Origin of the sequence: Pseudomonas sp. BN417 (assembly GCF_029871205.1) — a bacterium.
In the GTDB taxonomy this organism is placed as follows: domain Bacteria; phylum Pseudomonadota; class Gammaproteobacteria; order Pseudomonadales; family Pseudomonadaceae; genus Metapseudomonas.
The window spans coordinates 141-46,238 of record NZ_SSOJ01000139.1; the positions used below are offsets into that span (position 1 = coordinate 141).

Annotated in this window: 38 protein-coding genes and 1 rRNA gene; 9 read left to right on the plus strand and 30 right to left on the minus strand. The window is 65.8% G+C overall.

The window, feature by feature from the left end; all coding sequences use genetic code 11:
• Nucleotides 1-193 precede the first annotated feature (193 nt).
• From E8F11_RS18175 to E8F11_RS18190, 4 genes are all read right to left on the minus strand, one after another.
• Nucleotides 194-1,186, minus strand: coding sequence for an alpha/beta hydrolase (locus tag E8F11_RS18175; protein ID WP_280290234.1), 993 nt, complete (start codon nucleotides 1,184-1,186; stop codon nucleotides 194-196).
• A gap of 158 nt (nucleotides 1,187-1,344) precedes the next feature.
• Nucleotides 1,345-3,030, minus strand: a complete 1,686-nt coding sequence (gene betA / locus E8F11_RS18180) for a choline dehydrogenase (RefSeq protein ID WP_280290235.1) — start codon at nucleotides 3,028-3,030, stop codon at nucleotides 1,345-1,347.
• A gap of 38 nt (nucleotides 3,031-3,068) precedes the next feature.
• Nucleotides 3,069-4,574: a cytosine permease gene (locus tag E8F11_RS18185; protein WP_280290236.1), complete on the minus strand. Its 1,506-nt coding sequence runs from the start codon at nucleotides 4,572-4,574 to the stop codon at nucleotides 3,069-3,071.
• Between the two features lie 138 nt (nucleotides 4,575-4,712).
• Nucleotides 4,713-6,221 (minus strand): aldehyde dehydrogenase family protein, encoded by a 1,509-nt coding sequence (locus E8F11_RS18190; protein ID WP_280290237.1) that lies wholly within the window; start codon nucleotides 6,219-6,221, stop codon nucleotides 4,713-4,715.
• 168 nt (nucleotides 6,222-6,389) lie between these two features.
• Here E8F11_RS18190 and E8F11_RS18195 point away from each other — a divergent pair, with 168 nt between their 5' ends.
• Nucleotides 6,390-7,292, plus strand: a complete 903-nt coding sequence (locus tag E8F11_RS18195) for a LysR family transcriptional regulator (protein WP_280290238.1) — start codon at nucleotides 6,390-6,392, stop codon at nucleotides 7,290-7,292.
• A 29-nt stretch (nucleotides 7,293-7,321) separates the two neighbouring features.
• Here E8F11_RS18195 and metE read toward each other — a convergent pair whose 3' ends face one another.
• The gene (gene metE / locus E8F11_RS18200) at nucleotides 7,322-9,634 is read right to left on the minus strand and encodes a 5-methyltetrahydropteroyltriglutamate--homocysteine S-methyltransferase (protein WP_280290239.1); all 2,313 of its coding nucleotides are present in this window, start codon (nucleotides 9,632-9,634) and stop codon (nucleotides 7,322-7,324) included.
• A 110-nt stretch (nucleotides 9,635-9,744) separates the two neighbouring features.
• Here metE and metR point away from each other — a divergent pair, with 110 nt between their 5' ends.
• A complete protein-coding gene (gene metR / locus E8F11_RS18205; protein WP_280290240.1) occupies nucleotides 9,745-10,662 on the plus strand; it encodes a transcriptional regulator MetR in 918 nt (305 codons plus the stop codon).
• Nucleotides 10,663-10,874: 212 nt separating this feature from the next.
• On the opposite strand, the gene E8F11_RS18210 is transcribed toward metR, so the two are convergent.
• The 6 genes from E8F11_RS18210 to glnH form a co-directional block, all read right to left on the minus strand.
• Nucleotides 10,875-11,711: an AraC family transcriptional regulator gene (locus E8F11_RS18210; RefSeq protein ID WP_280290241.1), complete on the minus strand. Its 837-nt coding sequence runs from the start codon at nucleotides 11,709-11,711 to the stop codon at nucleotides 10,875-10,877.
• 152 nt (nucleotides 11,712-11,863) lie between these two features.
• Nucleotides 11,864-12,757, minus strand: coding sequence for a MurR/RpiR family transcriptional regulator (locus E8F11_RS18215; RefSeq protein ID WP_280290242.1), 894 nt, complete (start codon nucleotides 12,755-12,757; stop codon nucleotides 11,864-11,866).
• 94 nt (nucleotides 12,758-12,851) lie between these two features.
• Nucleotides 12,852-13,886, minus strand: coding sequence for a C45 family autoproteolytic acyltransferase/hydolase (locus E8F11_RS18220; protein WP_280290243.1), 1,035 nt, complete (start codon nucleotides 13,884-13,886; stop codon nucleotides 12,852-12,854).
• A gap of 14 nt (nucleotides 13,887-13,900) precedes the next feature.
• Nucleotides 13,901-14,623: a glutamine ABC transporter ATP-binding protein GlnQ gene (gene glnQ / locus E8F11_RS18225; RefSeq protein ID WP_280290244.1), complete on the minus strand. Its 723-nt coding sequence runs from the start codon at nucleotides 14,621-14,623 to the stop codon at nucleotides 13,901-13,903.
• A complete protein-coding gene (glnP, locus tag E8F11_RS18230) occupies nucleotides 14,620-15,276 on the minus strand; it encodes a glutamine ABC transporter permease GlnP (protein WP_280290245.1) in 657 nt (218 codons plus the stop codon). Before glnP ends, glnQ begins: the two co-directional genes overlap by 4 nt.
• A gap of 32 nt (nucleotides 15,277-15,308) precedes the next feature.
• The gene (glnH, locus tag E8F11_RS18235; protein WP_280290246.1) at nucleotides 15,309-16,052 is read right to left on the minus strand and encodes a glutamine ABC transporter substrate-binding protein GlnH; all 744 of its coding nucleotides are present in this window, start codon (nucleotides 16,050-16,052) and stop codon (nucleotides 15,309-15,311) included.
• Between the two features lie 383 nt (nucleotides 16,053-16,435).
• Here glnH and E8F11_RS18240 point away from each other — a divergent pair, with 383 nt between their 5' ends.
• Entirely contained in the window at nucleotides 16,436-17,764 is a 1,329-nt protein-coding gene (locus E8F11_RS18240) for an aspartate aminotransferase family protein (RefSeq protein WP_280290247.1), read from the plus strand.
• Between the two features lie 10 nt (nucleotides 17,765-17,774).
• Nucleotides 17,775-18,338, plus strand: coding sequence for a carboxymuconolactone decarboxylase family protein (locus E8F11_RS18245; RefSeq protein WP_280290248.1), 564 nt, complete (start codon nucleotides 17,775-17,777; stop codon nucleotides 18,336-18,338).
• Between the two features lie 61 nt (nucleotides 18,339-18,399).
• Here the strand turns inward: E8F11_RS18245 and E8F11_RS18250 are convergent, their stop codons facing one another.
• From E8F11_RS18250 to E8F11_RS18290, 9 genes are all read right to left on the minus strand, one after another.
• Nucleotides 18,400-18,783 carry a VOC family protein gene (locus tag E8F11_RS18250; protein WP_280290249.1) on the minus strand — a complete coding sequence of 128 codons (384 nt, stop codon included), beginning with the start codon at nucleotides 18,781-18,783 and terminating at the stop codon, nucleotides 18,400-18,402.
• A 19-nt stretch (nucleotides 18,784-18,802) separates the two neighbouring features.
• Nucleotides 18,803-19,915, minus strand: a complete 1,113-nt coding sequence (locus E8F11_RS18255; RefSeq protein ID WP_280290250.1) for an S-(hydroxymethyl)glutathione dehydrogenase/class III alcohol dehydrogenase — start codon at nucleotides 19,913-19,915, stop codon at nucleotides 18,803-18,805.
• Between the two features lie 56 nt (nucleotides 19,916-19,971).
• Nucleotides 19,972-21,534 carry a histidine ammonia-lyase gene (locus tag E8F11_RS18260; protein WP_280290251.1) on the minus strand — a complete coding sequence of 521 codons (1,563 nt, stop codon included), beginning with the start codon at nucleotides 21,532-21,534 and terminating at the stop codon, nucleotides 19,972-19,974.
• A gap of 100 nt (nucleotides 21,535-21,634) precedes the next feature.
• Nucleotides 21,635-22,411 carry an ATP-binding cassette domain-containing protein gene (locus E8F11_RS18265; RefSeq protein WP_280290252.1) on the minus strand — a complete coding sequence of 259 codons (777 nt, stop codon included), beginning with the start codon at nucleotides 22,409-22,411 and terminating at the stop codon, nucleotides 21,635-21,637.
• 5 nt (nucleotides 22,412-22,416) lie between these two features.
• Nucleotides 22,417-23,154 carry an ABC transporter permease subunit gene (locus tag E8F11_RS18270; protein WP_280290253.1) on the minus strand — a complete coding sequence of 246 codons (738 nt, stop codon included), beginning with the start codon at nucleotides 23,152-23,154 and terminating at the stop codon, nucleotides 22,417-22,419.
• 13 nt (nucleotides 23,155-23,167) lie between these two features.
• The gene (locus tag E8F11_RS18275) at nucleotides 23,168-23,878 is read right to left on the minus strand and encodes an ABC transporter permease subunit (protein WP_280290254.1); all 711 of its coding nucleotides are present in this window, start codon (nucleotides 23,876-23,878) and stop codon (nucleotides 23,168-23,170) included.
• Nucleotides 23,879-23,987: 109 nt separating this feature from the next.
• On the minus strand, nucleotides 23,988-24,839 hold the full coding sequence (locus E8F11_RS18280) for a transporter substrate-binding domain-containing protein (RefSeq protein ID WP_280290255.1): 852 nt from the start codon (nucleotides 24,837-24,839) through the stop codon (nucleotides 23,988-23,990).
• A 131-nt stretch (nucleotides 24,840-24,970) separates the two neighbouring features.
• Entirely contained in the window at nucleotides 24,971-26,089 is a 1,119-nt protein-coding gene (locus E8F11_RS18285) for an FAD-binding oxidoreductase (protein WP_280290256.1), read from the minus strand.
• Entirely contained in the window at nucleotides 26,082-27,146 is a 1,065-nt protein-coding gene (locus E8F11_RS18290; protein WP_280290257.1) for an aromatic ring-hydroxylating dioxygenase subunit alpha, read from the minus strand. Before E8F11_RS18290 ends, E8F11_RS18285 begins: the two co-directional genes overlap by 8 nt.
• A gap of 154 nt (nucleotides 27,147-27,300) precedes the next feature.
• Between E8F11_RS18290 and E8F11_RS18295 the strand changes: the two genes are divergently transcribed.
• Entirely contained in the window at nucleotides 27,301-28,242 is a 942-nt protein-coding gene (locus E8F11_RS18295) for a LysR substrate-binding domain-containing protein (protein WP_280290258.1), read from the plus strand.
• 41 nt (nucleotides 28,243-28,283) lie between these two features.
• Here E8F11_RS18295 and E8F11_RS18300 read toward each other — a convergent pair whose 3' ends face one another.
• Nucleotides 28,284-28,961: a GntR family transcriptional regulator gene (locus E8F11_RS18300; RefSeq protein WP_280290259.1), complete on the minus strand. Its 678-nt coding sequence runs from the start codon at nucleotides 28,959-28,961 to the stop codon at nucleotides 28,284-28,286.
• A gap of 74 nt (nucleotides 28,962-29,035) precedes the next feature.
• Nucleotides 29,036-29,770: an SDR family oxidoreductase gene (locus tag E8F11_RS18305; RefSeq protein ID WP_280290260.1), complete on the minus strand. Its 735-nt coding sequence runs from the start codon at nucleotides 29,768-29,770 to the stop codon at nucleotides 29,036-29,038.
• Between the two features lie 273 nt (nucleotides 29,771-30,043).
• Here E8F11_RS18305 and E8F11_RS18310 point away from each other — a divergent pair, with 273 nt between their 5' ends.
• The 4 genes from E8F11_RS18310 to E8F11_RS18325 all read left to right on the plus strand — a co-directional run bounded on the left by E8F11_RS18310 (nucleotide 30,044) and on the right by E8F11_RS18325 (nucleotide 34,363).
• Entirely contained in the window at nucleotides 30,044-31,075 is a 1,032-nt protein-coding gene (locus tag E8F11_RS18310; protein WP_280290261.1) for an ABC transporter substrate-binding protein, read from the plus strand.
• 59 nt (nucleotides 31,076-31,134) lie between these two features.
• Nucleotides 31,135-32,202 carry a phosphotransferase gene (locus E8F11_RS18315; protein WP_280290262.1) on the plus strand — a complete coding sequence of 356 codons (1,068 nt, stop codon included), beginning with the start codon at nucleotides 31,135-31,137 and terminating at the stop codon, nucleotides 32,200-32,202.
• Nucleotides 32,199-33,530 carry an aminotransferase class III-fold pyridoxal phosphate-dependent enzyme gene (locus E8F11_RS18320; RefSeq protein ID WP_280290263.1) on the plus strand — a complete coding sequence of 444 codons (1,332 nt, stop codon included), beginning with the start codon at nucleotides 32,199-32,201 and terminating at the stop codon, nucleotides 33,528-33,530. Before E8F11_RS18315 ends, E8F11_RS18320 begins: the two co-directional genes overlap by 4 nt.
• A 224-nt stretch (nucleotides 33,531-33,754) precedes the next feature.
• The gene (locus E8F11_RS18325; protein WP_280290264.1) at nucleotides 33,755-34,363 is read left to right on the plus strand and encodes a DUF4157 domain-containing protein; all 609 of its coding nucleotides are present in this window, start codon (nucleotides 33,755-33,757) and stop codon (nucleotides 34,361-34,363) included.
• Nucleotides 34,364-34,514: 151 nt separating this feature from the next.
• On the opposite strand, the gene E8F11_RS18330 is transcribed toward E8F11_RS18325, so the two are convergent.
• The 8 genes from E8F11_RS18330 to rrf form a co-directional block, all read right to left on the minus strand.
• Nucleotides 34,515-38,096, minus strand: a complete 3,582-nt coding sequence (locus tag E8F11_RS18330; RefSeq protein WP_280290265.1) for an EAL domain-containing protein — start codon at nucleotides 38,094-38,096, stop codon at nucleotides 34,515-34,517.
• Between the two features lie 14 nt (nucleotides 38,097-38,110).
• Nucleotides 38,111-39,166 carry a chemotaxis protein CheB gene (locus E8F11_RS18335; protein WP_280290266.1) on the minus strand — a complete coding sequence of 352 codons (1,056 nt, stop codon included), beginning with the start codon at nucleotides 39,164-39,166 and terminating at the stop codon, nucleotides 38,111-38,113.
• Nucleotides 39,167-39,210: 44 nt separating this feature from the next.
• Nucleotides 39,211-41,412, minus strand: a complete 2,202-nt coding sequence (locus E8F11_RS18340; protein ID WP_280290267.1) for a response regulator — start codon at nucleotides 41,410-41,412, stop codon at nucleotides 39,211-39,213.
• 7 nt (nucleotides 41,413-41,419) lie between these two features.
• A complete protein-coding gene (locus E8F11_RS18345; protein ID WP_280290268.1) occupies nucleotides 41,420-43,051 on the minus strand; it encodes a methyl-accepting chemotaxis protein in 1,632 nt (543 codons plus the stop codon).
• A gap of 18 nt (nucleotides 43,052-43,069) precedes the next feature.
• The gene (locus tag E8F11_RS18350; RefSeq protein WP_280290269.1) at nucleotides 43,070-43,672 is read right to left on the minus strand and encodes a chemotaxis protein CheW; all 603 of its coding nucleotides are present in this window, start codon (nucleotides 43,670-43,672) and stop codon (nucleotides 43,070-43,072) included.
• Entirely contained in the window at nucleotides 43,672-45,186 is a 1,515-nt protein-coding gene (locus E8F11_RS18355; protein ID WP_280290270.1) for a CheR family methyltransferase, read from the minus strand. Before E8F11_RS18355 ends, E8F11_RS18350 begins: the two co-directional genes overlap by 1 nt.
• Complete coding sequence (locus E8F11_RS18360) at nucleotides 45,173-45,649, minus strand: chemotaxis protein CheW (RefSeq protein ID WP_280290271.1); 477 nt, start codon at nucleotides 45,647-45,649, stop codon at nucleotides 45,173-45,175. The genes E8F11_RS18355 and E8F11_RS18360 overlap by 14 nt, the downstream gene beginning before the upstream one ends.
• A 324-nt stretch (nucleotides 45,650-45,973) precedes the next feature.
• Nucleotides 45,974-46,089 (minus strand): 5S ribosomal RNA (gene rrf, locus E8F11_RS18365).
• Nucleotides 46,090-46,098 lie beyond the last annotated feature (9 nt).

The window sequence follows — 46,098 nt, forward strand, 5'->3', positions numbered from 1 at the left end:
CCGGATGCAGGGGCGAGCGTTCTTGGTTACTTCTTTGTGGTTCGGCATCCCGACGTTTGAAAGAAGTGACTCGCCGGGAGGCGAAACAGGGACTCGCAGCCCACTCGATAAGCAACCCGGCTCAGGACGCTCTAGCAACACTTAATGCAAATTCGCCCCTACAGATGAAATCGAACGCCAACCACAAACCTGATCACAGCTGCGCCACATGCCCCTCGGCCCGGCGATGGGCCATCAGGTGCGGCAGCACCGCCGATAGAAGCGGCTCCTTGAACGCTTCCTGGAAGCGATGGGCCAAGCCGGGGATCAGTTTGAGTTCCGAACCCTTGATATGCGCCGCGACATGCACGCCGTGCATCACCGGCAGCAATGGATCGGCGGTGCCGTGCACCACCAGGGTCGGCACCTGCAGGCGGTTGAGCAGATCGACGCGGCTGGGCTCGGCGAGGATGGCCAGTATCTGCCGCTGAACGCCTTCGGGGTTGAAGGAGCGGTCATAGGCTTTGGCCGCCTGTTCCAGCAGCTGTCCGCGATCATCGCTGACGTCGGGGCTGCCGAGGGCGGCCAGCAGGTCGGCCTGTTGCTGGATGGCCACGTCCCGGCTCGGCGCCTCGCGCCTGGCCAGCAGCTCCAGCAACGCCGGGCTCGGCGCCGGCAGGCCCTCGGCGCCGGAGCTGGTCATCACCAGGGTCAGACTGAGCACCCGCTGCGGCGCCAGGTCCGCGAGGTGCTGGGCGATCATCCCGCCCATGCTGGCGCCCAGGACATGGGCCTGGCGAATCCCCAGGGCGTCCAGCAGGTGCAGCGAATCACCGGCCATGTCCCGCAGACCGTAAGGCGCCGACACCGGCAGGCCCAGGCGATAGCGCACGACTTCGTAAGGCAGGTTCGCCGAGGGCACGGCGCCGGTCCAGGCGGACAGCCCGACGTCGCGGTTATCGAAACGAATCACCCGGAAACCGCTCTCGCAGAGCCGTTCCACCACTTCGTCCGGCCAATGGATCAGTTGCCCGCCCAGGCCCATGATCAGCAGCAACGCCGGGTCCCGTTCCCGCCCCACGCTCTGGTATGCCAGGCGCACCTCGCCCAGGTCGACGGTCTCCGTCGGCACGGTCACATCGCAGCGGGCGAAAGCAAAGGAAGGCAAGCCGCAAATGAGCGCGGCGAGCAGGATCAGCACACGCATGTCGGAAATCCAGAACGCAAAACCCCAGTTGAACGCGATTCTGATGAATTCCAGTGATTCGCACTGCCACAAAACCGTGACAGTTTGATGAATGGTGCCGAACGGTCATTGCCAGGACCGGGAAGGCAGCCGGCGCGGCCGCCTTCCCGGCGCCTGACTCAGACGCGGACCTGGCGCTGCGGGGCGCTGCTGCGCTGAGCGGTTTCCCAGTTGGCGGCCAGGCCCACCGGCAGGTCCTCGGGTGCCAGCGGCCGGCGGCCGCGAACCAGGTCCGAGGCGCGCTCGGCGAGCATGATGGTCGGCGCGTTGAGGTTGCCATTGGGCTCGGTGGGGAAGACCGACGAATCGATCACCCGCAGGCCCTGGATGCCGCGCACCCGCAGCTCGGAGTCCACCACCGCCATGTCGTCCTCGCCCATGCGACAGGAACCGCAGGGGTGCATGGTGCTCTCCATGTTGGCGCGCACGAAGGCGTCGATCTGCTCGTCCGTCTGCACGTCCGGTCCGGGTGCCAGCTCCTCGCCCCGGTAACGGTCCATGGCCGGCTGGCCGATGATCTCGCGGGTCAGGCGCACGCAGCGGCGGAAGCCCTCGCGGTCCTCCTCGCTCTCCAGATAGTTGAAGCGGATTTCCGGGTGCTGGTAAGGGTCGGCCGACAGCGCGTGGACGTGGCCACGGCTCTTCGGCTTGTTGGGCCCGGTCAGCACCATGAAGCCATGGCCCTTGAAGGGCTTGTCGCCGTCGTAACGCATGGCCGCCGGCAGGAAGTGGAACTGGATGTCTGGCCAGCGCAGCCCCTGCTCGGAGCGGATGAAGCCACCCGCCTCGAAGTGGTTGCTGGCGCCCAGGCCGTCCTTGAACAGCAACCAGCGCAGGCCGATCAGGGCCTTGGCGAACAGGCCCATCTTGCTGTTCAGCGTCACCGGCTCCTTGCATTCGTACTGGATGTAGATTTCCGAGTGATCTTGCAGGTTCTCGCCCACCCCCGGCAGGTCGTGCCTGACCTCGATCCCGGCCTTCTTCAGCACCGCCGCAGGTCCAATACCGGAACGCTGCAGCAGGTGCGGCGAGCCGATGGGCCCGGAGGAAACCAGCACTTCGCGGTTGCAGTACACGGTGTGGGTCCGGCCGCCCTGGTCATACTCCACGCCCACGGTGCGCTTGCCATCGAGGAGGATGCGGCGGGTCATGGCATGGGTGACCACCGTCAGGTTGGGCCGCTCCATGGCCGGCCGCAGGTAGGCGTTGGCGGTGGACCAGCGCACGCCATCCTTCACCGTCATGTGCATGGCGCCGAAGCCTTCCTGCATGTAGCCGTTGCAGTCGTCGGTCTTGATGTAGCCGGCCTCGGCGCCGGCCTCCACCCAAGCGCCGTAGAGCGGGTTCTGCATGTTGTTGCCGTTGTTGGTGGACAGCGGACCGCTGGCGCCGCGGTAGTCGTCGCCGCCGAACTTGTAGTTCTCGGCGCGCTTGAAGTACGGCAGGCAGTTGCGGTAGCCCCAGTTCTTCGCGCCCAGGGACTCCCATTCGTCGAAGTCGTAGGCGTGGCCACGGATGTAGACCAGGCCGTTGATGGAAGAAGAACCGCCGAGCACCTTGCCGCGCGGGCAGTGCAGGCGACGGCCGTCGAGGTGCGGCTCGGCCGCCGTCTCGTAGCGCCAGTTGTACTTCTTGGTGTTCATCGGGATGGAAAAGGCACTGGGCATCTGGATCAGCACGCTGCGGTCGCTGCCGCCGAATTCCAGGACCAGCACGGAGGTGCCGGCGTCCTCGGTCAAGCGGTTGGCCAGAACGCAGCCGGCCGAACCCGCACCAATGATGATGTAGTCGTATCTGTTAGCCATGATCTTTCTCGCAATGAAACTGGACGGGGCCGGAGCGGTTACCAGGCTTTACCCGTCGTGAATTGGGGAGCGTCTTTCTCGATCTGGCGAATGAGGGTTTCCTCTTTCTTCAGATCGAGCGACAGACACAGCAGGTAGTAGGCGACACCCGAAACGATCAGGCCGACCAGCCACGCCATGTCCACGCTGCCGATCATCCGGGCCAGCGGGCCGACGTAGACCTCCTCGGGACCGCTGAAGATGGTGAAGAACGGGATCATCACCACGAAGCCGATCAGGTAGGCGATCAGCCCGCGGCTGCCCCAGTGGCCATAGATGTTGTCGTGGGGCAGGAAGAAGTGCGGGATGGCATAGCGGCCCTTGCGCACGAAGAAGTAGTCGGTGAGGTTCACCGCCGTCCACGGCACCAGGAAATACAGCATCACCACCAGGTACATGTTGAGCATCGACAGGCCCGAACCTGAGGCATTGATGCTGATCGCCACGCCCAGCTGCAGGAGCACGACGAAAATAATCGCCAGGATGCGTACCCTGGCCGTGGGCTTGATCTTCCTGAACGAGTCCACGCCGGTGATGGTGGTGAGCTTGGCGCTGTAGATGTTCATCGCGATTACTGGCAGGAAGGCCAGGATGGTGATCGCCACCACCACCGTTCCCAGCTGCGGGGCGAAACTCGCACCGACACTGTTGAGCGCGACGAGAACATCGGTGGTACGCAGGTGCTCCGCCAGCCAGCCGCCGACCGAGATCATCCAGGCCCCCGAGAGTGAGGCTCCAACGAACACCGCCGTGATCAGCTTTCCGCTCGAAGTGTTCTTCGGCAGGTAACGGGAGTAGTCCGAGACATAGGGCGCGTAGGCGATGTTGTAGCTGGCGGCCGCCGCGAACTGGGCGACGAATCCGGTCAGGGTGAACCCGAGCTGGACCGCTTCGGTGCCGTCGGCCGGCAACGGTGCGGACGGAACCCAGCCCAGCAGTACCGCCAACGTCACCAGCCCATAGAGCGGCAGCGACAGGAACAGCGACCACTTGAAGGTCTTGTGCATCCAGTCATGCCCGAGGATCGCCAGGACCGTCGCTGGCACCGAGACAGCGAGGGCAACGGTCATCGGTCCCCAGTGAAACAGCGTCTGCAGGCCCTGCATCATCAGTACCAGATTGACGATGTTGAAGCCGGCGAAGACGAACAGCGTCGCCAGCAACACCAGCACCACACCGCGATAGCCGAACTGGGCGCGGGACTGAATCATCTGCGGCAGGCCGAGATGCGGCCCCTGCGAGCCGTGGAACGCCATGAACAGGGTGCCGAACATGATGCCCAGCGTACCGGCGATCATGGTCCAGAACGCGCTCAAACCCACGCTCGGCCCCACGAAACCGATGGTCATGGTGAAAAAGGTGAAATTGCCGACGAACCAGAAGGGGCCCTGAGCGGACAGCTTGTCGGTTCTCTCGTTCTCCTGGATGAAATCGATGGAGTGGCCTTCGATTTCCAGTCCGCGTTGTCCCTCGGTCGCGGACAGACTTTGCGATGCTGATTTCATGGTATCTCCGCTCTTATTTTCGTATGGAGTATCACCAGGGTCCGCACCCCGGCAGCCCGTAAGGAACTGCCTGGCAAGGCGGGTGCGGATCGATCATGCGGCGGCAGCGGGGACTGCCGACGCCTCAGCTGAAGTCACTTAAGGAAGTGTGATCCACACCGCCTTGGTTTCCAGCAGGTAGTCCAGTTGTTCCGACCCAAGGTCCTTGCCGTAGCCCGACTGCTTGTAGCCGCCGAAGGGCATGGAAGGATCGAGGGTGCTGTGGGCGTTGACGTAGACGGTCCCGGCACGCAAGCGCGGGATGAGGCTGTGGACCCGCCCGAGGTCGTTGGAGTAGAGCGCGGCAGCCAGGCCAAAGGCGGAGTCATTGGCCAGGGCCAGGGCCTCCTCCTCGTCATCGAAGGGCGCGGTCACCAGCACCGGACCGAAGATCTCCTCCTGGACGATGCGCATGTCATTGCGGCAGTTGGCGAAGATCGTCGGCTGTACGAAGTAGCCTGGGCCATCGACGGGCTGGCCGCCGAAATACAGCTCCGCGCCTTCGGCCTTGCCGATCTCGATGTACTCAAGCACCCGCTGCTGTTGTTGGCGCGACACCATCGGGCTGATGAAGCAGTCGGGGTCCAGCCCGGGAGCGATCTTCAGGGTCGCGGTGTAGGCGGCCAGCTCGCGCAGGAACTCGGCGTAGACGCTACGGTGTACATAGGCGCGGGTACCGGCGTCGCAGACCTGGCCAGAGTTGAAGAACACACCGTTGGCTACTGCCTGGGCCGCCGCCTTGATATCGGCATCGGCGAAGACGATCACCGGCGACTTGCCGCCAAGCTCCAGGGTCAGGCGCTTCATCTGGTCCATGGCCGCCTTGCCCACATTGCAGCCAACCGGCGTCGAGCCCGTGAAGCTAAGCTTGTCGATGCCCGGATGGCTGGCCATGGCCGCGCCGACCACGCTGCCACGGCCGGTGACGATGTTCACCACGCCGTCGGGAATGCCGGCTTCCTGCACCAGCTCGGCGAAGCGCAGGGCGGAAAGAGAGGTCAGCTCGGCCGGCTTGACCACCACAGTGCAGCCCACCGCCAGGGCGGCGCCGAGCTTCCAGGCCATGGTCTGCAGCGGGAAGTTCCAGGGCACGATGACGCCCACCACGCCCACCGGCTCCTTGCGCGTATAGGCTAGGTAGTTGCCAGGCAGAGAGGGCTCCACGGTGCGCCCGTGGATCTTGCTGGCCCAGCCGGCGAAGTAGCGGAAGGTGTCGATGGTGCCCTGGATGTCCACGGCGCGCGCCTGGGCCACCGACTTGCCCATGTCGATGGATTCGATCTCCGCCAGCTCATCGGCATTGGCCTCGATCAGGTCGGCCAGGCGATGCAGCAGGCGCTCGCGCTCCAGGGGCTTCTGCTGGCTCCAGGCGCCACCGTCGAACTGCGCGCGGGCCGCTTGTACGGCGCGGTCCAGGTCGTCCGCGGTGCCCATGGGGATACGGCACAGTTCCCCCTCGCTGGAGGGTTCGATCACTTCGGCGCTGGCGCCATCCGAGGCATCCCGCCAGGCGCCGCCAATGAAGAGTTGCTTGGGTTTGGAGAGGAAGCGCTGGGTCGCTTCGGAAACGCCGTATTGCTGCAGGTAATTTTTTGTTCTGGTGTCCATCGTCGTTCTCGTCGTCATGCGCAGGGCGCGTGGTCGGGAAGACGGCGAGCAGGCCTTGCCACGGATCGCCGTTGAGTCGACTATGGCCCCGGTTTCACATTGGTAAAATGCAAAAGATCAGATACAAAAATCGGAAAAAACCGATCTTAAAAAAGGCGGGAGGTTGCGGTGATCCAGCTCTATGACATCGACCTGAAACTGCTGCGGGTTTTCGAGACCATCGTTCGCTGTGGCGGCTTCTCCGCTGCCCAGGCCACCCTCAATGTTGGGCAGTCGACCATCAGCGAACAGATGACCCAGCTGGAGGCGCGCCTCGGGGTCAAGCTCTGCCAGCGCGGGCGCAGCGGCTTCCGCCTCACCGAGCAGGGTGTGGCCATCCACGAAGCGACCCAGCGTCTGCTGTCGGCAGTGGAAGCCTTCTGCATGGACGCCGACGTGCTCAAGCAGCACATCAGCGGCACCCTCAATCTCGGCAGCATCGACACCACCATCACAGACCCGGACTCGCCCCTGCCGGCCACCACCCAGCGCTTCGTCGCGCGCGGGCATGACGTCCACCTCAACGTCTACGTCGGCACGCCATCCGAGCTGGAGGAGCGGGTGCTGGACGGCCGCCTGCACCTGGCCATCGGCCATTTTCCCTTCCGCGTGCCCGGCCTGCACTACAGAACGCTCTACCAGGAAGTGCTCGGCCTCTACTGCGGCCGCCACCATCCGCTCTACCTGAGCAAGGCGGCGGACGACGAGCTGCAGCAGCAGATCGCCGCCTCGCGCCTGGTGGCCCGGGGGTTCATGCAGCAGAACGACATGGAGCTGGTGGGCGCCAGCAAGGCCGCGGCCACCGTGGATAACATCGAGGCGGCGGCGATCCTGATCATCTCCGGCGCGTACGTGGGCTTCCTGCCCCGCCATTTCGCCGCCCGCTGGGTGGAAACCGGCGACATGCGCCCGCTGCTGCCCGAGCGCCTGCGCCCGCTGGCCGCCTTCGACGCCATCACCCGCCGCGGCCTGGCACCACCGCCGATCCTGCAGGCGTTTCTCGATGATCTGGCGGGGAATGCGCGGGCCTGATCCCTGGCCCGGATGCTCACGGCCGGACTTCAGCGGCAGTTGAACTCCGCCCGCAACGTCCTCGCCGCCGCCACCATGTTCACCAGCGCCGCCTCGGTTTCCGGCCAGGCGCGGGTCTTCAGGCCGCAATCCGGGTTGACCCAGAGCCGCTCGGCGGGAATGCGTTCGGCGGCCTTGCGCAGCAGCTTGGCCATCTCGGCGCTGTCCGGAACCCGTGGCGAGTGGATGTCGTAGACACCCGGGCCGATCTCGTTTGGATAGGCGAAGGCTTCGAAGGCGTCCAGCAGCTCCATGTCCGAGCGCGAGGTCTCGATGGTGATGACGTCGGCATCCATGGCGGCGATGGATTCGATCACGTCGTTGAACTCGCTGTAGCACATGTGGGTGTGGATCTGGGTTTCGTCCTTCACCCCGCTGGCGGTCAGGCGGAAGGCCTCGGTAGCCCAGTCCAGATACGCTTGCCAGCCCGACTTGCGTAGCGGCAGGCCCTCGCGGAAGGCAGCCTCGTCGATCTGCACGATGCGGATCCCGGCCTCTTCCAGGTCCACCACTTCGTCACGAATCGCCAGCGCCAGTTGCTTGGCCTGCACCTCGCGGGAGACGTCTTCGCGGGGGAAGGACCACATCAGCATGGTCACCGGGCCGGTCAGCATGCCCTTCATCCACTTGACGGTCAGGTCCTGGGCATAGCGGATCCACTCAACGGTCATGGCCTTCGGCCGGCTCAGGTCGCCGTAGATCACCGCCGGCTTCACGCAGCGGGAACCGTAGCTCTGCACCCAGCCGAACCGGGTGAAGGCATAGCCGTCCAGCTGTTCGGCGAAGTACTCGACCATGTCATTGCGCTCCGCCTCGCCGTGCACCAGCACATCCAGGTCCAGGCGCTCCTGCACTTCTACCGCATGGCGGATTTCTCCTTGCATGGCCTCGGTGTACTCAGCCTGCGACAGCTTGCCCTGCTTGAAGGCCTGGCGCGCCAACCGGATAGCCGAGGTCTGCGGGAAGGAGCCGATGGTGGTGGTCGGGAAGGCCGGCAGGTCGAGCCGTTCGCGCTGCTTGACGATGCGCTCGGCAAACGGAGATGGACGCTGGCTGTCTTCCGGCCGAAGGGCCGCAACACGAGCCTGAACGGCCGGCTTGTGGATGCGCGGCGAAGCGGCCCGGCTGTCCTGCACGGCGCGGCTCCGGGCCAGGGCCTCCAGCACCGCTGGGGCTTCCGGCTCGGTCAGGGCACGGGCAAGCAGGGCAACTTCCTCGCACTTCTGCACGGCGAAGGCCAGCCAGCTCTTCAGCTCGGCATCCAGCTGATCTTCGCGGGCCAGGTCCACCGGGCTATGCAGCAGCGAGCAGGACGGCGCCACCCAGAGACGCTCGCCCAGACGCTCATGGGCGTGACGCAGCACCGCCAGCGCCTTGTCCAGGTCGCAGCGCCAGACATTGCGGCCGTTGACCAGGCCAAGCGACAGCACCTTGTAGGCCGGCAGGCGGTCGAGAATGGTCGGGTACTGCTCGGGGGCACGCACCAGGTCGATATGCAGGCCATCCAGGGGGAGGCTGGCGGCCAGGCCGAGGCTGTCTTCAAGGCCGCCGAAATAGGTGGCGATCAGCTTCTTCAGCGGCTCGCGCTGGAGAATGTTGTAGGCGCGCTCGAAGGCGTTCTTCCATTCCTGCGGCAGGTCCAGCACCAGGATCGGCTCATCGATCTGAACCCACTCCACGTCTTGGGCGGCCAGGCGCTGGAGGATTTCGCCATAGACCGGCAACAGGCGCTCTAACAGGTCGAGCTTGTCAAAGCCCTCGGTTTCAGCGGCAGCGCCCTTGACCTTGCCCAGCCAGAGGTAGGTCAGCGGGCCCATCAGCACCGGCTTGACGTTGTGGCCCAGGGCCTTGGCCTCCTCCACTTCCTCGAAGAGCTGTTCCCAGCTCAGGGCGAACTGCTGGTCGGCACTGAATTCGGGGACCAGGTAGTGGTAGTTGGTGTCGAACCATTTGGTCATCTCCTGGGCATGGGCGCCGCTGCAGCAGCTGTCACTCACACCGCGGGCCATGCCGAACAGGGTCTGCAAGGTCGGTTTGGCGTTGCCCTGTCCACGGAAGCGTTCGGGGATGACGCCAAAGGTCAGGGAATGGGTCAGCACCTGGTCGTACCAGGCGAAGTCGCCCACCGGCAGCAGCTCGATGCCGGCGTCCTTCTGCAGCTGCCAGTGCTCGGCGCGCAGCTGCCGGCCAACGGCGCGCAGGCCGGCTTCATCCAGTTCGCCCTTCCAGAACGCTTCCTGGGCTTTCTTCAGTTCACGGTCGCGACCGATGCGCGGGAAGCCGAGGGAATGGGACAGGGCCATGTGGTGAATCTCCATGCAAGTGATGGAGCCATTGTCGACAGTCATGGCCACTTGAGACAAACTCAACAAATTCGTGTTGATCTCAAGTTTTGCTCATGGAGGGCCGTCCCATGCTCGAGTTGCGCCACCTCAAGACCCTGCACGCCCTGCGGGAAGCCGACAGCCTGGTGGAAGCCGCCGAGCGCCTGCACCTGACCCAGTCCGCCCTGTCCCACCAGTTCAAGGAACTGGAGGAGCGCCTCGGCATGCAGTTGTTCGTGCGCAAGACCAAGCCGGTGCGCTTTACCAGCGCCGGCCTGCGCCTGCTGCAGCTGGCCGATAGCGTGCTGCCGCAACTGCGCAGCGCCGAGCGCGACCTGTCGCGGCTGGCCGGCGGCACCGCCGGCCGGCTGCACATGGCTATCGAATGCCACAGTTGCTTCCAGTGGCTGATGCCCACCATCGACCAGTTCCGCGACGCCTGGCCCGAAGTGGAGCTGGACCTGGCCTCGGGATTCTCCTTCGCCCCCCTGCCCGCCCTCGCCCGCGGCGACCTGGACCTGGTGGTGACCGCCGACCCCATCGACCTCGCCGGCATCACCTATGTGCCGCTCTTCACCTATGAGGCCTTGCTGGCTGTGGATAACCAGCACGCCTTGGCCGGCAAGCCCTACATAGTCCCCGAGGATCTTGCCAGCCTGACCCTTATCACCTACCCGGTGGAACGTGATCGCCTGGACATCTTCACGCGCTTCCTCGAGCCGGCCGATGTGGAGCCGGCGCAGGTGCGCACCTCGGAACTCACGGTGATGATGATGCAGCTGGTGGCCAGCGGCAGGGGCGTATGCTGCCTGCCCAACTGGGCACTGCACGAGTACAGCTCGCGCGGCTATGTCACCGCCAAGCGCCTCGGTGACAAGGGGCTGTACTGTACGCTATTCGCGGCGATCCGTGCCGATATGCTGGACGCGCCCTTCATGCGCGACTTCCTGCTGACCGCCAAGGACACGTCGTTTGCCACGCTCGAAGGTGTCAGCGCCGCACGATGAGCCCCTGCCCCCGAGCAACAGATCCTTCGCGAAAAACCGGGAAGATGCTGAGGCATATCGGATTGGCAATCCGGTGTGAGGGCGTCGGTTCTGGGGTCCTGCTCATTGCCGAGTGGGCAAACTGATACCGCGTTACCCGCCCCCTCGCCAATCCCCCCGCACCAGCCATTTCCTGCACGAAAAAGCCGTTGCCGCCGGTACCAGCTGTCCCTTCAGCCCTTCAGCGGCACCCAGACTTCGACATGGCCGGTGCCGGCCATGGGATCGAAATCCGCGCTATAGCGCTCGAACTCCGGCGCATCCGCCGCCAGCAGGCCAGACTGCGGCAGCCAGCGCTGGAAGATGGCGGCGAAGGTTTCGTGGATGCTGGAGATATGCCCGCGGTGCCGGAACACCACATAGCGCCGTGGCGGCAGGCGCTGGTAGGTGAAGCCTGTGGGCAGGTCGTCGGTGCGGCTGACCCGCACGCCGGCGATGTACTCGAAGCTCCCTTCCTCGTCCGGGCTGTGGCAGAGGCCGAAGGTCTCCTCGCCCTGCTGACCCGGCACCCGGCCGATGTAGGGCACGAAGCGCTGCCAGAGGGCGGCTATGCCTTGGGTCTTGTCGGACGTGAAACGCTCTCCGAGCCCGGCGATCAACAGCTCATCGCCCTGTTCGAAGCGTGGTTCGGATAGTGGAAAAGTGCTGGTCGGTTGCATACGCATGGCCTCCCTCAGTTCGATGCCATCCAGGTTGGCGCGCGCCCGCAGGCCTTCCGGCGTGATGCCGAACTGCTCGCGGAACGCCCGGGTGAACGCCTCGTGGGGGCCATAGCCCGCTTCCAGCGCCAGGCCGAGGATGTCCTGCTCACCGTCGGCGAGCCGCCGCGCCGCCCTGCTCAACCGCCGTACACGCGCATAGCGCATCACCGGCCAGCCCGTAGCGACGACGAAGTCCCGAGCCAGGCGAAAGCGCGATACGCCGCAGGCGTCGGCGATGGCCTGGAGATCGAGGTTGCCGTCGAGATCGCTTTCGATCAGCCAAAGGGCCTTGCCGGTAGGGTCGTGCATGGTCATTCCTTACGAGGTGCGGGGAAAGTGTGCCGCGAGCGTGAGGGAGGCACTTGATCGTTCTTGCAGGGCGAGGCGTATGGTTTCAATTTCCCAGCACGCCTCCCCGTTTTCCCCTGAGCATCATCTCGATATCGAAGGGCTGATGTGCCTCAGAGCGAGGCGTTGAGCTCGGCGATCAGCGCCTCGCGGTGCTTGAGCGCGGCCACCGAGGCTTCGCCCAGCCGGCTGGCCACGGCGCTGAGGATGCCTTCGGCCAGCAGCATGAAGGCGCACATGCTGTTACTGAAGAACAGGCTCTGGTTGGGCACGTAGAAGCTGTAGCGGGCAATCTTCGCCAGCGGCGAGTTGCTGGAGTCGGTCAGCGCGACCACATGGATGCCGTGCTTGGCCGCCACTTCCGCCGTGGCCAGCACGCTGGGGGTATAGGGGAAGCAGCTCGCCACCACCAGCACATCACCTTCGTCCAACTGGGCCAGAGCATCGGCCACGCCCTGGCGGGCGGAGTCCAGCGGCGCAACATCCGGGCGCAGCATGCCTAGGGCGTAGGCCATGAACAGCGCCAGGGAGTTGAACTGGCGCATGCCGTGGATGCGCACGCGCCGGGCGGCGGTGAGCAGCTCGACGGTGGCGTCGAAATCGGCGCAATCCACCTGTTCGATCATGCTCGCCATATTGGCGCTTTCCTGGCGGCCGAGACGGGTCAGTTGGCCGATGCTGTCGTTGCTGCCGCTGGGCACCAGCAGGCGCGATGCCTGGTCGCTATAGAAGGTGCGGCCCTCGGTGACTTCGCGGCGGAACACATCCTGGAACTTGCTGAAGCCACCGTAGCCGAGCTTCTGCGCCAGGCGCGAGAAGGTCGAGGGATTCACCCCCAACTGATCTGCCAATTCGCTGATGGAGGACACCGCTGCGCGCTGGGGCGCCTCGATCAGGGCGGTGAGGACGCGGCGCGAGCTGCTGCCGAGGGAAATGTCGGCTTCCCGCCGCTCGATGGCTTCGAGCAGCAGTTTCAGGCCCGCAAGGGTATCGGGGGGATTTGCCATGACAGCATCCATCTGAAGGTTTCCCGGGACGCGCCCCGGTGGCAGGCGCCCATAGTAGCGGGCCTTGGACCCGGCGGCGATGGGCGGCGCCACGTCAGGACACGACCCGCCCGCTGAGCGTCGGGGTGTGGATATCCGCCTCGGTGTACACAGCCCAGTCCACGGCATCGGCACCGATCAGGAACAGCGCCGTGGCCAAGGTGTTCTCGTCGTCCGGATCATCGGCTGCGCACCGGTAGACCGGCAGGTCGCCGCCCGATGTGTCGCGCAGGATGGCCAGCGCCTCTGCGCGGTCGAGCCGTTCGCCCAGGCCAGCGATGCGCGCATCCACACAAGCCTGGCGCTTGCCGGAGCTGCCGGTGATACGTTGCGCGACGCCGCCGAGCGCCGGGTGGACCAGATGGTTGGAGTGGCCGCAGGGATGCTGCACCTCGACCACGGACGCCCCTTCGGAGGTGCCCTCGAAGCTGACCAGGCGCTGGCTCCCCAGCTGCCCCAGGGCATGGTGGAAGGCACCGGCGCGGCCCTCGCTGGCCAGGATATCCACAGCCTCGTCGATGCTCGCCGCATCCAGGCTGGCACGTCCCAGCACCTGCCGGGGCAGGCCCGCGGGTATGGCGCGGGGACGGATGTTGTTCACCGTCACCACCAGGCCCTTCTCGTTCACGGCGAAGGTGTGGCCGGGAATGGAGCCGGGATAGACGAAGGAGGTGAAGCCCAGCCCCTGCTCCGGTGAAACACTGACCAGGGCGCAGTGCCCGCGCAGTTGCGGAAAGCCGTCCTCGTTGTGGGCGATCAGGGTGCCACGGGCGGTGGGGCCGAGCATCGTGGTGCAGCCATCGATGCTCTGCTGCTGCACGAAGTCGCCCCGGCAGTTCCACAGGAAGACCTCTTCCAGCGGCAGCTCCAGTCCGTCCGCCAGGCCTTCGAGTTCCTGCCAGTAGCGAGGGAAGCGCCGCTCCACGGCGGCACGCATGCTGCGGGCGGCATCGCTGCCGGCAAGGTCCGCCAGACGCTGCCACAACGGCAGCGGTCGCAGGTGCCGGTGAACCGCCTCGCGGCCGAATTCGCCCAGGCCGTGGCCGATGTCGTAGGCGCCGCCGCCCAGATGGAGGTGAGGAAATGCCATGAGGCTCTACCTGTTCAGGAAACGTGCTGGAGGAACTCGCGCAGGCGCGGGCTCGGCGGGTTGCTGACGAGGGATGCGGGATCGCCGTCCTCGGCGATGCGGCCCTTGTCGATAAAGATCAGGCGGCTGGCCACCTTGCGGGCAAAGTCCACCTCGTGAGTGACGATGACCATGGTCATGCCCTCCTCCGCCAGGTTCTTCATCACCCCCAGCACTTCATGGCGCAGTTCCGGGTCCAGCGCCGAGGTGGGCTCGTCGAACAGCATCAGCTTGGGCTTCACCGCCAGGGCGCGGGCGATGGCCACGCGCTGTTGCTGGCCACCGGAAAGCTCCGACGGATAGTGCCCGGCGCGCTCGGCCAGGCCGACCTTGGCGAGCAGCTCGCGGGCCAGGTTCTCGGCATCGGTCTTGCTGGCGCCGCGCACGCGGATGGGGCCGAAGGCGACGTTCTCCAGGGCGGTCATCTGCGGGAACAGGTGGAACTGCTGGAAGACCATGCCGGCCTCCTGGCGGATCAGCCGCTCTTCCACCTTGGGGTCGTTGACCTCGAAGCCATCGACGTAGAGTTGCCCCCCGCTGATGACTTCCAGCTTGTTGATGCAACGAAGCAGGGTGGACTTGCCGGAACCCGAGGGCCCGATGATGACCACCACTTCACCGCTGCCGATCTTCAGGTCGATGTCGTGCAACACCTGGGTGCTGCCGAAGTGCTTGGAAACGCCCTTGAACTCGATCATAGAATTTTCAGCCTCGATTCGACGCGGCGCAGGGAGTAGCTGAGGGCCAGGGTGATGATCAGGTAGATCACCGCCACCGCCGTCCAGATTTCCATCGCCCTGAAGTTGCCCGCGATCACTTCCTGCCCCTGCCGGGTCAGCTCGGCGACGCCGATGACGATGAACAGCGAGGTGTCCTTGATGCTGACGATCCACTGGTTGCCCAGGGCCGGGATCATCCGCCGGAAAGCCAGCGGGGCGATCACGTAGCGCAGGGTGTCCCGCCCGGAAAGCCCGAGCGCCAGGCCCGCCTCACGAAAACCGCGATTGATGGAAAGCACCGCGCCACGGGTGATCTCGGCGATGTAGGCACCGGAGTTGATCATGATGGTGACCACCGCCGCGCCGAACGGGTCGATGCGCACCGGCACCATCAGCGGCAGGGCGAAATAGATGAACATCACCTGCACCATGATCGGGGTGCCGCGGATCAGCTCGATGAACACCAGCGCCAGCCGGTTGCTGAGGAAGCCGCCATAGGCGCGGGCAAAGCCCGCGACCAGGCCGATGACCACCCCACCCAGGAGCCCGAGCACCGAGATCCACAGGGTGAGTTTGGCGCCTTCGAGCAACACCGGCAGCGCGCCCCAGATGGCATCCCATTGGAAAGACATTGCACTGCTCCTACTTCAGTTCCAGGGCGGGCTTATTGCGGGTCGGTGCCGAACCACTTGCGGTAGATCTCGGCGTAGGTGCCATTCTCGCGCAGCTTCTTCAGCGCGCCGTTTACCGGCTCACGCAGCTCGCTGCCCTTGGGGAAGCCGATGCCGTACTGCTGCGCCATCATCTGCTGGCCCACGGCTTTCACCTGCCCTTCGCCGGCGGTCTTGATGTAGTAGAGGACGTTGGGGGTGTCGTGCATGGCTGCGTCGACGCGCCCGGTGCGCAGTTCCAGATAGGCGTTGTCGATGTTGGGGAACTGGCGCAGGTCGCTGGCCTTGAGGTTGGCCTTGGCGTAATCGGCCGAGGAAGTACCGCTCTTCACCGCCAGGGTCTTGCCGGCGACGTCCGCCTCGCCCTTGATGGCGTCGTTGTCGCTGCGGACCATCAGCAGGAAGCCGCTGTCGTAGTAACCGTCGGAAAAGTCGATGGCCTGCTTGCGCTCTTCCTTGATGGTGATGCCGGCCAGGGCCAGGTCCACGTTGCGGGTTTGCAGCGCGGGGATGATGCCGTTGAAGTCCATGGGCTTGAGCTGGTACTTCCAGCCCAGCTCCTTGGCGATGGCCGCCCAGAGGTCGATATCGAAGCCCACGTACTGGTCGCCCTGCTTGAACTCGAAGGGCACGAAGGCGGTATCGGTGGCGACCAGCAATTCATTGTCGGTGGCGTTGGCGTGGGTGGTTGCGGCGATGGCGAGCGCAGTCAGGGCTGCTTTCAGCAGGTGCTTCATGTGCATGCTTCCTCTCGGTCGTGGACGAACTGGCCCTGGCCGGTACGGCTTCAGGCGATTCTGGCAGTCAAGGTTCAGCAAGGGCCCGAGGAAGGCACCTTGCCGGTTTGTTGTTATCAGCTGCTAGGCCAGTCAGCGACGCGCTGCACGGCTACCATGCTTTCGAGCAAGATAAACATGCATTTTTGACAAATGCAATATCAATTTGCACAACCAAAAAGTACCACGCACCCCCAAATTATCCTCTACAGCCCAATAAACACGGGAAACTCTGAATGGAATACGCTAATCCGCGGAAATCATGAACACACCAGTTGTGGCAAAAATTTATTGCATAACCAGTTTTTGCATATATTCTTTGCCAAAATGCACCGGAGGGCATCATGAGCCACGTATTCCACCGCAGCCTCACCCAGAGCTACCCGACCGCCGTCCAGGGCGACGGCCCCTACGTGATCGACAGCCAGGGCAAGCGCTACCTGGACGCCAGCGGCGGCGCTGCCGTGTCCTGCCTCGGCCACAGCGACGCGGCGGTGATCGAGGCGATCCGCGAGCAGGTCGGCAAGCTCGCCTATGCCCACACCTCCTTCTTCACCAGCGAACCCATGGAGGCGCTGGCGGACTTCCTCATCGAGCGGGCGCCGGAGGGGCTGGAGTCGGTGTACTTCGTCTCTGGTGGCTCAGAGGCGGTGGAAGCGGCGCTCAAGCTGGCGCGCCAGTATTTCGTGGAGATCGGCCAGCCCCAGCGCCGGCACGTGATCGCCCGTCGCCAGAGCTACCACGGCAACACCCTGGGCGCCCTGGCGGCCGGCGGCAACGCCTGGCGGCGCCAGCAATTCCAGCCCTTGCTGATCGACGTCAGCCACGTTTCCCCCTGCTACGCCTATCGCGAACAGCGCGCTGACGAGTCGCCGGAAGCCCTCGGCATTCGCCTGGCGGCGGAGCTGGAAGCGGAAATCCTCCGCCTGGACGCGGACAAGGTGATGGCTTTCATCGCCGAGCCAGTGGTCGGCGCCACCCTCGGCGCGGTGCCGGCAGTGCCCGGCTACTTCAAGCGCGTGCGCGAGGTCTGCGACCGCCATGGCGTGCTGCTGATCCTGGATGAGGTGATGTGCGGAATGGGCCGTACCGGCACGCTGTTCGCCGCCGAGCAGGAAGGCATCAGCGCCGACCTGATTACCGTCGCCAAGGGCCTGGGTGCCGGTTACCAGCCCATCGGCGCAACGCTGGTGAGCGGCCGCATCGTCGATGCGATTCGCCAGGGTTCGGGCTTCTTCCAGCACGGCCACACCTACATCGGCCACGCCACTGCCTGTGCGGCGGCGCTGGCGGTGCAGAACACCATCGAGGAACGCCAGTTGCTGCCGCGCGTGCGGGAGCTGGGCGCGGCCTTGCAAACCCGGCTGCGCGAACGTTTCGCGGAGCATCCCCATGTCGGCGATATCCGTGGCCGCGGCCTGTTCCAGGGTCTGGAGCTGGTGCAGGATCGCGCCAGCAAGGCGCCCTTCGACCCGGCGCGCAAACTCCATGCCCGCGTGAAGAAAGCCGCCATGGCCCACGGCCTGATGTGCTACCCCATGGGCGGCACCCTCGACGGCCGCAGCGGCGACCATATCCTCCTGGCACCGCCCTTCATCCTTGAGGAGCCGCACCTGGACGAACTTGTCCACACGCTCGACGCCGCCCTGCGCGACGCCCTGGCCAATGCCTGAGGAGCCGGTGATGAAGATCGAATCGCGACTGACCGCCCTGACCGAAGAGCAGATGAGCGACGCCCAGCGCGCCGTGCTGAAAGCCATCCTCAGCGGCCCGCGCGGCAATCTGGACGGCCCCTTCCTGGCCTGGGTCCACAGCCCCGAGCTGGCCGACCGCGCCCAGCGGCTGGGCGCGTTCTGCCGCTACGACACTCGCCTGGAGTTGCGCCTGACGGAGCTGGCAATCCTGGTTACCGCGTCCTGGTGGCAATCCCAGGCGGAATGGCAGATCCACGAACCCATCGCCCGCCAGGCCGGCCTCAGCGACGCGGTGATCGAGGCCCTGTGCCAGGGGGTGGAGCCGCCCTACGAGCGGGATGACGAGCGCCTGGTCCATCGCCTGGGCCGCACGCTGTATGCCACGCGGCGAATCGACGATGGGCTCTACGCCGAAGCCGTCGCGGCCTTCGGCGAGCCGGCGGTAGTGGAGCTGGTGGGGGTGTTCGGCTACTACGCCCTGGTGGCCATGACGCTGAATGTGTTCCAGGTGCGGCGCGGGACGGATACGCCGCTGCCCTTCCCGCAGCCCTGAAGCCCCTGGCCAGCGATACCCATCGCAAGTCACCGATGGGTATCGCTTCAGCATTGGACGCTCAGGCGGGCTTGAAGCAGTAGGCAGCGACCTTGTTGCCGTCCAGGTCGCGGAAGTAGGCGGCGTACGCGTTCTCCTTCCAATTGCGCGGACCGGGAGCGCCTTCATCCTGGCCACCATGGGACAGGGCCGCCCGATGGGCGGCGTCGATGGCAGACCGGTCGGCTGCCTCGAAGCTGACGGTAACGCCATTGCCGACGGTGGCCGGCTGGCCGTTGGCGGGCTTGAGCACGAAGAACGAGGGTGCATCGACGCCCCAGATGGAGCCGTTCTCGCCGAGGTCGGCCAGGCGCTTCAGGCCGAGCTTGCCGAGCACGTCGTCATAAAAGGCGCGGGCCTTGGGCAGGTCGTTGGTACCGACGGTGACGTGTGTATAGACAGTCATTGTTCTCTCCTTGCTGTGGTCAGAAATGAATGACGCTGCGGATGCTCTTGCCCGCCCGCATCAGTTCGAATGCCTGGTTGATATCGTCCAGGCCCATGGTGTGGGTGATGAAGGTATCCAGCGGAATCTCGCCCCGCCGCGCCATCTCCACATAGCTGGGCAGTTCGCTGCGGCCGCGTACGCCGCCGAAGGCCGAGCCTCGCCAGACCCGCCCGGTAACCAGCTGGAATGGCCGGGTGCTGATTTCCTGCCCGGCGCCGGCGACGCCGATGATCACCGACTCGCCCCAGCCCTTGTGGCAGCACTCCAGCGCCGCACGCATCAGCTCCACGTTGCCGATGCACTCGAAGGAGTAGTCCACACCGCCATCGGTGAGGTCGACGATGACGTCCTGGATCGGCCGGTCGTAGTCGCGCGGATCGATGCAGTCGGTGGCGCCGAGCTGGCGGGCGATCTCGAACTTGGCCGGGTTGATGTCCACGACCAGGATCCGTTCTGCGCCGGCCTTCACCGCACCGATGATCGCCGACAGGCCGATGCCGCCAAGGCCGAAGATCGCCACGCTGGAGCCCGCCCGGACCTTGGCGGTGTTGAGCACCGCGCCGATTCCGGTGGTGACGCCGCAACCCAGCAGGCAGACCTTCTCCAGCGGTGCCTCCCGGGGAATCTTCGCCAGGGCGATTTCCGGCAGCACCGTGTATTCGGAAAAGGTCGAGGTGCCCATGTAGTGGAACAGCGGCCGGCCCTGATAGGAGAAGCGCGTGGTGCCATCGGGCATCAGGCCCTTGCCCTGGGTGGCGCGGATCGCCTGGCACAGGTTGGTCCTGCCCGAGCGGCAGAACCTGCACCGCCCGCATTCGGGCGTATACAGCGGGATCACGTGATCGCCGACCGCGACCGAGGTTACCCCCGGGCCGACCGCTTCGACGATGCCGCCGCCTTCATGGCCGAGGATGCTCGGGAAGAGGCCTTCCGGGTCGGCCCCGGACAGGGTGTACGCGTCGGTATGGCAGACGCCGCTGGCGACGATGCGCACCAGCACCTCAAAGGCCCTGGGCGGCGCCACATCCACTTCGACGATCTGCAATGGCCGCCGTTGTTCGAAGGCAACGGCAGCACGGGATTTGATCATGCCTGTATCTCCTGGCCTGGACCGGCCCGGCGCGTCGCCCGGGCCGGCTTCGGGGTTCACGGGTTGGCGAGGGTGCGGTCGACGGTGGCGAGGGTGCGGTCGACGGTGGCGAGGATCTCGCCCGAGCGCAGTTGCTCGGTCACCGCGACGATGTCGGGGTAGAAGGCGCGGTCCTCATCGGCCCGTGCCACGCGGCTGCGCACCAGGTCGTAGAGCGCGCGGGTGGCACTGGACGACTTGCCTACCTCGTGGAAGTCCAGGGCCTGGCAGCCGACCAGGATCTCGATGGCCAGTACCGACTCCAGCTTGCGCGACACCTGGTAGGCCTTGATCGCCGCGTTGAAGGCGAAGCTCACCGGGTCCTCCTGGTTGCCGCAGGTAGACACGCTGTCGATGGTGGACGGATGCGACAGCACCTTCATCTCGCCGAGCAGACCCGCCGCCGTGTACTGGATGATCATGTAGCCGCTGTTCAGGCCGGGGTTGCGCACGAGGAAGGCCGGCATCTCGCTGAAGTGCGAGTTGACCATGCGGTCGGTGCGCCGCTCGGAGATCTTTGCCAGGTTGGTCATCGCGTTGCACAGGGTGTCGGCGGCGATGCCGATGTAGGAGCCATCGAAGTTCGCCCCGGAAATGGCGATGCCGTCGTCCTCGCTGGTCGGGTAGATCACCGGATTGTCGCCGGACGAGGCGATCTCGTTGTCGATGCAGGCCTGGGCATAGGCGATGAACTTCTTCGAGGCGCCGTGCACCTGCGGAATGGCACGCAGGCTGTAGGTGTCCTGCAGGCGATAGTCGATGTTCTCCTCCACCAGTCGGCTGTCGGCCAGCAGGCGCTTGATGTAGCTGGCGGTCTGCGCCTGTTCGGCATGGGCCTTGATCGAGTGGTAGCGCGGGTCGAAGGCGCGGACGGTGCCCTTTAGCGCCTGCAACGAGATCGCCGCGGCGATGTCCGCCGCCTGGGCGGCCTGGTTGGCGTTGTACTGCGCCAGGGTGGCGATGGCGGTCACCGAGGTGGTGCCGTTGAGCATCGCCAGGCCCTCCTTGCACTGCAGGTCGATCGGCTGCATGCCGACCTGGCGCAGTGCGGTGGCGCCATCCACCCACGCGCCCCCGGCGACGCTGGCCTTGCCTTCGCCGATCAGCACCAGGGCCAGGTGGCCCTCCGGGCCGAGGTAGCCTACCGAGCCCTCGCCGGGGGCGAAGGGCATCACGTCGTTGTTGAGCAGGCCGGCGATCTGTTCCAGCAAGGCCATGCGCACGCCCGAGTAACCCTTGCCGAGGCTGACCAGGATCATCAGCTGGATGGCACGGACCTGCTCGCGGTTCAGCGGCTCGCCGACCGACACCGCGTGGGAACGGACGATATTCACCTGCAGGGTCTGGGCGTCATCCGGCGAGATCACGTGGCGCACGTTGTCGCCGAAACCGGTGGTGACGCCATAGACCAGGCGGTTCTCGTCGAGGAAGCGTTCGACCAGCCGGCGCGAGCGCGCAACCCGGGCACGATAGGCGTCGGAAAAACTCACCTTCGCCGAGTAACGGGCGACGGCGATGAACTCCTCAAGCGTGGGTCTGGCATCGTCCAGGATCACGGTGGAAATATCTTTCGGGTGCATGGGCATTGCTTTGCTCTCTCGGTTCATTGGCCTTTTTCAAGGCGAAGGGAGCCTGCCCCGTCGCAGGACAGGCGAAAAAAGTCAGGGGATCGGGCGGGCGTCAGGCCTGGTTCAGGATGAACTTCCTGAAGCGTTCCGAGCGCTGCTCCTTGAACATCTCTTCCGGGGTGCCGTGAGCCTCGATCAGGCCCTGGTTCATGAACACCACGCGGTTGGAGACGTTTCGCGCAAAGCCCATCTCATGGGTCACCACCAGCATGGTGCGGCCCTCCTCGGCCAGCGCGCGCATGACCTTCAGGACTTCACCGACCAGCTCCGGATCCAGCGCCGAAGTGGGCTCGTCGAACAGGATCACCCGCGGCCGCATCGCCAGGGTGCGGGCGATGGCCACGCGCTGCTGCTGACCGCCGGAGAGGAACGCCGGGTAGTGGTTGCGCTTGTCCGCCATGCCGACCTTCTCCAGCAGGGCTTCGGCTTCGTCGATGCACTCGGCGCGCGGACGCTTCTGCACATGCACCGGGCCTTCGATGACGTTCTGCAGCACCGTCATGTGCGACCACAGTCCGAAGTTCTGGAACACCATGCCCAGCTCCGGGCGGATGCGGTCGACCTGGCGGCGGTCGGCGGGCACCAGCATCTGGTTGCGCCCGAGCTTGAACGCCACCTGTTCGCCGGCGACGCGGATCTCGCCGGCATCGGGAACTTCCAGCAGGTTGATGCAGCGCAGGAAGGTGCTCTTGCCGGAGCCGCTGGAGCCGAGGATCGACACCACATCGCCTTCGTAGGCATCCAGGGAGATGCCCTTGAGCACCTCGAGGTCGCCGAACGACTTGCGGATATGCTTCACCTGCAGGACCGGTTCATTGCCTGTAGCCATGCCACTTACCCTCTTCGCACGCTGAGAGCGTGATTTCTTGTTGTTGGACGCGCGGCGACCGGTGGCCGGGGGGACAGCCAGCGTTCGACCTGCGCCAGTGCGCGGACGATCAGGAAGTTCAACACCAGGTAGATCAGGGCGGCGCAGAGGAACACCTCCATCGTCCGGTAGGTTTCGGAAATGATCCGCTGCGCGACGCCTGAGACTTCGTAGACGGTCACCAGGCTGGCGAGCGAGGTCGCCTTCATCATCAGGATGATTTCCGTCGAGTAGGCCGGCAGGCAGCTGCGCAGGGCCACGGGGATGATGATCCGCCGCGCCAGCAGCCAGCCGGACATCCCCGCCGCGCGCCCGGCTTCGACCTGCTGCGACGGCACAGCCAGCAGGCCGCCGCGGAAGATTTCCGCCATGTACCCGGCCGTGCACAGCGCCAGGGCGATCACTGCGCAGGTAACCGGCTCGCGCAGCATCGGCCAGAACAGGCTCTGGCGCACCGCCTGGAACTGGCTCAGGCCGTAGTAGAGCAGGAACATCTGGATCAAGAGCGGCGAGCCGCGGAACAGGAAGATGTAGACTCGCGCCAGGTGCCGCAGCGCGGCGACCTCGCAAACACGCAGCCAGGTCACCAGCATCGCCAGCAACGTGCCGAGGGCGACCGAGGCGGCGAACAGCACCAGGGTCATCGGCAGGGCCTGCAGCAGCTGCAGCAGGGTGTCACGCAGGAAAGTGAAATCGATCGACATGGTTCGCTCCTTGTCAGCTGCGGCGGAAGGTTCTGCCGACCCGCAGTTCGGCCCGCGAGAAGACCAGGTTGGAAAGGCCGGTCAGTACCAGATAGAGCGCGCAGCCGGTGATGAAGAACAGCACGAATTCGCCCGTGGAGGCCGCCGCCACGCGGCTTGCGCGCATCAGCTCGACCAGGCCGGTGACGGAGATCAGCGCCGAGTCCTTCAGGCTGATCTGCCAGACGCCGCCGAGCCCCGGCAGGGCGAAGCGCAGGATCTGTGGTGCGATGATCCTTCGGAAGCGCAACAGGACCGGCATGCCAATGGCCTTGGCCGCTTCCAACTCACTGCGCGACACGGCCTGGAAGGCGCCGCGATAGACCTCCGCCTGGTAGGCCCCGGACACCACGCCGACGGCCAGCGCCCCCACCAGGAAGGCGGGCATGCTGATGTAGCCGCTGGCACCGAAGAGCCCGCCGACGCTGCTGACCAGCGCCGAACCGCCGTAATAGAACAGGTAGATCACCAGCAATTCCGGCACCCCGCGGAATACCGTGGTGTAGGTATCCCCGAGCAGGCGCAGGAGCCCGCTGTGGTGCAGCTTCGCCGCGGCGACGAGGGCACCGAGCACGGCGCCGACCAGCAGCGCGGCCAGGGTCACCAGTACCGTCATGAGCGCGGCCATGAGCAGGATGCTGCCCCAGCCTTTCGCGCCAAAACCAATCAAGTCGATCACGTGCATACCCGCTGATAACCGAGTCAGGAGAGCGGCCGATAATCACAGCCGCATGAACAACCCTGCGCCTGGCGTGGCACCGCACATCGCGGTGCCCGCCGGCGGGATCACCCGGTCACTGGCTGGGCGGCGTGAAGTCGTGCTTGAACCATTTGCGGCTCAGCTCGCTGATCGTCCCGTCGGTAATCAGCGAGGCGATCGCCGCGTCCAGCCTGGCCTTGAGCTCCGCCTCGCCCTTGCGGATGCCGAACGCCTCACCTTCGCCCCAGATCGGTCCGTTGATCGCCGGCCCGACCAGCACCAGGCCGCTGTCCGAGGCCCGCTGCATTTCCCCGGCGAGGAAGCCGAGGTCCTCGAACACCACATCCACCCGGCCATTCTTCAGGTCCATCAGCGGTTCCGGCGGGGTCTTGTATTCGCGGATGGTCGCCACCTCGCCGAACTGGTCATGGATGAATTTGCTGTACACGGTGCCGGAGACGATGCCGATCAGCTTGCCCTTCAGGCGGTTGCGCAGGTCTTCGACGGCCGGCGTGTCCAGTTCGGGCTTTCCGCGCAGGTGCAGGGTGCCGCGGCCGAGGTCGACGCCGCTGGACTGCAGGGCGATGAAGGTGGCGGGCGCCTTGGTGTAGGGGCGGGAGAAATCGATGACTTTACGGCGCTCCTCGCTGATCGCCAGGGCATCCATCACCACGTCGAACTTGCCGGCCCGCAGGCCCGGGATCAGTCCGTCCCAGTCCTGGGCGACGATATTGCAGCGAACCTGCATGCGTTCGCAGAGCACCTTGGCCATCTCCGGTTCGAAGCCGTCGAAGCTGCCGTCCGGCAAGGTGCGATTCCAGGGTTCGTACACCCCCTCCGTGGCGATCTGGATAGTCTCCAGGTCCTTGGCCTGGGCATTCAGCGAGCAACTGGCGATCATCATCAACAACGAGCAGACGGCGAATTCGATTTTCTTGTTTTTCATCTCTGTATTCTCCGATGCGAAACCACAGGGGGTCGTAAGGGGCGTGCAAGGCAAGGCGAATCACAGCTCGGGCGTCGGTTCGATAGGCATTCCATCCGTACTCGGTCGATAGTCGGCAGCCGCGGCCGCCATCAGTTGTCCAGCGCCAGCACCACCGGGGAGGTCGGCCGCGCGCAGCACAGCAACACCTGGCCCGCTTCGGGCTCCACCAGCGGGGCTTCGGTGTACTCGACGCTACCGCTCAGAAGGGGCGTCAGGCAGGAGTTGCACAATCCGACGCGGCAGCTGAAAGGCGGCTTGAGTCCCGCCTGCTCGGCGCAATCCAGCAGCGACGGGCTGGCCGGGTCCCAGGCGACGGCCCGGCCGGAGGGCTCGAAGCGCACTGTCAGTTCCGTATCGGCCGCGGGAGCCGGACCTGTCGGCGTCGGCCTGGCGGGTGTGGCTGGCGTCTCGTCTTCGTCGAGAATCGTCGCCGGACCAAAGAACTCGTAGCGAATCCGCGCTTTGTCGATTCCCAGGCTGCGCAGCAGACGCCAGTTCGCCTGCATGAAGGGGCGCGGCCCGCACAGGTAGACGTCGTAGTCATCCAGCGGCAGCAACCCCTGCAGGGTGTCCCTGCTGACCAGCCCGCTGCTGTGGTGATGACCGCGCTCCAGGTCTTGCGCAGTCGGTGCTCGATAGCAGAAGTGCACGGCGATCCCGCTGCGCCTCGCCGCCAGTGCCAGCACCTCCTCGCGCAGGGCGTGGACGGCGCCGTTCTCGCAGGCGTGGATGAAGTACACCTGGCGCGTCGAGCGGGTGGCCAGGCGGTGCAGCATGCTCACCATGGGCGTCAGCCCGACCCCGCCGCTGAACAGCAGCACCGGACGCTCGCTGTCCTCGTCGAGGACGAAGTCGCCGGACGGGCCGGCGATATCCAGCTCTTCGCCGATCTCCACCGCCTTGTGCAGGAAGCTCGAGCCGACGCCCGCCGGCACATCGGGCAGATGCGCCGGAGGCAACTCGTGCTTCACCGAGATGCGCACCTGCGTATGGTCATCCGGGTCACCGGACAGGCTGTAGGCGCGCAGCACCTGCGGGCCTTCGGTGCCGGGGACGCGCAGCACGATGAACTGCCCCGGGCGGAACTCCACGGGCCCGCCGTTCGCGGCGGGCTTCAGCACGAACGAGGTGATCGACGCGCTCTCCCGTACCTTTCCGGTCACCTGGAAGCGAGCGAACCCCCTGGTGGCGGGAATCGGCTCAAACATGGGCCTGGACCTCATGGGTGCTGCGCCTATCGGCTACGGCTTCCAGCTCCTCGCGGATCAGCCGTTCCATGGCACGGCGGAAGCGCAGCGGACCGGAGTCGATGGCCAGGTCGATGTTCGGCGTCTGGCGGTTCTTCATGCCCGCATGCACGGCGGCGAGCACCACGCGGTCCTCTTCGAAGGCGCGACGCACGTCCGCGGCGAACCGGCGGGACACGGCCTCGTCATCGGCATCGAAGTTGCGCAGCTGGAACCAGTAGTAACGGGTCCGGTTCTCGTCCACCGGCGTCATGAAGTTGTACGAGTCCATGAGGAACGCCTTCTCGTGGACCGGCGCGCGGTCGCCACCAGTGCCGGCCGGGGTATGCACGCCCTTGATGATCGCGTGGGACGGATAGCGCACCTCGTAGTACTGCAGGCGGTCGCAGCGCCCCTCGAACTTGAGGTACTGGGTGTAGAACGGCGCCACATCGATGTCGTACAGCCAGCGCGAAACCACCACACCATCGTCGGTCACTCGGGTCTGCAGGGGCTCCGATTCGCAGGCCGCGGTGCCGAAGGTGCTCTGGTGCACCCAGGCGACATGGGACGGGTCCAGCAGGTTGTCGGTCATGTACAGGTAGTTGCACTCGACGGTCATCGAGTCGCCGCGATTGACGCCCCAGTCCGGGTGATCCCATTCGGGGATATCGACGATCTTTGCCGGATCGGCCAGCAGCGGGTCGCCCATCCACAGCCAGACCAGGCCATAGCGCTCCTCCACCGGGTAGCTGCGCACCTTCGCGGCCTGCGGCACCCGCGCCACGCAGCTGGCCTTCACACAGGAACCCGAGCAATCGAAGGTCAGCCCGTGGTAGCCGCATTCGACCAGGTCGCCCTGCAGGCGCCCCATGGAGAGCGGCAGCTTGCGGTGGGGGCAGGCGTCCTCCAGGGCCACCACGCCACCGTCGGCCTTGCGATAGAGAACAATGGGTTCGCCAAGGAGAATGGTCGCATGCAGGGCCTGCTTCACTTCGGTATCCCAGGCGGCGACATACCAGGCGTTTCTCAAGAACATGGCTCGTTGCTCCTCTTGTTGTTATGCGAAGCCGGCGCTTCTTGAGGAACAGCGTAGGAGCGGGAGGATTAAAAGAATAGATGGTGTTTTCTGCTAATTAGTTTAGTTTTTCTAAACCACAAAGATTGCTATCATGCCTACTTCGGGAGCTGTCATGAGTCACCTTCCCCCATTGCGCGCACTTGAAATATTCGAGGCCGTCGGACTCTCCGGCGGCATTTCCCAGGCGGCGAAACGCCTCGGCATTTCTGCGGGGGCGGTGAGCCAGCAGATGAAGCTCCTCGAAGAGGCGGTTGGCCTCAGCCTGACGGTCAAGGAGGGCCAGCGCCTGCGCCTGAACGCCGCCGGCCAGCGTTTCCACGAAGGTTGCAGCCAGGCCTTCGAACGGCTGCGGGCGGCGGCGGCGGAACTGGAGCGCTCGAAGAACGCCAACAACCTCTACATCAGCGCCCTGCCCTCGCTGCTGTCGAAATGGCTCGCGCCGCTGGTTGCAGAGTGGCAGCCGGAATATCCGGAGCTGAGCGTCTACCTCGACGGCACCCACACCGAGCCCTCCCAGGCCGAGGCCAACGGTGTCGACTTCCGCCTCAGCTACGGCGAAGGCATCCAGGATGACCAGCACACCATCGAGCTGTTCCGTGACTGCGTCGTACCCGCCTGCAGTCCGGCACTGCTGGCTGCCGCAGTGCCAGCGGAAGACGCCCGCAAGCTGCTCGAGTACCCGCTGATCACCATCGACTGGCGCCCCAAGTTCGACTCGCCGCCATCCTGGGAGGAATGGTTCGCCGACAACGCCGTCGACGTTGCGACGGTCAGCAATAGCAGGATCTACTCGCTGTCCTCGATGGCCATCCAGGCGGCCATCGAAGGCCAGGGCCTGGTGCTGGCGCAGTACTCGATGATCAGCAAGGACCTCGAGGCAGGCCGCCTGATCATCCCGCTCATGCGCGCCATGCCGATGCCGACCTCGTACTACCTGAGCTGGAACCCGAACCACTTCCACAAGCCGCAGTGCCGCGCCTTCCACCGCTGGCTGATCGCACGGGGGCGGGACCAGCAGCAGGTCACCAATGACTTGCTGGAGCGGTCTGCCTGAACCGAGCGAACGCTCGGTGCGGGGGCGTCAGGTGCGACTCATCAGGATTCGGAGATGAACTTCTGCTCGATGAACTCGATCATCTTCTCGTTGCCATCGAGGATGTCGGTGCAGATCGCCAGGCGCGCGGCCGGACCGTCGCCCTGCTGCAAGGCGCGCAGCACTTCCCAGTGGTGATCGATGGCCATGCGCTCGTTGAAGCTGCCATAGGCCCGGGCGATCAGCGGCCCGGTGCGCATCCACAGGCTGTCGAGGAAGCTGCCGAGCAGCGGCATGCCGGCAATCTCGGCCAGGGCGAAGTGAAAGGCCTGGTTGAGCTTGAGGGCGGTCGCCAGGTCATCGGCGTGGATGGCGGCGACGTTGTCCCGGATGTTGCTTTCGAGCATCGCCAGCTGCTCGGGGGTCACGCGGGACGCGGCGGTTTCGGCCGCCAGACCTTCCAGCGCCAGGCGGATGCTGCGGATCTCCAGGTACTGCTCGCAGGTCAGCACCGGCACGCGGATGTCCCGGGGCGTCTTGAGCACCAGCGCCTGCTCCTTGGCCAGCTGGAGAATCGCGTCGCGCACCGGGGTCACGCTGGTGCCGAGCTGTTCGGCGAGGTCGCGGATGCGCAGCTTGTCGTCCGGCTGGAATCGCCCGCTGATCAAGGCCTCCCGCAGCAGGCCATAGATGCTGCTGCCCAGGTAGGCGTGCTTGAGGTCTTGGATCGGGTAATTCATAGGCTGCTCGTCGACTGCTGGGCGATACCCCGGCGAAATGATCGGGTTTTCCCGCCGGGAATACCAGTGCCGCCTCAGACGTGCTGTCCGCCGTTGACGTGGATTTCCGCGCCGTTCACGTAGGAAGCGCCGCGGGTGCAGAGAAAGTGGATCAGCGAGGCGACTTCCTCCGGCTTGCCCAGCCGGTGCATGGGGATATCCCGCTCGACGATCAGCTCGGTGCCGGACGACAGGATCGAGGTCTCGATCTCCCCCGGGGCAATGGCATTCACCCGCACGCCATGGGGCCCGAAATCGTGGGCCATCTCCCGCGTCAGGGCAGCCAGGCCGGCCTTGGAACAGGCATAGGCGACACCCGCGAACGGATGCACCCGCGACCCTGCGATGGAGGTCACGTTGATCACGTTGCCCTGGGCCGCCTTCAGCTCGGCGAAGAGTCCCCGCGCCAACAGCGCGGTGGAGAAAAGGTTGACGTTGAAGACCTTGAGCCAGGTGGCGTAGTCGGACTCCAGCACGCCCAGGCGCTGGCCTTCCGGGCCCTTGGGCGAGATCCCCGCATTGTTCACCAGCGCATCCAGGCGCCCGCCCAGCTTTTCCCGGATCAGCGGCAGGCTGCGCTCGACGCTGTCGATGTCCTCCAGGTCCAGGTGGATATGGTTGAGCAAGCCCTCGGCCCAAGGGCACTCCTCCACCCAGTTCTGCCGGGATGCGGTGAACACCCGCCAGCCCGCGGCGTTGAAGTGCTTGACGGTGGCATGGCCGATGCCCCGGCTGGCGCCGGTCAGCAGCAGGGTTTTCTGGTCGGTCATCGTTGACTCCTGTCAGTGGGAGGGGACAGGCGTCAGACTACACGAGGAAAAATTATGATGCATCATATTCCAAATATGTTTTAATCCCCCTGCCCCGTGACAACGACAACAAGAAGTGAGGTCCCTCCCATGCATCCCTTGCCATCGGCCACGCCCTGGCTCCCACGGACACCGGACAGTGCGCCCGGCGCCTGCCGCGACAACAGACCCTGCCTTTCCCTTGAAGCTGCCATCACCCATCCGAGCCCGCGCGGCTCATCCCGGAGAGAACGCATGTCCAAGAAAGTCGCAGTACTGGCCCTGCTGAGCGCTTGCGCCACCCCGCTGTTCGCCAGCGAAAGCCTGACCGTGGTCTCCTTTGGCGGCGACAACCGCCAGGCCCAGGAGAAAGCCTTCTACCGCCCCTTCACCGCGGCCTTCTCGGCCCCGGTTCACGCCGCCGACTACAACGGTGAAATGGCCAAGATCAAGGTCATGGCCGATACCGGGCAGACCACCTGGGATGTGGTGGAGGTGGAGACCCCGGAACTGCTGCGTGGCTGCAGCGAAGGCCTGTTCGAGCCACTGGACTGGTCGAAGCTCGGCAAGCAGGACGACTTCCTGCCCGCCGCGGTCAGCGAATGCGGCGTGGGCATCTTCATCTGGTCCACCGTGCTGACCTACGACGCCAGCAAGCTCAAGGGCACGCCCCAGGGCTGGGCGGATTTCTGGGACCTGCAGAAGTTTCCTGGCAAGCGCGGCCTGCGCCGTGGCGCCAAGTTCACCCTGGAGTTCGCCCTGCTCGCCGACGGCGTCGCCCAGCAGGACCTGTACAAGGTGCTCGCCAGCAAAGAGGGCGTTGATCGCGCATTCCGCAAACTCGATCAGATCAAGTCCAGCATCCAGTGGTGGGAGGCCGGGGCGCAGCCCCTGCAGTGGCTCGCCTCCGGCGACGTGGTGATGACCTCCGCCTACAACGGCCGCGTCACCACGGCGCAGAAGGAAGGCCGGCCCTTCAACATCCAGTGGAACGGCAGCCTGTATGACCTGGACCATTGGGCCATCGTCAAGGGCAGCAAGAAGAAGGAGCAGGCCGAGCAGTTCATCGCCTTCGCCAGCAAGCCTGAACAGCAGAGGCAGTTCGTCGAAACGATCCCCTACGGACCGAGCAATATCCATACGATCGGCCTGCTCGACGCCGGCACCAGCAAGAACCTGCCGACCGCCCCGCAGAACCTGGAGAACGCCCGCGCCACGGACACCGAGTTCTGGATCGACCACGGCGAGGAACTGGAAGAACGGTTCAACGCCTGGGCAAGCAAGTAAAGACCGGGGCCGGTCCCTCGCCGGGCTGGCCCCCACCGTTTTCCCGTGGAGTCGATGCAATGTCGTTAGAGGAAATCATAGTTCATGACCAGTTGCTGCAAACCGCACCCGCCCAGGTCAGCGAGGCCGAGGCCGCCGTCGTCCTCGAACGGCATTTCGCTCTGACCGGCCGTCTGGAGCGGCTGGGGGGCGAGCGCGACCTCAACTTCTGCGTGGTCGGCGACCATGGCCCGTCGCGACTGCTCAAGCTCTCGCACCCGCTGGAGAATCCCCAGGTCGTCGACTTCCACAACTGCGCCATGCTCCGCATCCAGGAGCGCGACCCGGAGTTGCCGGTGCAGCGGGTGTACCCGGCGCTGGATGGGCGCTTCCAGGTCGAGGTGGAAGTGGCGGGCCAGCACATGCTCGCGCGCCTGCTGTCCTTCGTCGACGGCCAGCCCCTGCATCGCGCAGGCAATTGGACGCCCACCCTGCGCCGCAACCTGGGCGAAGCCCTGGCGCGATTCGACCGGGCGCTCGAAGGCTTCGACCATCCGGCCGCCGGCCATGAACTGCTCTGGGACATGCAACATGCGGCGCGCCTGCGCCCCTTGCTGAAACATATCGAGGCGGGCCGGCGACGCACCCTGGTCGAAGGTTGCCTGGACGCGTTCGAGGAGCACGCCCTACCCCGCCTCCCCGAGTTGCGTCACCAGGTTATCCACAACGACCTCAACCCGCACAACCTGATCGTCGATACCGAGCACCCCGAGTGCCTGCGCAACATCCTCGACTTCGGCGACATGGTCCGCGCCCCGCGCGTCAACGACGTCGCCGTGGCGGCTTCCTACCAGCTGGACACCGCAGGCGACGTCCTCGCACCGACCCTGGAGTTCATCTCCGCCTACCATGCGCACAACCCACTCGACCCTAGGGAAGTGGACGTCCTGCCGGACCTGATCGCCACGCGCCTGGCCCTGACCCTGTGCATCAACGCCTGGCGCGCCGACCTGCACCCGGAGAACCGCGACTACATTCTGCGCAACACCCACCGCGCCTGGTCGAGCCTGGAACGGCTGGCCGACCTGCCCCGCCCCGACATCCACAGACGAATTCGCCAAGCGTGCCGGCAGGAGGCCCGCCCATGACCATGATCAATGGCTTCACCACTGCCGATGCCGACCGCCTCTCCGACCCCGAGAAGCGCCTGATCGAACGCCGCGAGCGGCTGCTCGGTCCCGCCTACCGGCTGTTCTACGAACGCCCGCTGCATACCGTCCGCGGCGAAGGCGTCTGGCTCTTCGACGAACAGGGCCGGCGCTATCTGGATGCCTACAACAACGTGGCCTCGGTCGGCCACTGCCACCCGCGCGTGGTCGAAGCCATCGCCCGCCAGGCAGCCTGCCTGAACACCCACACCCGCTACCTGCAGGAAGGCATACTCGATTACGCCGAGCAGCTCCTCGCGACTTTCCCGAGCCACCTGCAGCGGGTGATGTTCACCTGCACCGGCAGCGAGGCGAACGACCTCGCTCTGCGCATCGCCCGTCATCACACCGGCGGCACGGGCGTGATCATCACCCGCTTCGCCTACCACGGCGTCACCGGGGATATCTCCGAGTTGTCCCCCTCGCTCGGCGCCGGGATCACCCTTCCCCCGCACGTGCGGACAATCCGTGCTCCCGACGCCTACCGCCTCGGTGCGGATCAGGTCGCGGCGACCTTGGCCGCTGATGTCCGCGCGGCGATTGCCGACCTGCGAGCCGCGGGCATCCGGCCGGCGGCGCTGCTGGTGGACGGAATCTTCGCCAGCGACGGCGTGCTCCCCGGCCCCGCCGGTTTCCTCGCCGAAGCGGTCGCGCTGGCCCGGGCCGAAGGCCTGCTCTACATCGCCGACGAGGTGCAATCCGGCTTCGCCCGCACCGGCGAGCGGATGTGGGGCTTCGAGCGCCACCAGGTGCAGCCCGACATCGTCACCCTCGGCAAGCCGATGGGGAACGGCCAACCCATCGCCGGCATCGTCGGGCGGGTCGAAGTGGTCGACGGCTTCGGCCGCAACATGCGCTACTTCAACACCTTCGGCGGCAACCCGGTGTCCTGCGCGGCCGGCCAGGCGGTGCTCGACATCATCCGCGACGAACAACTGCAGCAACGCTCGCAAGAGTTGGGCGACTACCTGCTGGCAGGCCTGCAGCACCTGCAGGAACGCCACCCCCTGATCGGCGACGTACGCGGCGCCGGCCTGTTCCTCGGCGTGGAGCTGGTCACCGACCGCACCACGAAGAACCCCGCCGCCGCGCAGACCCGCCGTGTGGTCAACGCGATGCGTGAGCGAGGCGTGCTCATCAGTGCCGCCGGGCCGCTGGAGAACATCCTGAAGATCCGCCCCCTGCTGGTCTTCCAGCGCGAACACGCCGACCTGCTGCTGGAAGCGGTAGACGGGGCGCTGGAGGCGGTGGAGGAGGGCGGAAGCTGAAACGCTGTTGCTGATTCGCCTGGTTCCGGCCTGGTCATCGAACCTGGGCAAACGCCTGCAGATGGACTGTGCGGGAGTCAGCGCGCCGGCACCCGCCGCCCGTCCCTGTCGATGCCGTACCCGTTTCCATGGGCTCGCAACCAATCCCCGTCTGCGCTGTCCAACCCCGGCGCGCGGCGCTTGCACAGGCCGCCGCCAAACGTCACCACCTCCGGGAGACCCCTTTGCCCGCTGCATTCCCTCGCACCTTGCTTCGCCAGGCGGTCCTCGCCCTGCCCTTCCTTTCCACCGCGGTTCTCGCCTGCCCCACCGGGCAGTCGGAAGTCTGCGTGGTGACCTGCTTCTGCGCGCCCGGGAATCCGGGGGAGATGGCGCCGCTGCTGGAAAGCGTCAGTCAGATGGCCTCTACCAGCCTGCAGCAGTGGATCGTAGAGTCGCGCAACAACATGGTCGCCAGCCAGCTGCAGCCCATTCCGCTGCATATCCGTGCGCAGCTGGAGCCCTACTACGACCTGCAGGTGCTGGACACCGCGCGCTACAAGGTGGGCGACGACGGCGAGATGAACGCCGCCAGTACCCTGATGCAGAACCCCGACGTGGAAGCGGTGACCCTGGTGGATGTGATCGTCTTCCGCAATGAGAACGACGCGCAGAACGACGTCGCGCTCTGGGCCCATGAACTCCATCACGTGAAGCAGTACCTGGAATGGGGCGTGGCGGGCTTCGCCCAGCGCTACACCCGCGACTACAACACGGTGGAGGCGCCGGCCTACAAGATCCAGGGCGAGGTGGCGCGAGCCATCAAGCCGAGCGTGGCGAGCAGCGCCAAGTAGGCCGCTACCCTGTTGGCAGGCCTACGGCCTGCTTGGCGACTGAAGTCGCCCCTACAAAGCTTCAGCTCCTGTGTGGAGCCTGCTTTTCCTGTGGGGGCGAATTCATTCGCCAAGGGCGGCGCAGCTGCCCCCACGGCATCCAGATATTCTCCTATCCCGGTCCCCGGCCCAGCTGCTGGCGCATGCGCTTGACCTCGCAATGCAGGTCGCGCTGCTGGAAGGCTTCACGCAGCTGGTTGCGCAGGTCGTCCGGGTCCCAGGGACGGGTGACGAAGCGGTAGATCACGCCCTCGTTCACCGCCTTGAGGATGCTGCCCACCTCGGTAGCGCCGCAGAGGGCCATGCGGATCGCCTCCGGGTAGATCACCTTGATCCGTCGCAGGAATTCAACGCCGTCCATGTCGGTCAGGCTGAGGCCGGTCAGCACCACGTCCACCCTTTGCGTGGCCATCAGGTTGAGCGCCGCCTCGCTGGAATCGGCGATCAGCATCCGGTAGCTCTCCAGGCGCAATGCCCGCCGCAGCGCGTCGAAGGTGTCGGGGTCGCCATCGACCACCAGCAGGAAACGCTCGTCCCCGTCGAGGATGTTGGCCGGCAGGGTCAGCGCCGAGCCTTCCTGGAGGAACTGCAGGCAGGCCTGGGGCGGTAATGGTGGTGAGTAGTAGTAGCCCTGCAGCTCGTCGCAGCCGGCGGCGCGCAGGAAGCCCAACTGCCCCACGTTCTCCACGCCTTCAGCGATGACCCGGATGCCGAGGTTGTGGCCGATGGTGATCATCGAGCGCACCAGGGAGGCGCTATCAGGTTCGGTGATCACATCGGTGATGAAGCTGCGGTCGATCTTCAGCTGGCTGAAGGGGAAGCGCTTGAGGTAGCCGATCGACGAATAGCCGGTGCCGAAGTCGTCGATGGAGAAGCGGATGCCCTCTGCCTTGAGGGCGCGCATTTTCACCAGGGCATCGTCGGCATTGGTCATCAGGATGTTTTCGGTCAGCTCGATCTTGACCCAGTGCGGCGGGATGCCGTGGACCTTCAGCAGGCCCAGCACGCGCTCGATGAAGTCGGTCTCGGTGAAGCTGATGGCGGAGAAGTTCACCGCCACCCTGAGGCCCTGGTTGAACACCTCGCGCCAGATGTTGAGCTGGCGGCAAACCATCTCGAACACATAAAAGTCGATGGAGACGATCCAGCCAGTTTCCTCGGCCAGGGGAATGAACTCATCCGGGCTGACCATCTTGCCGCTGCGGTTCCACCGTACCAGTGCCTCGAAGCCGCACAGGCGCCCGCTCTGCAGGTCCAGCTGCGGCTGGTAGACCACCATGAACTCCTGGTTCTGCAGGCCCAGGCGGGTTTCCCGCTCCATGGAAAGGCGCTTCTGCACCTGGTCGTTCATCTCCGACATGAAGGCGCAGATACGGTTTCGCCCCTGGTGCTTGGCCTGGTACATCGCGGTGTCGGCGTTGCGCAGCAGGGTGATGGCGTCGCGTCCGTCGCTGGGGTAGCAGCAGAAGCCGACGCTGCAGCTCACCGCCACTTCCTGCTCGTCCAGCATCACCGGCAGGGCGATGCTCTGCTTGAGGCGCTCCAGCCAGGCCACCTGCTCGCCCAGTTGGTCGGTTTCCATGAGCAGAACGATGAATTCGTCGCCACCCAGGCGCGCCACGGTGTCGATCTCGCGTACCCGCGAGCGCAAGCGATTGGCGACCTGGATCAGCAACTGGTCGCCGGCGTTGTGGCCGAGGCTGTCGTTGACCACCTTGAAGCGGTCGATGTCCATGAAGGCCAGGGTGAAGCGGCTGTGGTTGCGCGCGGCCAGGGCAATGGCCTGGCTGATGCGGTCGCTGAGCAGGTTGCGGTTGGGCAGGCCGGTGAGGCTGTCGTGGTTGGCCTGGTGCTCCAGTTCCTCCTGGTAGCGCTTGGCTTCGGTGATGTCGTGGAGTATGCCGACGAAGTGGCTGACCTTGCCGCGGTCGTTCACCACCGGCGACACCTTGAGGTCGTTCCAGAATTCCGAGCCGTCCTTGCGGAAGTTGCGCAGCAGCGCTCCGCCCTCCTCCTGGGCCGTCAGGAGCCGGCGGATGTTGCCCAGGTTCGGCTGATCGCGCTCCTCGCCCTGGAGAAAGCGGCAGTTGCGCCCCAGCACTTCCTCGGCCGAATAGCCGGTGATGCGTTCGAAAGCCGGGTTGACGTAGACGATCGGCTGGTCGGGCTGCTCGTTGTCGGTGATCACCACCGCGTTGACGCTGGCTTCCACCGCCCGCGTGCGAGTACGCATCTCCAGGTCGCGGCGCCGCTGTTCGGTGATGTCCTGGAACACCACGATGGCGCCCTGGATCACCTCGTTATTGTCGAAGAAGGGTACCGCCGAGTTGAGGAGGGTCTTGTGGCCGTCCTTGAAGGTCTGGATGTCGATGACTTCGTTGCGCGATACCTGCCCCTGCCGCACCGCGCGCATCACCGACCAGTCGCTCGCCGTCACCGGCTCGCCGCTGTCGGCCCACCAGCCGCGGTACTGGCTGTAGCCTTCTGCAGCGCTGGGATGCGGCCCGCCCCAGATCAGGCTGCTCTCCGGGTTGCTCATGATCAGCCGGCCCTGCCGGTCGGTCACCAGGACGCCCACAGGCAGGCTGTCGAGCACGTTGCGCAGCAGCGCCTCGCTCTGCGCCAGGGCCTCGGTACGCTGCTCCACCAGCTGTTCCATGCTCTCGAACAGGCGCACCCGGCCCAGGGCCATGGCGAGCTGCCGGCCAATGGAGGCCAGGGCATTGAGGGCTTCCTCGGGCCAGGCGTGGGCATCGCGCTGCACCACATTGAGCATGCCGATGATCTCGCCGCCCAGGAGCAGCGGGATGCTCGCGTGCACCGGCTTACCTGGCAGGCTGGCCAGCGCCGGGCAGCCCTGGATATTGCAGGGCGCGCTCAGGCCGTCGCTGACCCAGGCATGCCGGCACGGGCAATCGCGAACGCACCGGGTGAGGGCGTCCAGGCCATAGTCGCGGCCGCGCGCACGGGAGCCGGCCAGGCGTACCGAGGTTTCCGGATCCCGCGAATCGGCCATCAGCAGCCAGGCGCCGCCGGCGTCGGGAAATTCGAGGATGCGCCGCAGCGCCGCGTCTATCACGTTCTGCTCGTTACGGGCATCAGTCAGGCCGCTGGTGAAGTGAAACAGGCAGTTGAGCAGCGAGTTGCTGCGGGCCAGTTCATCGTGCTTGACCTGCAGCTCGTGGTTCAGCCGCACGCCCTGCTCATAGGTGGAGATCAGCAGGTCGAGGATCTGCTGGCGGCCGGCGGTGATGAAATGCCGTTCGCCCTCCAGCACCACCTCCACGCCCATCTGCACCCGTTCGTGGGTGCGCAGTTCCAGGTTCACCAGGAAGTAGCGGATGCGCGACATCAGGTACTTCTCGTCGAACGGTTTGACGATGAAGTTGTCGGCGCCCGAGGCGAGCCCATGCACCACGTCACGGGCATCGGCCAGGGAGGTGACCAGGATCACCGGGATGCTCTGGGTCTGGGCCGAGCCCTTGACCTGCCGGCACAGCTCGTAGCCGTCCATTTCCGGCATCACTATATCGCTGATGACGATGGTCGGTCGCCGTTCGGCGATCATCCCCAGCGCCTCGACGCCGTTGCGGGCGACACGCACCCGGCAGCCGACCGCTTCGAGCATGTACTGCAACTCGGTAGCCTGGGTCGGACTGTCCTCCACTACGAGGATTTCAGCATCCGTGTACATGGTGTCTCTCCCTTTCATGCATCTTTTGCGGCCAGGCGTTCGGCAATCAGGTTGAGCAAGGCGGCCATGCCGTCCGGCGTCAACACCTGGCGGACGGCGTCCAGGCCAATGGCGGCCTGGGGCATGGAATCGATCATGGCGCTGGAAGGCTCCTGCGCCAGCGTCAGCGCACCGCTGCGGCGCAACATTGCCATTCCCTCCGCGCCATCGCGGCCCATGCCCGAGAGCTGGATACCAATAGCCCGCTCGCGGAAATGCTGTGCTGCGGAGCGGAACATGTAGTTGGCCGAGGGCCGCACCAGTCCCTCTGGCGGACCACAGTGCAGGGCGACCCGACGGTTGCCGGCGAAGCCCAGGTGATAGCCATCCGGTGCGAGGTAGAGACACCCCGGCGCGAGCTCCTGGCCATCCTCGGCAATCAGCACCGGCAGATGGGTGAGCGTCGCCAGCCAGTCGCGAAAGCTCGGCAGGAAGCCCGTGGCTATGTGCTGCACCAGCATCAGCGGCCAGGGCTGCGGCAGCTGCAGGCGCTCCAGCAGACTCTTGAGCGCTGCCGGTCCGCCCGCCGAGGCGGCGATGGCCACCAGCTGCGGCGGCGCCTGCACGCTTTGCGCCACCAGCTCGGCGAGCGTCTGCTGGCGCGCGGGCTCGCCATTGGCCTTGCGCGGGCGCCGCACTATCTTCACCTGGGACATGCTGCGCACAGTGCGCAACAGCTCGCCGACCCGCTCGTTGAAATCCTCGGCGTCCGGGCCGCCGGGCTTGTCCAGCACCGCCAGGGCGCCGGCCTCGAGGGCGCGCATGGCAGTGGCCGAGGCATAGGCGTTGGCGCTGGCGGTGAGCACCACCACCGGTAGCGGGTAACGCTCGAGTATGTGCTCGGTGGTTTCGTAACCATCCATGCCGGGCATGTGCACATCCATGGTGATGATGTCGGGGGTGAAGCGCAGCAGCAGCTTGAGCGCCTCCTCCCCAGTGCCCGCTTCTTTGACCAGGAATCCCTCACCCTCGAAAATCGCACGCAGCAGCAGGCGGGCAACCGGCGAATCATCCACTATCAGTATGCGCATGGCCCTGCCCCTCCTTGGCGCCGATCCCCTGATCGACGCTCCCTTCAGATCAACCGGCGGATGGCGTCCAGCAGGCTGTCCTGCTCGAAGCCACTCTTCACCAGGTACGCATTGGCGCCGGCCTCCAGGCCACGGGCGCGGTCCTCGGCCGAGTGCAGCGCCGTCACCAGCACCACCGGCAACCCGGCCATCTCGCGGTCGGCGCGAATCCGGCGGGTCAGCGTGAAGCCGTCCAGCCGGGGCATTTCCACATCCGACACCAGCAGGTCGAACTGCCCCTGCTTCAGCGCATTCCAGGCTTCCAGGCCGTCGTTGGCGGTGGCCACCTGGTAGCCGGCGCCTTCGAGGATTGCCTTGAGCAGGCCTCGCGAGGTGAAGGAGTCTTCGGCTATCAGCAGGCGCTGGCGCGCGCTGCCGGGCCGCGCCTGGCCTTGCTGGGCGAAGCTAGAACCCTGGGTTTCCAGGGCACTGCGATAGAGGTCCCCTGGGTGCAGGATGGGCACCAGCTGGCCGTCCCCCAGCACGGTGGCGCCCAGCAGGTTGCGCACTCGTACCAGTTGCCGGCCAAGTCCCTTGACGATGATCTCCTGGTCCCCCAGCAGCTCTTCCACCAGCAATACGAAGCGCTCGCCACGCACCTTCAACAGCAACAGGGTGAGGTCGTCCTCGCCCGGCTCCAGGTGGCCGAGGCCGAGCACTTCGGCCAGGGTCCAGAGCGGCAGCACTTCCCCGTCGACGGTCACCGAGGGCCGGTTCTCCAGGTTCTTCATGGCGTCCAGCGGCAGCCGCAGGCAACGCTCCACCGCCAGTGCTGGAACCGCGAAAACCCGCTCGGCATCGCGCACTATCACGGCGCGGAAGGTGGACAGGCTGAGCGGCAGATGCAGGTGGAAGCAGGTGCCCTTGCCGGCACGGGACTCCACCTCGATGCGCCCGCCCAGCCGCTCCACCGTCTCCTGCACGATGGCCATGCCCAGGCCGCGCCCGGAGAGGTCGGTGATGATCCGGCTGGTGGACAGCCCCGAAGCGAAGATCAGCTTGGCGGCCTCGGGGTCCGCCAGGGTCTGGGCCTGTTCCGGGCCGAGCAGGCCGCTGGACACCGCCCTGGCCTTGAGCCGCTCCAGGTCGAGTCCGGCGCCGTCGTCGCTGACCCGCAGCTCGAAGCGGTCCGCCGACTCCTGGATCAGCTCCAGATCCAGGCGGCCCGTCGGCTCCTTGCCGATGCGGCTGCGCACCTCGGGCCTCTCCAGGCCATGGTCGATGGCATTGCGCAGCAAGTGGGTGAGCACAATGCGCAGCTCGTCGAGGATGCGCTTGTCCACCTGCAGGCTCGCACCCTTCACCTCCAGGTCGACGCGCTTTCCGGCCTGGCTGGCGAGGTCCTGGACCATGGCCGGCAAGCCCTCCACCAGGGCGCTGCCGGAGAGCAGCAGGACTCGTTGCAATTCGTCGGTGAGGCTGCCGGAGAGTTGCTCCAGGCCCTGCGCCAGGTGGTTACCGGCGCTCGCCAGGCGGCTGGCGTTGAAGTGCAGGCGGTCCAGCTGCAGCAGGCTCCAGTCCAGGTAGTCGAGCACACCTTTGAGGGCATCCGACGTGCCCGGCGGCAACTCGTCCAGGCCCTCGCGCAGCTGGCGCAGCACCCCGCCGCTGAGCAGGCGCTTGGTGCGCTGCGGCTCGAAGGCGGCCATATGGGCCTGCAGGCTCCGCGCATGGGCCTGGGCCTCCAACTTGTGCTGGAGCAGTGCCTCGCTCTGGAACAGCAGGGCGTCCAGGCGCTGGGCCGATACCCGCACGGTCGCCGGGTCCGCCGGGAGCGACTCCACGGCCGGCGGCAGTTCCCCCGGCAGTTCGATCGCATCGCCTTCTGCGGCGGCTTCCAGGCTCTCGATCACGCGCTGCTGGTCATGCTCATCCAGGGCTTGGCCGCCCTGCAGCCGTTGCACGGCTTTGAGGGTATGGCGGCACAACTCCACCCGCTCCGGCGTCAGTCTCAGGCGGCCGTGGCGTACCGCCGCCAACAGGCTTTCCCAGGCATGGCAGAGCTGCTCGATGGCCGTTACCCCGGCCGCGCGCGCGGCGCCCTTGAGGCTGTGCACCTCGCGAAACAACGACTCGATGGAGTCCACCGAAGCCGTGCCCTCGCGCCAGTTGGCCAGGCCATCGGCCAGAACGCCGAGGCGCTCTTCCGCCTCGCTGCGGAAACTGGCCAGCAGGCGCTGTCTGAGGGCTTCCCGATCCAGGCTCATGGCAGTCTCACAACTTGAACTGGGCTGCCAGTCCCTTGAGTTTCAGGCCCAGCTGATGAAGGTTGCGCGCCGCCAGGTCGACCTGACGGGTGCCGCCGACGTTGTCCTGGCTGGCCTGGCGGATGTTCTCCATCGCCGTGCCGATCTGGTCCATGCCGATCATTTGCTGCTGGCTAGTGACGGCGATCTGCAGGGCCATCTCGCTGGACTCCTCGATGCTGCTGCTGAGGGTGCGGATCGCCTCGCCACTGACCTGGGCTCGCTCGTAGCCACTTTCCACCGACTTGCTGCCCTCCTCCGCCTGCAGCACCGCCTTGGTCATGGCCTTCTGGATGTCACCGAGGATGCTGCGCACCTGGGCCGTGGCCAGCTTGGACTGCTCGGCCAGGGTCTTCACTTCCTGCGCCACCACCGAGAAGCCCTTGCCGGCCTCACCGGCCTTCACCGCCTCGATGGAGGCGTTCACCCCGAGCAGGTTGGATTGCTCGGCCAGGTCGTTCACCGAAGCGACTATCTCGCCGATGGTCTGGCTCTGTTCGCCCAGGCGCATCACGCTCTCGGCCACTGCCTGCATCTGCGCCCGTATCCGGCTCATACCCTTGAGGGTCTCGTCCACCGACTGGCGCCCGGCCTGGGCCACCTGACGGGTGCGCTCGGCGCTTTCGGTGACCGACTGGGACTTGTTGCCGGAGAGAATGGCGGTCTGCTTCACCTCTTCCACCGTGGTGGCGATCTCGCTGATGGCAGTGGCGGTTTCCTGGGTACCCGAGGCGACCTGGGTGGTGACCGCGAGGATCTCTTCGCTGGCGGTGGCCAGCACCGAGATGCCCTCATTGAGCTCCTGCACCAGCTCACGCAGGTAGCGGCTCATGTTGACGAAGGCCAGGGCCAGCCGGCCCACCTCGTCCTGGCGGGTGGTGCTGGGAATCTCCCGGGGAATTTCGCCACGGCCGATCTGCTCCGCCCAGCCGGTCAAGCGCGCCAAGGGCTGGGCGATATGGCGGCTGAGCAGCCAGGCCAGCAGCCCGGTGACCAGCACCAGGATCAGGCTGTAGTAGAAGGTCCGCTCACGCAGCGCCTCCAGGGTGAGAGCCGACTGCTCCATGCCGGCGTTGATGCGCTTGTCGGTGATGGTCACCAGCTCCTGGCCGAGGTCGTAGATCTTCTCCACCCGCTGGCGCTGCGGCCCACCGATCAGGTTGCGCGCCTCTTCCTGGCGGCCGCTGGCGATCAGCGGCAGCACCTCCTCGTCGCGAACGCGCAGGTAGTCGGCGCGCAGGGCCTTCATCCGGTCCAGCAGGTCCACGGTCTGCTGGTCATCCACCACCGCCTCACGCAGGCGGTCCAGCAGCTTGTCGTTGGCCTCGGTATTGCGCAGCAGGCTGTCGTCCCGGCCCTGAATCGAGCCCTCGCTCAGCGCCTGCAGCAGCTCCACCCGTTGCAGGGTGAGGTTGAGCAGCAGCTCCTTCACGTCGGAGATGCGCACGTAGCGCCGCTTGAACTGCGCCGCCTCCTGCGCCTGCAGGCTGGAGAAGCTTTCCAGCGTGTTGAACAGCAGGAAACCGAACGCCAGGATCAGGGCCGCGAAGGCCAGCATAAGCTTGTTGCCGATCCGCAGGTTCATCAGATTGCCCAGCATGGTCCTTTCTCCTTGTGCCTATTCGTCTGCCTCGATGCGCAGGCTGGGGTCTCCCAGCAGGCGCGCACCGTCCAGCACCGTCCATTGATCCGGGGTGACCCCCAGCAAGTAGTTCGCCCTGATTCCCGACAGGTTCGCCAGGCCGCCCTGCAGGCTGTCGCGCTGGATACGCGTGATGCCCTGTACCCGGTCGATCAGCAGGCCGAACTCCATCTCCGGCCCGCGCAATACCGCGAGGAAGTTCTTGTCGGAAATCCCCTCCATGGGCAGTTCGAAGAACACCCGCAAATCCAGCACCGAAACTATGTGGCCGCGCACATTGACTATCCCCAGGACGAAGGGCGGCGTGCCCGGCAGCGGGGTGAACTGCGGTAGCGGGAGGACCGCCGAGACATACTGCGCCTCCACCGCGTAGACCTCCTGGCTGAGGTTGAAGCAGAGCACCTCCAGCCAGGCGTCCGGTTGATCCTGTTCAGTGCCGCGCGCCCACTCGCGGCTGCGCGCCGCCAGGCGTGACTCACGCTCCTCGCGGCTGATGACGAAGCCGCTGTCGATGCGCCGCTCGAACTCCGCCAGGCGCTGGTGAATCTCCTCCCAATGACCTTCCCGGGTCTCGCCCATCAAGGTTTCGCCTCCATCAGTTGCTCACAGAGCCGCAGCAGCTGCGCACAGCTCAACCCATCGCCCTGGGGCACCGGTGCCTCGGGTGGTTGCCGGGCAAGCAGCTCGCGGCAGTTCCGCAGCGCCCTGGCGCTGGCCGGCCGCTGCCCGCTCCCGCCCAGCAACCGGGCCAGGTGGAAGTGGGCGAGGATGAATTCGGGGTCCAGGTACAGCACCTTCTGCAGTTCCGTCACGGCGCCGAGCTCATCGCCGGCCTGCTGCGCCAGCATGGCCGCGAGCCAGTGGGCGCCAGCCGAGGTGGGGTCCAGTGCCAGGGCACGCTGCAGCCAGGGTTCGGCCTCATCGCCGCGCTGCCCGTCGGCCCAGCTGCGCACCATCAGCAGGCAGGCCTGGTGCCTTTGGGCCTGGGTCAGGCCGGGGCTGGCCAGGTAGTCCAGCAGGGTCTGCCGGCCTTGCGCATGGCGGCCTTGCTCCAGGGCTTGCCGGGCCTGCTGCCAGAGCGAGTCGCTGTCGCAGTGCAGGGGAATCTCCGGCGCACTCGGCGGCAGCGTCGGTTCTGACCTCGTCGCCTGCGGCACGGACGCTGGCTGCCAGAGGAAAGGTTGCTCCACCCGTGGCAACGGCAGCGGCGTCACGGCCGGCCGAGGTGGCAGACGGCTTCCGGCACGCAGCGCGCAGTTGCTACCGGCCCAGAAGCCACTGAACCCGGCCTGGGTGGCCAGTCCCGCCTCCACCGCGCTCAGCAGCAGCAGGCCCTCGCCGGTGAGGCAGCTCAACAGGCGGCGCAGGGCACCGGCGGACTGCTCCGGGGAAAAGTACATCAGCACGTTGCGGCAGAGGATCAGGTCCAGCTCCGCCAGACCCTTTTCGGCGTTGGGCAGGCGGCCCTGCACCAGGTTGTGGCGGAAGAAACGGATGCGCCCGCGCCATGCCGGCCTGACCCGCCAGTACCTGCCCTCGGCCTGGAAGTAACGGTGGCGGAACTCGTCCTCGTTGCGGCGGAAGGCGTTCTGGCCGTAGCGGCCCTGTTCCGCACGATCCAGGAAGCCCTGGTTGAGGTCACTGGCAAAAAGCTCGATCGACCAGCTGGAACGATCCTTGCCCAGCAGGTCGTCGAGTAGAAACAGAAGGCTGTAGGCCTCTTCGCCCGTGCAGCAGGCCGCGCTCCAGATTCGCAGGTGCCGGTAGCCCTGCTCACGGCGCCGCGCGATCAGCGGTCCCAGATGCTGGCGGGCCAGCCAGTCGAAAGCCTCGGCATCGCGACGGAAATAGGTTTCGCCCACGGTGAAGACCGACGTCAGCGCCTGCACCTGGGCCTCGTCCCACTCGGCGAAGGCCAGTGCCTCCAGCCAAGCCGGCAGGTCGGCCTGGCCCTGCTCCAGGGCCAGCAGCCTGAAGCGGCGTAGCAGCTCGCTGCGCCGCGCACCGGAAAAATCCAGCCCCAGGTGCTGGTGGACCTTGCGCAATAGCACCTCGAGTACCCGTGCCGAGCAGATGGGCTCAATCAGGTCCATGGGCGCCCCTTGCGAGCACCATGGCTTCGGCCAGACGCTCCTCGTCCGCATCGGAGAGCACCTGCTCCACATCCTGGATCAGCAGCAGCCCTTCGGCCGTGCGAACCACACCCTTGAGCAGGGCCGAGGGCACCTGCGGATGGGGAGCGGGGGAAAAGTCTTCGGCGGCGCAGCTGGCGGCGGCCTCCACCGCCTCCACGGGCACAAGCAGCTCCCGCTGCTGCGTCTTCAACCAGAGGAAGGGCTGCCAGAGAGCCGGCTTGGCCGAAGGCCAGGCGAAGCGCCGGGCCAGGTCCACCACCGGCAACACCTGCCCACGAACGTTGACCAGTCCGAACACCGTATCGGGAGCGCCGGGGAGCGGCGTCCACAGCAAAGCGGGGAGCACACGGACCACAGAGTCCAGGCTCACCGCCAAGTGCTGCCCCGCCAGCCAGAACGGCAGCACGAAATATCTATCCATAGAGGCATCCTGCTGCCGCTAGCTCTAGCCATAGAAGGTAGCTCAGGGCCAGCATGCGTCCAGAAAAAGCATGGGGATCCATGGATAACTTCGTACAGTCTGAACGGCAGAGGCCTACGCAGCAGCGGACCGTAGGCGCGTTTCGGAAAGACCAGGCACGATCAGGCTAATCGTGGTCATGAACTGCCGGCTCTGCCCGTGCGGCTGATAAATGGAGGCCGGCAGGTTTGCAGGCTGCGCCGGGGGATTCACGTAAGCCGGAATTTCCCGCGCGCAAAGACAAACCCCCGACACGCCTTAGCGTATCGGGGGTTTGGGATAGAAGCTTGACGATGACCTACTCTCACATGGAGAAGCTCCACACTACCATCGGCGATGCGTCGTTTCACTACTGAGTTCGGGATGGGATCAGGTGGTTCCAACGCTCTATGATCGTCAAGCAATTCGGT

Bases quoted from the DNA above. Each gene is read 5' to 3' on its own strand.
- E8F11_RS18175 (WP_280290234.1), bottom strand. From the start codon at position 1,186: ATGCGTGTGCTGATCCTGCTCGCCGCGCTCATTTGCGGCTTGCCTTCC.
- betA (WP_280290235.1), bottom strand. From the start codon at position 3,030: ATGGCTAACAGATACGACTACATCATCATTGGTGCGGGTTCGGCCGGC.
- E8F11_RS18185 (WP_280290236.1), bottom strand. From the start codon at position 4,574: ATGAAATCAGCATCGCAAAGTCTGTCCGCGACCGAGGGACAACGCGGA.
- E8F11_RS18190 (WP_280290237.1), bottom strand. From the start codon at position 6,221: ATGGACACCAGAACAAAAAATTACCTGCAGCAATACGGCGTTTCCGAA.
- metE (WP_280290239.1), bottom strand. From the start codon at position 9,634: ATGGCCCTGTCCCATTCCCTCGGCTTCCCGCGCATCGGTCGCGACCGT.
- metR (WP_280290240.1), top strand. From the start codon at position 9,745: ATGCTCGAGTTGCGCCACCTCAAGACCCTGCACGCCCTGCGGGAAGCC.
- E8F11_RS18210 (WP_280290241.1), bottom strand. From the start codon at position 11,711: ATGCACGACCCTACCGGCAAGGCCCTTTGGCTGATCGAAAGCGATCTC.
- E8F11_RS18215 (WP_280290242.1), bottom strand. From the start codon at position 12,757: ATGGCAAATCCCCCCGATACCCTTGCGGGCCTGAAACTGCTGCTCGAA.
- E8F11_RS18220 (WP_280290243.1), bottom strand. From the start codon at position 13,886: ATGGCATTTCCTCACCTCCATCTGGGCGGCGGCGCCTACGACATCGGC.
- glnQ (WP_280290244.1), bottom strand. From the start codon at position 14,623: ATGATCGAGTTCAAGGGCGTTTCCAAGCACTTCGGCAGCACCCAGGTG.
- glnP (WP_280290245.1), bottom strand. From the start codon at position 15,276: ATGTCTTTCCAATGGGATGCCATCTGGGGCGCGCTGCCGGTGTTGCTC.
- glnH (WP_280290246.1), bottom strand. From the start codon at position 16,052: ATGAAGCACCTGCTGAAAGCAGCCCTGACTGCGCTCGCCATCGCCGCA.
- E8F11_RS18240 (WP_280290247.1), top strand. From the start codon at position 16,436: ATGAGCCACGTATTCCACCGCAGCCTCACCCAGAGCTACCCGACCGCC.
- E8F11_RS18245 (WP_280290248.1), top strand. From the start codon at position 17,775: ATGAAGATCGAATCGCGACTGACCGCCCTGACCGAAGAGCAGATGAGC.
- E8F11_RS18250 (WP_280290249.1), bottom strand. From the start codon at position 18,783: ATGACTGTCTATACACACGTCACCGTCGGTACCAACGACCTGCCCAAG.
- E8F11_RS18255 (WP_280290250.1), bottom strand. From the start codon at position 19,915: ATGATCAAATCCCGTGCTGCCGTTGCCTTCGAACAACGGCGGCCATTG.
- E8F11_RS18260 (WP_280290251.1), bottom strand. From the start codon at position 21,534: ATGCACCCGAAAGATATTTCCACCGTGATCCTGGACGATGCCAGACCC.
- E8F11_RS18265 (WP_280290252.1), bottom strand. From the start codon at position 22,411: ATGGCTACAGGCAATGAACCGGTCCTGCAGGTGAAGCATATCCGCAAG.
- E8F11_RS18270 (WP_280290253.1), bottom strand. From the start codon at position 23,154: ATGTCGATCGATTTCACTTTCCTGCGTGACACCCTGCTGCAGCTGCTG.
- E8F11_RS18275 (WP_280290254.1), bottom strand. From the start codon at position 23,878: ATGCACGTGATCGACTTGATTGGTTTTGGCGCGAAAGGCTGGGGCAGC.
- E8F11_RS18280 (WP_280290255.1), bottom strand. From the start codon at position 24,839: ATGAAAAACAAGAAAATCGAATTCGCCGTCTGCTCGTTGTTGATGATG.
- E8F11_RS18285 (WP_280290256.1), bottom strand. From the start codon at position 26,089: ATGTTTGAGCCGATTCCCGCCACCAGGGGGTTCGCTCGCTTCCAGGTG.
- E8F11_RS18290 (WP_280290257.1), bottom strand. From the start codon at position 27,146: ATGTTCTTGAGAAACGCCTGGTATGTCGCCGCCTGGGATACCGAAGTG.
- E8F11_RS18295 (WP_280290258.1), top strand. From the start codon at position 27,301: ATGAGTCACCTTCCCCCATTGCGCGCACTTGAAATATTCGAGGCCGTC.
- E8F11_RS18300 (WP_280290259.1), bottom strand. From the start codon at position 28,961: ATGAATTACCCGATCCAAGACCTCAAGCACGCCTACCTGGGCAGCAGC.
- E8F11_RS18305 (WP_280290260.1), bottom strand. From the start codon at position 29,770: ATGACCGACCAGAAAACCCTGCTGCTGACCGGCGCCAGCCGGGGCATC.
- E8F11_RS18310 (WP_280290261.1), top strand. From the start codon at position 30,044: ATGTCCAAGAAAGTCGCAGTACTGGCCCTGCTGAGCGCTTGCGCCACC.
- E8F11_RS18315 (WP_280290262.1), top strand. From the start codon at position 31,135: ATGTCGTTAGAGGAAATCATAGTTCATGACCAGTTGCTGCAAACCGCA.
- E8F11_RS18320 (WP_280290263.1), top strand. From the start codon at position 32,199: ATGACCATGATCAATGGCTTCACCACTGCCGATGCCGACCGCCTCTCC.
- E8F11_RS18330 (WP_280290265.1), bottom strand. From the start codon at position 38,096: ATGTACACGGATGCTGAAATCCTCGTAGTGGAGGACAGTCCGACCCAG.
- E8F11_RS18335 (WP_280290266.1), bottom strand. From the start codon at position 39,166: ATGCGCATACTGATAGTGGATGATTCGCCGGTTGCCCGCCTGCTGCTG.
- E8F11_RS18340 (WP_280290267.1), bottom strand. From the start codon at position 41,412: ATGAGCCTGGATCGGGAAGCCCTCAGACAGCGCCTGCTGGCCAGTTTC.
- E8F11_RS18345 (WP_280290268.1), bottom strand. From the start codon at position 43,051: ATGCTGGGCAATCTGATGAACCTGCGGATCGGCAACAAGCTTATGCTG.
- E8F11_RS18350 (WP_280290269.1), bottom strand. From the start codon at position 43,672: ATGGGCGAGACCCGGGAAGGTCATTGGGAGGAGATTCACCAGCGCCTG.
- E8F11_RS18355 (WP_280290270.1), bottom strand. From the start codon at position 45,186: ATGGACCTGATTGAGCCCATCTGCTCGGCACGGGTACTCGAGGTGCTA.
- E8F11_RS18360 (WP_280290271.1), bottom strand. From the start codon at position 45,649: ATGGATAGATATTTCGTGCTGCCGTTCTGGCTGGCGGGGCAGCACTTG.